The 55,440-nt window shown below is 65.2% G+C and carries 55 protein-coding genes (2 of these 55 cut by a window edge); 40 read left to right on the top strand and 15 right to left on the bottom strand.

The window, feature by feature from the left end:
• Nucleotides 1-730 carry the 3' end of a porin gene (locus tag IVB46_RS21685; protein WP_166097085.1) on the top strand. Its footprint begins 842 nt before the window's first position, so 730 of the gene's 1,572 nt are visible here — the last part of the coding sequence; its start codon lies beyond the left edge, outside the window; the stop codon is at nt 728-730.
• 476 nt (nt 731-1,206) lie between these two features.
• Here IVB46_RS21685 and IVB46_RS21680 read toward each other — a convergent pair whose 3' ends face one another.
• Nucleotides 1,207-3,603: a lytic transglycosylase domain-containing protein gene (locus IVB46_RS21680; RefSeq protein ID WP_247343425.1), complete on the bottom strand. Its 2,397-nt coding sequence runs from the start codon at nt 3,601-3,603 to the stop codon at nt 1,207-1,209.
• Between the two features lie 278 nt (nt 3,604-3,881).
• On the opposite strand from IVB46_RS21680, the gene dapA reads away from it, so the two are divergent.
• Genes dapA through IVB46_RS21660 form a run of 4 tightly spaced genes read left to right on the top strand, consistent with a single transcriptional unit; the run spans nt 3,882 to nt 6,359 of the window.
• Nucleotides 3,882-4,772, top strand: coding sequence for a 4-hydroxy-tetrahydrodipicolinate synthase (dapA, locus tag IVB46_RS21675; RefSeq protein WP_038975901.1), 891 nt, complete (start codon nt 3,882-3,884; stop codon nt 4,770-4,772).
• Between the two features lie 23 nt (nt 4,773-4,795).
• Nucleotides 4,796-5,227 carry a large conductance mechanosensitive channel protein MscL gene (gene mscL / locus IVB46_RS21670; protein WP_276010496.1) on the top strand — a complete coding sequence of 144 codons (432 nt, stop codon included), beginning with the start codon at nt 4,796-4,798 and terminating at the stop codon, nt 5,225-5,227.
• Nucleotides 5,228-5,286: 59 nt separating this feature from the next.
• The gene (gene smpB / locus IVB46_RS21665) at nt 5,287-5,760 is read left to right on the top strand and encodes an SsrA-binding protein SmpB (protein ID WP_008133025.1); all 474 of its coding nucleotides are present in this window, start codon (nt 5,287-5,289) and stop codon (nt 5,758-5,760) included.
• 17 nt (nt 5,761-5,777) lie between these two features.
• The gene (locus tag IVB46_RS21660; protein ID WP_247310020.1) at nt 5,778-6,359 is read left to right on the top strand and encodes a peroxiredoxin; all 582 of its coding nucleotides are present in this window, start codon (nt 5,778-5,780) and stop codon (nt 6,357-6,359) included.
• Here IVB46_RS21660 and IVB46_RS21655 read toward each other — a convergent pair.
• Nucleotides 6,356-7,030, bottom strand: coding sequence for a uracil-DNA glycosylase (locus tag IVB46_RS21655; protein ID WP_063982832.1), 675 nt, complete (start codon nt 7,028-7,030; stop codon nt 6,356-6,358). The two genes, IVB46_RS21660 and IVB46_RS21655, sit on opposite strands and share 4 nt — an antisense overlap.
• Nucleotides 7,011-7,658 carry an NYN domain-containing protein gene (locus tag IVB46_RS21650; RefSeq protein ID WP_014494741.1) on the bottom strand — a complete coding sequence of 216 codons (648 nt, stop codon included), beginning with the start codon at nt 7,656-7,658 and terminating at the stop codon, nt 7,011-7,013. The genes IVB46_RS21655 and IVB46_RS21650 overlap by 20 nt, the downstream gene beginning before the upstream one ends.
• 329 nt (nt 7,659-7,987) lie before the next feature.
• Between IVB46_RS21650 and rpoZ the strand changes: the two genes are divergently transcribed.
• From rpoZ to IVB46_RS21585, 13 genes are all read left to right on the top strand, one after another.
• Complete coding sequence (gene rpoZ, locus IVB46_RS21645; RefSeq protein WP_014494742.1) at nt 7,988-8,380, top strand: DNA-directed RNA polymerase subunit omega; 393 nt, start codon at nt 7,988-7,990, stop codon at nt 8,378-8,380.
• 207 nt (nt 8,381-8,587) lie between these two features.
• Nucleotides 8,588-10,873 carry a bifunctional (p)ppGpp synthetase/guanosine-3',5'-bis(diphosphate) 3'-pyrophosphohydrolase gene (locus IVB46_RS21640; protein ID WP_071913178.1) on the top strand — a complete coding sequence of 762 codons (2,286 nt, stop codon included), beginning with the start codon at nt 8,588-8,590 and terminating at the stop codon, nt 10,871-10,873.
• A 45-nt stretch (nt 10,874-10,918) separates the two neighbouring features.
• On the top strand, nt 10,919-11,671 hold the full coding sequence (locus IVB46_RS21635) for a pyridoxine 5'-phosphate synthase (RefSeq protein ID WP_247302103.1): 753 nt from the start codon (nt 10,919-10,921) through the stop codon (nt 11,669-11,671).
• Nucleotides 11,668-12,087, top strand: a complete 420-nt coding sequence (acpS, locus tag IVB46_RS21630) for a holo-ACP synthase (protein ID WP_014494745.1) — start codon at nt 11,668-11,670, stop codon at nt 12,085-12,087. Before IVB46_RS21635 ends, acpS begins: the two co-directional genes overlap by 4 nt.
• Nucleotides 12,088-12,336: 249 nt before the next feature.
• A complete protein-coding gene (lepB, locus tag IVB46_RS21625; protein WP_014494746.1) occupies nt 12,337-13,101 on the top strand; it encodes a signal peptidase I in 765 nt (254 codons plus the stop codon).
• A complete protein-coding gene (rnc, locus tag IVB46_RS21620) occupies nt 13,098-13,964 on the top strand; it encodes a ribonuclease III (RefSeq protein WP_247343422.1) in 867 nt (288 codons plus the stop codon). The genes lepB and rnc overlap by 4 nt, the downstream gene beginning before the upstream one ends.
• A complete protein-coding gene (gene era, locus IVB46_RS21615; protein ID WP_085399877.1) occupies nt 13,954-14,880 on the top strand; it encodes a GTPase Era in 927 nt (308 codons plus the stop codon). The genes rnc and era overlap by 11 nt, the downstream gene beginning before the upstream one ends.
• Before the next feature lie 21 nt (nt 14,881-14,901).
• On the top strand, nt 14,902-15,282 hold the full coding sequence (locus IVB46_RS21610; RefSeq protein WP_028150631.1) for a hypothetical protein: 381 nt from the start codon (nt 14,902-14,904) through the stop codon (nt 15,280-15,282).
• Nucleotides 15,283-15,422: 140 nt separating this feature from the next.
• A complete protein-coding gene (recO, locus tag IVB46_RS21605) occupies nt 15,423-16,175 on the top strand; it encodes a DNA repair protein RecO (protein ID WP_247343418.1) in 753 nt (250 codons plus the stop codon).
• A gap of 105 nt (nt 16,176-16,280) precedes the next feature.
• On the top strand, nt 16,281-16,559 hold the full coding sequence (locus tag IVB46_RS21600) for a hypothetical protein (RefSeq protein WP_247302095.1): 279 nt from the start codon (nt 16,281-16,283) through the stop codon (nt 16,557-16,559).
• A gap of 60 nt (nt 16,560-16,619) precedes the next feature.
• Complete coding sequence (parC, locus tag IVB46_RS21595; protein ID WP_247302091.1) at nt 16,620-18,878, top strand: DNA topoisomerase IV subunit A; 2,259 nt, start codon at nt 16,620-16,622, stop codon at nt 18,876-18,878.
• Nucleotides 18,879-19,192: 314 nt separating this feature from the next.
• On the top strand, nt 19,193-20,743 hold the full coding sequence (locus IVB46_RS21590; RefSeq protein WP_247302088.1) for an ABC transporter substrate-binding protein: 1,551 nt from the start codon (nt 19,193-19,195) through the stop codon (nt 20,741-20,743).
• A 4-nt stretch (nt 20,744-20,747) separates the two neighbouring features.
• The gene (locus IVB46_RS21585) at nt 20,748-22,292 is read left to right on the top strand and encodes a GMC family oxidoreductase N-terminal domain-containing protein (protein ID WP_247302085.1); all 1,545 of its coding nucleotides are present in this window, start codon (nt 20,748-20,750) and stop codon (nt 22,290-22,292) included.
• Nucleotides 22,293-22,294: 2 nt separating this feature from the next.
• Here the strand turns inward: IVB46_RS21585 and IVB46_RS21580 are convergent, their stop codons facing one another.
• A complete protein-coding gene (locus tag IVB46_RS21580; RefSeq protein ID WP_247302082.1) occupies nt 22,295-23,026 on the bottom strand; it encodes an outer membrane beta-barrel protein in 732 nt (243 codons plus the stop codon).
• Nucleotides 23,027-23,382: 356 nt separating this feature from the next.
• Between IVB46_RS21580 and IVB46_RS21575 the strand changes: the two genes are divergently transcribed.
• The gene (locus IVB46_RS21575; RefSeq protein ID WP_144030670.1) at nt 23,383-25,008 is read left to right on the top strand and encodes a hypothetical protein; all 1,626 of its coding nucleotides are present in this window, start codon (nt 23,383-23,385) and stop codon (nt 25,006-25,008) included.
• Here the strand turns inward: IVB46_RS21575 and chrA are convergent.
• On the bottom strand, nt 25,005-26,390 hold the full coding sequence (chrA, locus tag IVB46_RS21570; RefSeq protein WP_247302111.1) for a chromate efflux transporter: 1,386 nt from the start codon (nt 26,388-26,390) through the stop codon (nt 25,005-25,007). The two genes, IVB46_RS21575 and chrA, sit on opposite strands and share 4 nt — an antisense overlap.
• The gene (locus IVB46_RS21565; RefSeq protein ID WP_247302079.1) at nt 26,390-27,208 is read right to left on the bottom strand and encodes a chromate resistance protein ChrB domain-containing protein; all 819 of its coding nucleotides are present in this window, start codon (nt 27,206-27,208) and stop codon (nt 26,390-26,392) included. The genes chrA and IVB46_RS21565 overlap by 1 nt, the downstream gene beginning before the upstream one ends.
• A gap of 194 nt (nt 27,209-27,402) precedes the next feature.
• Here IVB46_RS21565 and dmeF point away from each other — a divergent pair, with 194 nt between their 5' ends.
• From dmeF to IVB46_RS21550, 3 genes are all read left to right on the top strand, one after another.
• Nucleotides 27,403-28,365, top strand: coding sequence for a CDF family Co(II)/Ni(II) efflux transporter DmeF (gene dmeF, locus IVB46_RS21560; RefSeq protein WP_247302076.1), 963 nt, complete (start codon nt 27,403-27,405; stop codon nt 28,363-28,365).
• Nucleotides 28,366-28,451: 86 nt separating this feature from the next.
• Nucleotides 28,452-29,285 carry an N-acyl homoserine lactonase family protein gene (locus IVB46_RS21555; protein WP_247302073.1) on the top strand — a complete coding sequence of 278 codons (834 nt, stop codon included), beginning with the start codon at nt 28,452-28,454 and terminating at the stop codon, nt 29,283-29,285.
• A gap of 81 nt (nt 29,286-29,366) precedes the next feature.
• Nucleotides 29,367-30,245, top strand: a complete 879-nt coding sequence (locus tag IVB46_RS21550; RefSeq protein WP_247302070.1) for a DMT family transporter — start codon at nt 29,367-29,369, stop codon at nt 30,243-30,245.
• Here the strand turns inward: IVB46_RS21550 and IVB46_RS21545 are convergent.
• Nucleotides 30,242-30,433, bottom strand: a complete 192-nt coding sequence (locus tag IVB46_RS21545) for a hypothetical protein (RefSeq protein ID WP_071913207.1) — start codon at nt 30,431-30,433, stop codon at nt 30,242-30,244. The two genes, IVB46_RS21550 and IVB46_RS21545, sit on opposite strands and share 4 nt — an antisense overlap.
• 31 nt (nt 30,434-30,464) lie before the next feature.
• Nucleotides 30,465-31,622, bottom strand: a complete 1,158-nt coding sequence (locus IVB46_RS21540; protein ID WP_247302068.1) for an MFS transporter — start codon at nt 31,620-31,622, stop codon at nt 30,465-30,467.
• Nucleotides 31,623-31,797: 175 nt separating this feature from the next.
• Here IVB46_RS21540 and IVB46_RS21535 point away from each other — a divergent pair, with 175 nt between their 5' ends.
• Complete coding sequence (locus tag IVB46_RS21535) at nt 31,798-33,057, top strand: adenylate/guanylate cyclase domain-containing protein (protein ID WP_247302065.1); 1,260 nt, start codon at nt 31,798-31,800, stop codon at nt 33,055-33,057.
• On the opposite strand, the gene IVB46_RS21530 is transcribed toward IVB46_RS21535, so the two are convergent.
• Nucleotides 33,054-33,617 (bottom strand): pyridoxamine 5'-phosphate oxidase family protein, encoded by a 564-nt coding sequence (locus tag IVB46_RS21530; RefSeq protein ID WP_247302062.1) that lies wholly within the window; start codon nt 33,615-33,617, stop codon nt 33,054-33,056. The genes IVB46_RS21535 and IVB46_RS21530 overlap by 4 nt on opposite strands.
• Nucleotides 33,618-33,779: 162 nt before the next feature.
• On the opposite strand from IVB46_RS21530, the gene IVB46_RS21525 reads away from it, so the two are divergent.
• Nucleotides 33,780-35,264, top strand: a complete 1,485-nt coding sequence (locus tag IVB46_RS21525) for a PLP-dependent aminotransferase family protein (protein ID WP_247302060.1) — start codon at nt 33,780-33,782, stop codon at nt 35,262-35,264.
• Here IVB46_RS21525 and IVB46_RS21520 read toward each other — a convergent pair.
• Complete coding sequence (locus IVB46_RS21520; RefSeq protein WP_135215699.1) at nt 35,261-36,505, bottom strand: MFS transporter; 1,245 nt, start codon at nt 36,503-36,505, stop codon at nt 35,261-35,263. The genes IVB46_RS21525 and IVB46_RS21520 overlap by 4 nt on opposite strands.
• A gap of 166 nt (nt 36,506-36,671) precedes the next feature.
• On the opposite strand from IVB46_RS21520, the gene IVB46_RS21515 reads away from it, so the two are divergent.
• Complete coding sequence (locus IVB46_RS21515; protein WP_063982850.1) at nt 36,672-38,024, top strand: Nramp family divalent metal transporter; 1,353 nt, start codon at nt 36,672-36,674, stop codon at nt 38,022-38,024.
• Between the two features lie 130 nt (nt 38,025-38,154).
• On the opposite strand, the gene IVB46_RS21510 is transcribed toward IVB46_RS21515, so the two are convergent.
• From IVB46_RS21510 to hemB, 3 genes are all read right to left on the bottom strand, one after another.
• Nucleotides 38,155-38,931 (bottom strand): arginyltransferase, encoded by a 777-nt coding sequence (locus IVB46_RS21510; protein ID WP_014494765.1) that lies wholly within the window; start codon nt 38,929-38,931, stop codon nt 38,155-38,157.
• A 130-nt stretch (nt 38,932-39,061) separates the two neighbouring features.
• Nucleotides 39,062-39,601, bottom strand: a complete 540-nt coding sequence (locus tag IVB46_RS21505) for an RDD family protein (RefSeq protein ID WP_071913216.1) — start codon at nt 39,599-39,601, stop codon at nt 39,062-39,064.
• A gap of 275 nt (nt 39,602-39,876) precedes the next feature.
• Complete coding sequence (gene hemB, locus IVB46_RS21500) at nt 39,877-40,938, bottom strand: porphobilinogen synthase (protein ID WP_247302108.1); 1,062 nt, start codon at nt 40,936-40,938, stop codon at nt 39,877-39,879.
• Between the two features lie 138 nt (nt 40,939-41,076).
• Between hemB and IVB46_RS21495 the strand changes: the two genes are divergently transcribed.
• The 13 genes from IVB46_RS21495 (at nt 41,077) to IVB46_RS21435 (ending at nt 52,615) form a co-directional block, all read left to right on the top strand.
• A complete protein-coding gene (locus IVB46_RS21495; RefSeq protein WP_028155097.1) occupies nt 41,077-41,580 on the top strand; it encodes a DUF6163 family protein in 504 nt (167 codons plus the stop codon).
• A 527-nt stretch (nt 41,581-42,107) separates the two neighbouring features.
• Nucleotides 42,108-42,626, top strand: coding sequence for a MarR family winged helix-turn-helix transcriptional regulator (locus IVB46_RS21490; RefSeq protein ID WP_011087797.1), 519 nt, complete (start codon nt 42,108-42,110; stop codon nt 42,624-42,626).
• Between the two features lie 199 nt (nt 42,627-42,825).
• The gene (locus IVB46_RS21485; protein WP_247302058.1) at nt 42,826-43,050 is read left to right on the top strand and encodes a hypothetical protein; all 225 of its coding nucleotides are present in this window, start codon (nt 42,826-42,828) and stop codon (nt 43,048-43,050) included.
• 37 nt (nt 43,051-43,087) lie between these two features.
• On the top strand, nt 43,088-43,309 hold the full coding sequence (locus tag IVB46_RS21480) for a hypothetical protein (RefSeq protein WP_008131709.1): 222 nt from the start codon (nt 43,088-43,090) through the stop codon (nt 43,307-43,309).
• A 285-nt stretch (nt 43,310-43,594) separates the two neighbouring features.
• Entirely contained in the window at nt 43,595-44,893 is a 1,299-nt protein-coding gene (gene glyA, locus IVB46_RS21475) for a serine hydroxymethyltransferase (RefSeq protein WP_247302057.1), read from the top strand.
• Between the two features lie 15 nt (nt 44,894-44,908).
• Nucleotides 44,909-45,391: a transcriptional regulator NrdR gene (nrdR, locus tag IVB46_RS21470; RefSeq protein ID WP_007603426.1), complete on the top strand. Its 483-nt coding sequence runs from the start codon at nt 44,909-44,911 to the stop codon at nt 45,389-45,391.
• Nucleotides 45,388-46,536 (top strand): bifunctional diaminohydroxyphosphoribosylaminopyrimidine deaminase/5-amino-6-(5-phosphoribosylamino)uracil reductase RibD, encoded by a 1,149-nt coding sequence (gene ribD, locus IVB46_RS21465; RefSeq protein WP_247302055.1) that lies wholly within the window; start codon nt 45,388-45,390, stop codon nt 46,534-46,536. Before nrdR ends, ribD begins: the two co-directional genes overlap by 4 nt.
• The gene (locus IVB46_RS21460) at nt 46,536-47,144 is read left to right on the top strand and encodes a riboflavin synthase (protein ID WP_247302053.1); all 609 of its coding nucleotides are present in this window, start codon (nt 46,536-46,538) and stop codon (nt 47,142-47,144) included. The genes ribD and IVB46_RS21460 overlap by 1 nt, the downstream gene beginning before the upstream one ends.
• A gap of 186 nt (nt 47,145-47,330) precedes the next feature.
• A complete protein-coding gene (gene ribH / locus IVB46_RS21455) occupies nt 47,331-47,822 on the top strand; it encodes a 6,7-dimethyl-8-ribityllumazine synthase (protein ID WP_166342075.1) in 492 nt (163 codons plus the stop codon).
• A gap of 2 nt (nt 47,823-47,824) precedes the next feature.
• Nucleotides 47,825-48,322, top strand: coding sequence for a transcription antitermination factor NusB (gene nusB, locus IVB46_RS21450; protein ID WP_063982855.1), 498 nt, complete (start codon nt 47,825-47,827; stop codon nt 48,320-48,322).
• Between the two features lie 157 nt (nt 48,323-48,479).
• Nucleotides 48,480-49,478 carry a thiamine-phosphate kinase gene (gene thiL / locus IVB46_RS21445; RefSeq protein WP_247302052.1) on the top strand — a complete coding sequence of 333 codons (999 nt, stop codon included), beginning with the start codon at nt 48,480-48,482 and terminating at the stop codon, nt 49,476-49,478.
• A 125-nt stretch (nt 49,479-49,603) separates the two neighbouring features.
• Nucleotides 49,604-50,212 carry a hypothetical protein gene (locus IVB46_RS21440; RefSeq protein ID WP_166097064.1) on the top strand — a complete coding sequence of 203 codons (609 nt, stop codon included), beginning with the start codon at nt 49,604-49,606 and terminating at the stop codon, nt 50,210-50,212.
• A gap of 282 nt (nt 50,213-50,494) precedes the next feature.
• Complete coding sequence (locus tag IVB46_RS21435) at nt 50,495-52,615, top strand: sodium-translocating pyrophosphatase (RefSeq protein WP_071913231.1); 2,121 nt, start codon at nt 50,495-50,497, stop codon at nt 52,613-52,615.
• Nucleotides 52,616-52,872: 257 nt separating this feature from the next.
• On the opposite strand, the gene IVB46_RS21430 is transcribed toward IVB46_RS21435, so the two are convergent.
• Both IVB46_RS21430 and bamE read right to left on the bottom strand, forming a co-directional pair.
• On the bottom strand, nt 52,873-53,874 hold the full coding sequence (locus IVB46_RS21430) for a tripartite tricarboxylate transporter substrate binding protein (RefSeq protein ID WP_039147814.1): 1,002 nt from the start codon (nt 53,872-53,874) through the stop codon (nt 52,873-52,875).
• A 117-nt stretch (nt 53,875-53,991) separates the two neighbouring features.
• Complete coding sequence (gene bamE, locus IVB46_RS21425) at nt 53,992-54,477, bottom strand: outer membrane protein assembly factor BamE (RefSeq protein WP_028152489.1); 486 nt, start codon at nt 54,475-54,477, stop codon at nt 53,992-53,994.
• Nucleotides 54,478-54,575: 98 nt separating this feature from the next.
• On the opposite strand from bamE, the gene IVB46_RS21420 reads away from it, so the two are divergent.
• Together IVB46_RS21420 and IVB46_RS21415 are read left to right on the top strand one after the other, a co-directional pair.
• Nucleotides 54,576-55,157: a ubiquinol-cytochrome C chaperone family protein gene (locus IVB46_RS21420; protein WP_247302051.1), complete on the top strand. Its 582-nt coding sequence runs from the start codon at nt 54,576-54,578 to the stop codon at nt 55,155-55,157.
• On the top strand, nt 55,154-55,440 hold the 5' portion of the coding sequence (locus IVB46_RS21415; protein ID WP_247302048.1) for a DUF177 domain-containing protein. Its footprint extends 283 nt past the window's final position; only the first 287 of its 570 coding nucleotides appear in the window; the start codon lies at nt 55,154-55,156; its stop codon lies off the right edge, out of view. Before IVB46_RS21420 ends, IVB46_RS21415 begins: the two co-directional genes overlap by 4 nt.

Raw genomic sequence — 55,440 nt, 5'->3', positions numbered from 1 at the left:
GTTCCAGTTGTCTGCCGCGGCGCATAACAACCACGTAGCGTACTACGCGACTCCGGGGCTTGTCGGAACCGAAGCGGCCGGTCATCCGGGCGACAAGTGGGGCTGGGCTGTCCAGGCGGCGTTGTCCATCAAGAACATTCCGACTGGTGCGGGCGACGTGATCAACGTCCAGGCGGTCTACACCGATGGTGCGACCCGCTACAACTTCCAGAGCTTGGCTTCGCAGAACTATGCAATGTTCGGCGGTACCAACCTGGCTGGTGCCTATCAGAGCATTGGCCTTGCCGGTGCGGCTGACGGTGTGTTCGCCAACGGAACCGGTATCAACACGGTTACGAGCTGGGGTATGCGCGGCGCCTACACCCACAACTGGGATCCGTACTGGAACACCGCGATCTACGGTTCGTACGCTCAGCTGACGTACAGCAACGGTGGTGCGACTCTCATTTGCAACCAACTCGCTACGTTGGGTGCCGCCACTGCGGGTATCACCTCTTGCAACCCGAACTTCAACCTCGGCACGATCGGTCTGATCACCCGCTGGACGCCGGTGAAGAACCTGACCTTCTCGGCGGACGTGGCTTACACCATGCTCGACCAGAAGTTCGCGGGCACGATCAGCACGCTCGCTGCTGGCCCTGCGGCAGTTGTCGCAAAGCCGGGTGCAGTGTACGAGCTGAAGGATCAGAACACGGTCAGCTTGCTGCTCCGCGCTCAGCGCAACTGGTAAGTTCGGTCTAACGACCTGACAGAGAGCCCCGGCGGGAAACCGCCGGGGCTTTTCTTTTGGCGGCATGGCTGTTCTAAAGCCGCGGAGGGCTGGCGGAGGGCGACGTTGCTCCCGTGCTCCATCGTCCGTGACGATCTCGACGAGGCTGTTACGGAGGAGGGGCCTCTGCGCTGCGGGCATCTCCGCGCAATGTATGCAACGGGCCGCCTGCCGTTGACCGGCATGGCCTTGCAAGCGCCCCACCGTCCTGACGCTGCAGCAGGCGGCGATCGACGCCTTCATGTTTGAGGACGTGGAACGGCGAGCTTGCCGATCGGACTACGACCAGGGAGCGCTCAGGGCTCAGCGTCGAGCAAGGCTCGCCTGAAGATCACGCGCGAGCTTCAGCTCTTCTTCAGCAGCTCACGTCCGGACGCGCTGCGGCGCTCGCCGCCGACGCTCTCGGCGGTCAATCGGGAGCGCACAGGAGGATGGCTCTATTCCACGCTGCCGGTGCCGCGGCGCAGGTCAGCTTCGATCTGCAACCGTGTGCCGCCGCCGAAGCGGGCGCGGTAGACCTGAAGATTCTCCATGATCCGCTGCACGTAGTTGCGCGTCTCGGAGAACGGAATCAGCTCGACCCAGTCGACCGCGTCGACCTTGGGATCGCGCGGGTCGCCGTAGCGGTCGACCCATTTCTTCACGCTGCCGCGGCCGGCATTGTAGGCGGCAAAGGTCATGATGTAGGAGCCGCGGTAGTCCTCGAGCAGTCCGCCGAGCTCGGCCGAGCCGAGCGTGGCGTTGTAGACCGAATCGTTTTTCAGCCGCCCCAGATCGTAGGTCGCGCCGTGCCGCTTGCAGACGTAACGCGCTGCGTCCGGCGTCACCTGCATCAGGCCGTAAGCCTGCGCCGGCGAGACCACGGAGGGGTTGAACGCGCTTTCCTGCCGCGCGATCGCATAGACGATACTGCGCTCGACCTCGGGGCCGATCGGCGTGAACTGCGGAATGCCGTTGACGGGATAGGCGTAGAAGTCGAAGGGGAGGCCGCGGTTGAGCGCAGCCTTGCCGAGCAGCAGCATGCCGCGCGCGTCGCTGTAGCGCTGGGTGAGCTCGCCAAGGCCGGCAAGCGCCTCGGGATCGCCGTTCTCGCCCATGTCGGCGAGAACAGGTATCGCCATCTCGCGTTCGTCGAGCTCGTAGAGCAGGTGCGCGGCGCGCACGATCTCCAGCCGTTCGGCGCCGCGGCCGCGCGGCTGGCTGTTGAGCTCGATCTGCGGCAGGCCGAGTTTTGCGCGCGCGAGCTGGCCGTAATAGCTGGTGGATTGCTCGGCCGCCCGCGCGTAGGCGTTGCGCGCCTCCTGCTGGCGGCCCGCCGCTTCCGCCGCGCGGCCCTGCCAATAGCCGGCGCGCGCCAGCGTGGTCGGATTGACGCTGCCGACGCCGATGCGGGCGAAATGCTGGGTGGCGGCGGCGGGGTCGTTGAGGAACCGCAGCGCGATCCAGCCGGCGGTGAACTCCTGCTCGGTCTTGTAGATGTCGCGCGAGGGCAGGGCCGCATCGCGCGCGATCAGATAGGCGCTGCGGAATTCCTCGGTGTCGATCATCTTGCGCGCCAGCAGGCGCCGCTCGATCCACCATTCGTCGAGATTGTAGAGACGGTTCGGATCCTTCGGCGCCGACAGCATCAGCTGGGCGGCTTCGGCGAACTTCTCCTCGCGGCGCAGGAGCTGGATCTTGCTGAAGATGAAGCCGGGATCGTTGTGCAGCTCGCGCGGCACGGCGTCGAGCAGCGCGCGCGCATTCGGCGCCTTCTTGACGGAGGCGATGCGGGCCTTGGCCAGCGCGACATAGCCGGCGCCGAGGCGTTTTGCGGCGCGGAGCGCGGCTTCGTTCTCGCTGCCGTAGAGCAAGGTGTCCATCCGCGCCTTCTGGTCGCCCGGCGTCAGCAGGGCGCCGAACTGGTCGAGCGCGTTGTTCTCGGTCTCCTCCGACATCGGATCACTGCGCCAGGCCTCGCGCACCAGCCGCTCGGCGTTGGCGCGGTCGCCGCGCGCCAGCATCGCCTTGGCGAGCGTGAAGCGGCCCTTGGCGGACACAGGCGATTCATTCTCGAACCACGACCACGCGACCGAATCGTCGCGCCTGTCGTCCCACATCGCGGCCTCGAGGCGCCGGCGCAGGAAGGTCTGCGACGGCCAGCTCGGATTGGCGGAGAGGAAGGCGCGATAGCGTTCCACGGTCGCGCCATTGTCCTCGCTGCGCAGGATGATCCATTCGGCGAGCTTTCGTGCGACGGGATCCGAGATCGAGGCGGCGTAATTGGTAGCGTCGGCCGCCTTGCGCTTGCGCACGAGCTCGATGACGTTCTCGAGCGTGTCCTTGTCGGCCTGCGACGTCGAGGAGGTCGCAGCGACCGCGGCCGGCGTGACCGGCTTGCGCGGCGTGGCGTGCTGGCGGGTCGCCGGCGCAAGCAGAGGAGCCGCGACGGGTTTGGCGACGGGCGCCGGGGCGGCAGGCCTGACGGTGGCCGTCACGGCGGGCGCGGGTGCGGTCTTGGGGGGCGAGCCATTGGCGGCCGGCTGTGATTTTGGCGCGGCGGCTGCGGGCTTGGGCTTGTCCTTGGCGGGTTCCTTGCCGGCGCTCTTGCCTGCATCCTTGGCGGCGTCCTTGCCAGCATCCTTGCCAGGTTTCTTCGCGGCATCCTTGGCCGGGGCGGCAGTTGCTCCCTTGCTCGCGCCCTTCGGTGTTTCCTTGCCGGTTCCCTTCGTAGTTTCTTTGGCTGATCCCTTCGCGGCGTCCTTGGCCGCCGGCTTAGCGGTGTCCTTGGCCCCGTCCGCGGTCGTCTCATTGGACTTGGCCAGGGCGGCGCAGCCGACCGACAGCCCGGCCATGAGGCACACGGCCAGACCGGTGGATCGCCATGCGGAACGAGGAAAGGAGGTCACGGCGTTTGGTCGCCCCGAATCAGTCAGTTGGCTCAAGACCTAGCTGTATTCGCTTGAATATGCGGACAAAATACCAACAGCTGCTTACCTTTGCCCGGTTTGCACCACCACCGCGGCAAAATCGCGGCCTAAACGGTGCGTCACACGGAAGCGGGTCTTTTACCGGCGGGATAGACCCGATATGAATGCAGCTTGCTCAAGAGATAGCCGTACGGAGGAAGTCCATGGCAGCCAAGACGAAATTCCGGGGATCGTTCACCGCCTTGGTTACGCCGTTCAAGAACGGCTCGCTGGACGAGGCGGCGTTCCGCTCGCTGGTCAACTGGCAGATCTCGGAAGGCACCAACGGCCTGGTCCCGGTCGGCACCACCGGCGAGAGCCCGACGCTCAGCCATGACGAGCACAAGAAGGTCGTCGAATGGTGCATCGCTGAAGCCAAGGGGCGCGTACCCGTGGTCGCGGGTGCCGGCTCCAATTCGACGAAAGAGGCGATCGAGCTCGCGCAGCACGCCGAGAAGGCCGGCGCGGACGCCGTGCTGGTCGTGACGCCCTATTACAACAAGCCGACCCAGGAAGGGATGTACCAGCACTTCAAGGCGATCAACGATGCGATCGGCATCCCGATCATCATCTACAACATTCCGCCGCGCTCGGTGATCGACATGTCGGTCGACACCATGAAGCGGCTGTGGGAGCTGAAGAACATCGCTGGCGTCAAGGACGCCACCGCCAGCATGGTCCGCGTCTCGCAGCAGCGCGCGGCGATGGGCGAGGATTTCAACCAGCTCTCCGGCGAGGACGCGACCATCCTCGGCTACATGGCGCATGGCGGCCATGGCTGCATCTCGGTGACCTCGAACGTCGCGCCGCGCCTGTGCTCGGAATTCCAGGCCGCCTGGGCGAAGGGCGACACCAAGGCGGCGCTCGCAATCCACGACAAGCTGATGCCGCTGCACAACAACCTGTTCATCGAGAGCAATCCGGCGCCGATCAAGTACGCGATGTCGCTGCTCGGCAAGCTGGACGAGACGCTGCGCCTGCCTATGGTTCCGGTCACCGAGCCGACGCGCGTTGCCGTGCGCAGCGCGATGGTTCATGCTGGGCTGATCAACTGATTTAGCCAACCGGGGAGCCGTTCATGAGCGTCGACGAGAAGGGCAGGAAGATGCTCACGGAGTTCCGCGAGTTCGCCATGAAAGGCAACGTCGTCGACCTCGCCGTCGGCGTCATCATCGGTGCGGCCTTCGGCGCCATCGTCACGTCGCTGGTCGGTGACGTCATCATGCCGATCATCGGCGCCGCGACCGGCGGCCTCGACTTCTCGAACTACTTCGCCCCCTTGTCGAAGGCGGTGACCGCCACCAACTTAGCGGATGCGAAAAAGCAAGGTGCAGTACTTGCTTACGGCAGCTTCCTGACGCTGACGATCAACTTCATCATCGTTGCCTTCGTGTTGTTCCTGGTGATCCGCGCCATGAACACGCTGAAGCGCAAGGAAGAGGCTGCTCCAGCGAAGCCGTCGGCCGAGGTCGAACTGCTGACCGAGATCCGCGATCTCCTCAAGAAGTGACGCGCGCGCTTCATCCAAACTGTTAGCTTACGCGCGCATCTCGACCGGATTTGTCTGTTATGGCCGATAAGAACGAACGTCCTATCAAGGTCATGGCGGAAAATCGCAAGGCCCGCTTCAACTATGCGATCGAAGACACGATCGAGGCGGGCATTGCGCTCACCGGCACCGAGGTCAAATCGATCCGCAACGGCAAGAGCACGATCGCGGAGTCCTACGCCGATTCCAAGGACGGCGAGATCTGGCTGATCAACGCCACCATTCCCGAATATCTCCAGGGCAACCGCTTCAATCACGAACCCAAGCGGCCGCGAAAGCTGCTTCTGCATCGCAAGCAGATCAACAAGCTGATGGGCGCGGTCGACCGCGAAGGCATGACGCTGATCCCGCTCAAGCTCTATTTCAACGAGCGCGGGCGGGCCAAGCTGCAGCTGGCAGTTGCAAAGGGCAAGAAGCTGCACGACAAACGCGAGTCCGAGAAGAAGCGCGATTGGAGCCGGGAGAAGGGCCGGCTGTTGCGGGCGAGGGGATAGCGGCAAGAGGTTGGCGGATGACTCAGAAGAACCTGCTCGAGGTCGATTGGAGCCAGATTCCCGCACCCGCCGACGACGGCGGCACCGCGCATCTCAAGGGCATGACCTTGCCTCCGGTCAGCCTGCTCGCGACCGACGATACGTCGGTGAATCTGTCAGCACTCTCCGGCCGGACCGTGGTGTTCGCCTATCCGCGCACCGGCGAGCCCGGCAAGATCGGACTGGTCGACGATTGGGACATGATCCCGGGCGCGCGCGGTTGCACGCCGCAGACTTGCGCGTTTCGTGATCTGTTTGCCGAGCTGAAAGCCGCCGGCGCCGCCCAGGTGTACGGCCTCTCGACCCAGAGCAACGCGTACCAGACCGAGATGGCATCGCGGCTGCACCTGCCGTTCCCCGTGCTGTCGGACGAGAAGCTGGCGCTGACGCGCGCCCTCAATCTGCCGACCATGGAGGTCGCTGCCCTGACCTTGATCAAGCGGCTTGCGCTGATCATCGACGACGCCAAGGTCACGCATGTGTTCTATCCGGTGTTTCCGCCCGACCGGAACGCTGGCGATGTCCTGGACTGGCTGAAGGCCAATCCAGCCGAGCCCTAGTCCAGGTCGGCCTTCACCTTCGCGAACACGCTGCGGAACATGTCCGTCGTCAGCACGCCGGTGTTCGTGTTGTAGCGCGAGCAATGATAGCTGTCGTAGAGCCTGAATGCGCCGGCCTGATGCACGGCGCCGTGGCCGAAGGGAGCTTGCGATGCCTTCAGGTTCAGCGGTTTGAGCACCGTGTCGTGCGCAATGCGTCCGAGCGCTACGATGGCGCGCAGCTTCGGCATCGACGCGAGGGTAGCCCCGAGGAACTGGCGGCAGGTGTTGATCTCGACCGGCAGCGGCTTGTTCTGCGGCGGAACGCAATGCACGGCATTGGCGATCCGGCAGTCGACCAGCTTCAGGCCGTCGTCGGGCCGCGCCTGATAGGTGCCCTTGGCGAAGCCGTATTCGAGCAGCGTGGCGTAGAGCAGGTCGCCGGCATAGTCGCCGGTGAAGGGGCGGCCGGTGCGGTTGGCGCCCTGCATGCCCGGCGCCAGGCCAACGATCAGGAGGCGCGCCTTGATGTCGCCGAAGGGGGGTACCGGGGCGTTGTGCCACAATGGCTCGCGCGCGCGGTTCGCCTCGCGAAAGGCGACCAGGCGCGGACAAAGCGGACAGTCACGGTCGGGGACGAGGGTGAGAGGCTGGCGGCTTGACCGGGCCGCCTCACTCCTCGAAGTCGTCATCGCCCCTCGGCGCCATCGTGGTCGCGCGCTGGAGGAACTGGGGGGCGTGATGGCGTCCCTCGCCACGCTCGCCGCGGTCACGCGGGGCGGGGCGTTCGGACGGGTCGCGGCCGAGCTTGGATTGCAGCTCGACGAGGTCGGTGAAGACGTCGGCCTGGCGGCGCAGCTCGTCGGCGATCATCGGCGGCTGGCTCGCGATGGTGGAGATCACGGTGACCCGGACGCCGCGGCGCTGGACGGCTTCGACCAGGGAGCGGAAGTCGCCGTCACCCGAGAACAGCACCATCTGGTCGATGTGCTCGGCGAGCTCCATGGCGTCCACGGCGAGCTCGATGTCCATGTTGCCCTTGACCTTGCGGCGGCCGGAGGCGTCGATGAACTCCTTGGTCGCCTTGGTGACGACCGTGTAGCCGTTGTAGTCGAGCCAGTCGATCAGCGGGCGGATCGAGGAGTACTCCTGATCCTCGATGATCGCGGTGTAGTAGAACGCCCGCAACAGCGTCCCGCGGCTCTGAAACTCCTTCAGCAGGCGCTTGTAGTCGATGTCGAAGCCGAGAGTTTTCGCCGTCGCGTAGAGATTGGCCCCATCGATGAAGAGCGCGATCTTGTTAGTGGCAGAAGGTGACATTCAGTTTGCTCGCGTAGCGTTCGTGATTGATCGTTTATTGTTGGCGCGGCGACAGCAAGCCGCGCAGGTCTATGGTGCCGCCGAAGCCCGTCGAAACCGCAAATCCGGAGAAGTCGTGGCAATCAAGGTATAGTTATGGCGGACCTGCATACGCCCGGTGCCACCCTCAATAGCAGCCCGGCAAACCACCCATCCCAGCCCCAATGTGGGGGTAGCAGAGCCGTTTGGCGAGGCCAAATCACAAATTGGCCTTGCGAAATCGCCCTGTCCCCTATAACTAGCCCCAATCATCCACATATTTCGTCCCACCCACAACGGAGCGACAGTCCATGGCTCGCGTCACCGTAGAAGATTGTATCGACAAGGTCGACAACCGGTTTGACCTGGTCCTGCTGGCCGCCCACCGGGCCCGCATGATTTCGTCCGGTTCACAACTAACGGTTGACCGCGATAACGACAAGAACCCCGTTGTGTCTTTGCGCGAAATTGCGGACGAAACCATCTCGCCGGAGGACCTCCGCGAGGAGCTGGTCCACTCGCTCCAGAAATTCGTCGAGGTCGACGAGCCCGAGCCCGATACGGTCCCGCTGATCGGTTCCGCCGGCGCCAGCGTCGATGCGGACGATACCGAAGTTGCCGTTGAGCGCATGACCGAAGAGGAGCTCCTGAAGGGCCTCGAGGGCCTCGCGCCGCCGGAAGAACAGCCCGAGGAGGACGAGTAATCGTCCCGTCGCAGTCGTCGATTTCTTGTGATCTTATCAGAGGCCCGAACCCGTGTTCGGGCCTTTGCTTTTGTTGGCGTTTTCGTGGTTACCATAGCGTTGCCGCATCGCGTTGCTTGCCTGTCACCGAATTGATCGGACGCACGCGCGATCGGGGCTAAGATGTATGCAACGGGCGGCTTATGGTCCGTTTGAAGGCAGGATGGCATGGTGTATCGGCGCCGGAGACAAACGCAGATGCTGGCCGCAACCGAATCGGTTGCCGTGGCCCCGACTGCGCCGGTGGGGCGCCCGGCCAAGCCTCGCGCGCGCATGATGCGTCAATACGACCTCGTCGAGCGCGTCAGGTCCTACAATCCCAATACCAACGAAGACCTGCTGAACCGCGCCTATGTCTACGCCATGAAGGCGCACGGCTCGCAGACCCGTGCCTCGGGCGATCCGTATTTCTCGCACCCGCTCGAAGTGGCGGCGATTCTCACCGATCTGAAGCTCGACGACGCCACCATCGTGGCTGCCCTGCTGCACGACACGATCGAGGACACCGAGGCGACGCGTGCCGAGATCGACCAGATCTTCGGGCCCGAGATCGGCGCGCTGGTCGAGGGCCTGACCAAGCTGAAGCGGCTGGAGCTGGTGTCGCGCGAGGCCAAGCAGGCCGAGAACCTGCGCAAATTGTTGCTGGCCATTGCCGACGATGTCCGCGTTCTGCTGGTCAAGCTCGCCGACCGCCTGCACAACATGCGTACGCTGGACTTCGTGCCGCCGGAGTCGCGACGGCGCATTGCCGAGGAGACGCTCGACATCTATGCGCCGCTGGCCGGCCGCATGGGCATGCAGGAAATGCGCGAGGAGCTGGAGGATTTGTCCTTCCGCACCCTCGATCCGGAAGCCTATTCGGTGGTGATGCAGCGGCTCGACGCGCTCGCCGAGCGCAACCGCAACCTGATCGGCGAAATCGAGGACCAGCTCTCCAACAATCTGCGCCACCGGGGCCTTGGCGCGCGGGTCTATGGCCGCCGCAAGAAGCCGTTCTCGATCTGGACCAAGATGGAACGCAAGTCGGTCGGCTTCGAGCAATTGTCCGACATCTTCGGCTTCCGCCTCGTCGTCAACGACATCGAGGCCTGCTATCGCGCGCTCGGCATCGTCCACACCAACTGGCCGGTCGTGCCCGGGCGTTTCAAGGACTACATCTCGACGCCGAAGCAGAACGACTACCGCTCGATCCACACCACGGTGATCGGCCCCGGCAACCAGCGCGTCGAGCTGCAGATCCGTACCGAGGCGATGGACCAGATCGCCGAGCGCGGCATCGCCGCACACGTGTTCTACAAGGAAGACGTGGGCTCGCCGACCGAGTTTCTCAAGCGCGAGTCCAATGCGTTCGCCTGGTTGCGCCACACCATCGGCATCCTCTCGGAGAGCGCCAACCCCGAGGAATTCCTCGAGCACACCAAGCTCGAGCTGTTCCACGACCAGGTGTTCTGCTTCACCCCGAAGGGCAAGCTGATCGCGCTGCCGCGCCATGCCAATGTGATCGACTTCGCCTATGCCGTGCATACCGACGTCGGCAACAGCGCCGTCGGCTGCAAGATCAACGGCCAGTTCGCGCCGCTGTCCTCGGAGCTCCAGAACGGCGACGAGGTCGAGGTGCTGACCTCGGAGGCGCAGGCGGCGCCGCCCTCGGCCTGGGAAACGCTCGCGGTCACCGGCAAGGCGCGCGCCGCGATCCGCCGCGCCACCAGGACCGCGGTGCGCGACCAATATGTCGGTCTCGGCCGGCGCATCGTCGAGCGCCTGTTCGAGCGCGCCAAGATCGAATACGCCGACGACAAGCTCAAGGGCGCGCTGCCGCGGCTGGCGCGCACCTCGATCGAGGACGTCATGGCGGCGGTCGGCCGCGGCGAGATCAAGGCCTCCCACGTCGCGCGTGCGATGTATCCCGACTACAAGGAGGAGCGCATCGCGCGCTACGGCGTCAAGAAGGGGCTCGCCGCCAAGCTCAGGGAGAAGTCGTCGGAGCCGCCGCGCAGCCCGGTCGCGATCCCGATCCGCGGCATCAATTCCGACCTGCCGGTGAAGTTCGCGCCGAACGGCGGCGCCGTGCCCGGGGACCGCATCGTCGGCATCGTCACGCCGGGCGAGGGGATCACGATCTACCCGATCCAGGCGCCGGCCCTGAAGGATTTCGAGGAGGAGCCGGAGCGCTGGCTCGACGTGCGCTGGGACATCGAGGATTCCGCCCCGCAGCGCTTCCCGGCCCGCATCAAGGTCGAGAACGTCAACGAGCCCGGCGCGCTGGCACAGATCGCGACCGTGATCGCCGAGCACGACGGCAACATCGACAACATCAGCATGCAGCGCCGCTCGCCCGATTTCACGGAGACGACGATCGACCTCGAGGTCTACGATCTCAAGCATCTGAGCGCGATCCTCGCCCAGTTGCGCGCCAAGGCGGTCGTGGCCCGTGTCGAACGTGTTAATGGATAGACGCCTTTCGTAGGCGTCCGTCCCCCCGATTTCGTGAGTCCTGAAATGCCCGCTTCTCCGCTCCGCCTCGGCGTCAATATCGACCACGTCGCAACCGTGCGTAATGCGCGCGGCGGCCGCCATCCCGATCCGGTGCGCGCCGCGCTGCTGGCGATCGAGGCCGGCGCCGACGGCATCACCGCGCATCTGCGCGAGGATCGCCGCCACATCCGCGACGAGGACATGGCGCGGCTGAAGGCCGAGATCTCCAAGCCGCTCAATTTCGAGATGGCGGCGACCGACGACATGATGCGGATCTCGCTTGCGACCAAGCCGCACGCGGTGTGTCTCGTGCCGGAGCGCCGCCAGGAGGTGACGACCGAAGGCGGCCTCGACGTGGTCGGCCAGCACAATGCGCTCGCGCCCTACATCGCACGGCTGAACGATGCGGGCATCCGGGTCTCGCTGTTCATCGCCGCGGACCCTGCGCAGATCGAGATGGCGGCGCGGCTGAAGGCGCCCGTGATCGAGATCCACACCGGCGCCTGGTGCGACGCCGTCGTCGACGGTCATACCGACAAGGCCGAGGCGGAGTGGAAGCGGATCGTGGCGGGGGTGAAGCTGGCGAAGCAAGCCGGGCTCGAAATCCATGCCGGCCACGGGCTCGACTACGCGACGGCGGAGACGATTGCGGCCCTGCCGGAGATCATGGAGCTCAACATCGGTTACTACATGATCGGCGAGGCGCTGTTCGTCGGGCTTGCCGAGACGGTGCGCAGCATGCGCGCGGCGATGGACCGCGGCCGGAGCCGGGCATGATCATCGGCATCGGCTCCGACCTGATCGACATCACCCGCGTCGGCAAGGTGATCGAGCGCCATGGCGAGCGGTTCCTCGACCGCATCTTCACCGCGGCCGAGCGGGCCAAGGCGGAGCGGCGCGCCAAGAGCGAGAAGATGGTGGTCGCGACCTACGCCAAGCGCTTCGCGGCCAAGGAGGCCTGCTCGAAGGCGCTAGGTACCGGCATCCGGAACGGTGTCTGGTGGCGCGACATGGGGGTGGTCAACCTGCCGGGAGGGCGGCCGACCATGCAGTTGACGGGCGGGGCGCTGGCCCGGCTCCAGGCCCTGACGCCCGAGGGGTTCGAGGCGAAAATCGACCTGTCGATCACCGACGACTGGCCGCTGGCGCAGGCCTTCGTCATCATTTCCGCGGTGCCGCTGGCCAAGCCCTGACCGTCGGCGGGCTGTTTTTATAATTCACATTAAAAATCAATGTCTTATGCAGTTTTGATGCGATCCTTGATTGCGTGGCCCCCGACAACCGTCTAAAAGTCCGCGAACGCAAATCAGGCTGGGCGAATTCGGCTTTACGCCGGAATTGGCCCTCATTATCAGAATCAGGACAATCTCCTTGGGCCGCGAAGCGATGGGCTGTTCGCGGAGGAGGGCGCTCTGTGACCGCCGGCCGGAATTGAGAGAGCAATGAGCGTGACCTCGGGAACGAAAACTGAAAGCGGCGTCGGCGAAACGATCCGCGTCGTGATCCATGCTCTCCTGATCGCGCTCGTGATCCGCACGTTCCTGTTCCAGCCGTTCAACATCCCGTCCGGTTCGATGAAGGCGACGCTGCTGGTCGGCGACTATCTGTTCGTCTCGAAATATTCCTACGGCTATAGCCACTACTCGATCCCGTTCTCGCCGCCGCTGTTCTCGGGGCGGATCTGGGGCTCGGACCCGAACCGCGGCGACATCGTGGTGTTCCGCCTGCCGAAGGACGACTCCACCGACTACATCAAGCGCGTCATCGGCCTTCCCGGCGACCGCATCCAGATGAAGGATGGGCTGCTCTACATCAACGACACTCCGGTCGAGCGGCAGCGCATGAGCGAATTTGTCGGCGAGGATCCCTGCGGCTCCGAAGGCGGGGGCATCTCGCGGGTGAAGCGCTGGAAGGAAACGCTGCCGAACGGCGTGTCCTATGAGACGCTGGACTGCGCCGACAACGGCTACATGGACAACACCAACGTCTACAACGTGCCGCCGGGCCATTTCTTCATGATGGGCGACAACCGTGACAACTCCACCGACAGCCGTTTCCTCGGCCAGGTCGGCTACGTGCCGCAGGAGAATTTGATCGGCCGCGCCCAGATGATCTTCTTCTCCATCGCCGAAGGCGAACATGCCTGGATGTTCTGGCGCTGGCCTTGGGCGGTGCGCTGGAACCGTTTCTTCAAAATCGTCCGATGAAAGACGAAGCCAAGGACATCCCGATCCAATCGACCGAGCCCGCGGCGGGCGCCGACGGCGAAGCTGCGACCAAGACGCTTGCGACCAAGACGCCTGAAGCCAAGAGACCTGAAACCAAGACGCCTGCAAAGAAGAAGCGGGTGCGCAGCAGCAAGGCCAAGGGCTCGGATGCGAACGCGGCGCTCGAGGCGCGCATCGGCCACAGCTTTGCCGATCCGAATCTGCTGATGCAGGCGATCACGCATGTCTCGGCGCTGAAGTCCGGGCGCAAGCGCGGCGACAGCTATCAGCGGCTGGAATTCCTGGGTGACCATGTGCTGGGGCTCGTCGTCTCCGACATGCTCTATCACGCCTTCCCGAATGCTGATGAGGGCGAGCTGTCCAAGCGACTTGCCGAACTGGTGCGCAAGGAGAGCTGCGCCGACGTTGCCAAGTCGCTCGGTCTGCTCGACGACGTCAAGCTCGGTTCGGTCGGGCCGAGCGCCGATGCCCGCCTGCGCAAGAGCGTGCTCGGCGACATCTGCGAGGCCGTGATCGGCGCCGTCTTCCTCGACGGTGGCTACGCGGCGGCGGCGGAATTCGTCAGGCGCAACTGGACCGAACGCATGCACAAGCCGCGGCGTCCCTTGCGCGATCCCAAGACCGTGCTGCAGGAATGGGCGCAGGGGAAGGGGCTGCCGACGCCTGTCTACCGCGAGGTCGAGCGCACCGGCCCGCATCACGATCCGCAGTTCCGCGTCGCGGTGGATCTGCCGGGATTGGCGTCGGCCGAAGGCATCGGTGGCAGCAAGCGTGCAGCGGAGAAGGTGGCGGCCTCAGTGATGATCGAACGTGAAGGTGTTGGCGGCGGCAATGACGGCTGAAGCAAGCGGCGAAGCGCCCTCCGCAACGCGCTGCGGCTTCGTTGCGCTGATCGGCGCGCCGAATGTCGGAAAATCCACACTGGTCAATGCGCTGGTCGGGGCCAAGGTCACGATCGTCTCGCGCAAGGTGCAGACCACGCGCGCGCTGATCCGCGGCATCGTCATCGAGGACAACGCGCAGATCATCCTGGTCGACACGCCCGGCATCTTCCTGCCCAAGCGCAGGCTCGACCGCGCCATGGTCTCGACGGCCTGGAGCGGGGCGCACGACGCCGACCTCGTCTGTGTGCTGCTCGACGCCAAGGCCGGGATTGATGAAGAGGCCGAGGCGATCCTCACCAAGGTCGCCAGCGTCAAGCACGAGAAGATCTTGGTCATCAACAAGGTCGATCTGGTCCAGCGCGAGAAGCTGCTGGCGCTGGCGCAGGCCGCCAACGAGCGCATGGCCTTTGCAAAGACCTTCATGATCGCGGCGATCTCGGGCGACGGCGTCGACGACCTCAGGCATACGCTGGCCGAAATCGTGCCGCCGGGCCCGTTCCTCTACCCCGAAGACCAGATGTCGGACGCGCCGATGCGGCAGCTTGCGGCCGAGATCACGCGCGAGAAGATCTATCGCAAGCTGCACCAGGAATTGCCCTACCAATCCACGGTCGAGACCGACAAGTGGGAGGAGCGCAAGGACAAGTCGGTGCGCATCGAGCAGACGATCTTCGTCGAGCGCGAGAGCCAGCGCAAGATCGTGCTGGGCGCAGGCGGCGCCACCATCAAGTCGATCGGCGCGGACTCGCGCAAGGAGATCGGCGAGATCCTGGGCGTGCCGGTGCACCTGTTCCTGTTCGTCAAGGTGCGCGAAAACTGGGGCGACGATCCCGATCGCTATCGCGAGATGGGCCTGGAATTTCCCAAAGAATAACCAAGAAAAGATCGGTCACCGATGAGCGTACCCAGCAACGTCCGGCGCTTCGAAGCGCTGCTCTATGCGTCATTGATGCTGGATGCCCTGTCGGTCGCGGTGCAGGACCGCACGCCCAATGCCGAGATGACCGAGCAGATGATCATGATGGCGACCATGCTCGCCGGCGGCATGATCCTGCTGCTGGTCTATTTCGTCTGGTTGGCTGCGCGTTGGCGCAAGAACTGGCCGCGCTGGGTGCTGGCGGCGGCCCTCGTGCTGTCCGTGATCTCGCTCGGCCAGATCATCGGCGAGAAGGGCCTGGAGCTCGACAGCGTCATCGAGATCGTCTCCTGCGTGTTGACGGCGATGGGGCTGTATTTCTCGTTCAGCGGCGACGCCCAGGGCTGGTTCAACGCCTAACGTCTTGCGCGATGCCGTAGGGTGGGCAAAGGCGCGCCTTTGCGCGCCGTGCCCACCATAATCGCGCTGCGGATCAAATTGGTGGGCACGCTTCGCTTTGCCCGTCCTACGATCACCTGAAATGCGATAAGCTCCGTTCCATGGAATGGACCGACGAAGGCATCGTGCTGGGCGTGCGGCGGCATGGCGAGAGCAGCGCCATCGTCGAGCTGCTGACGCGTGCGCACGGCCGGCATCTCGGCCTCGTGCGCGGTGGCGCCGGTTCGCGGATGCGGCCGCTCTTGCAGCCCGGCAACAGCGTCAGCGTCGTGTGGCGGGCGCGGCTCGACGAGCATCTCGGCACCTATGCGGTTGAGGGCCTCAAGCTACGCGCGGCGACGCTGCTGGGATCCGCCCACGGGGTCTATGGCGTCACCCATCTCGCCTCGATTGCGCGGCTGCTGCCGGAGCGCGATCCGCACGAAGACATCTTTGCGATGCTCGAACATTCGCTCGATGATTTCGACGATATCGGCAGTGCCGCCGTGCACCTCATCCATTTCGAGCTGGCGATGCTCGCCGAGCTCGGCTTCGGGCTCGCGCTGGAAAATTGCGCGGTGACCGGCGAGACCACGGACCTGATCTATGTCTCGCCGAAATCCGGCGGCGCGGTGTCGCGCGGGGCCGGCGAACCGTGGCGCGACCGGCTGTTGCGCCTGCCGCCGTTCCTGCGTCGTGGCGAGGCCGCGAGCGACCTCACCGACCAGGATCTCCAGGACGGCTTCCGGCTCACCGGCCTGTTCCTGCTGCGCCATGTGCTGGAGCCGCGCGGCCAGGGCCATTCCGACGCGCGCGCCGGCTTCATCAATGCGCTGACGCGGCAGCAGGCGAATGTGGCCATTCCGGCGCCATGACCTGAGAGCGCTTCTGCCCTGTCGCCAGACATGGAAGTTCCCCGGGAACGAAATCCGCCTGGTCGAATTGGCCCTCGCAGGGTTCCACAACGGGGACAGCCAAAAATGTTGATCAAGGGATTCGCCGTGTCGGCGGCGTTGCTTGCGTTCGCGCCTGACGCCGTGGCTGGCGAGCCGCAACCGGGTGTCTTTCGCCGGGCATCCTGCACCGTGATCCGGTATTACGTGGCGAAATATTCCGCTGCGGCCGCAGAGAGTTGGGCGCGGTCCAAGGGGGCAACGGAGGCCGAAATCGAGGTCGCCCGGCGTTGCCTGACGAATGCGCCGGTCACCGCGCAAGCCAAGACCCAGCTGCCAGTGACCGCCGGCTGGGCAGGGCAATAGCCGCCCACAGGGAACCAATCGATCCTTGCCCGATTCGCTTCCACGGTTTAACCGGGCGGCATGGGAAAACGATTGATTCCGCCGGAGGAACCGGCCGAAATTCACGAGGTGCCGCTGCGTGAGGCGCTGGAAGAGCGCTATCTCGCCTATGCGCTCTCCACCATCATGCACCGCGCGCTGCCGGATGCGCGCGACGGTCTGAAGCCGGTGCACCGGCGCATCCTCTACGGCATGCGCCTGCTCCGGCTCGACCCCGGCACGGCGTTCAAGAAATCCGCCAAGATCGTCGGCGACGTGATGGGCTCGTTCCATCCGCATGGCGACCAGGCGATCTACGACGCCATGGTACGCCTCGCGCAGGATTTCTCCTCGCGCTACCCGCTGGTCGACGGCCAAGGCAATTTTGGCAATATCGACGGCGATAACCCGGCTGCCTACCGCTACACCGAAGCGCGCATGACCGACGTCGCGCGGCTTCTGCTCGACGGCATCGACGAGGACGGCGTCGAGTTCCGGCCCAACTACGACGGCCAGTCGAAAGAGCCGGTCGTGCTGCCCGGCGGCTTCCCGAACCTGCTCGCCAACGGCGCACAGGGCATCGCGGTCGGCATGGCGACCTCGATCCCGCCGCACAACGCCGCCGAGCTCTGCGACGCCGCGCTGCATCTGATCGAGAAGCCCGACGCGAAATCCAGGGCGCTGCTGAAGTGGGTGAAGGGCCCGGATTTCCCGACCGGCGGCATCTGCGTCGATTCCAAGCAGGCGATCGCTGAAGCCTACACGACCGGTCGCGGCTCGTTCCGTGTTCGCGCTCGATGGGAGCAGGAAGAGGGTACGCGCGGTACCTGGGTCGTCGTCGTCACCGAGATTCCCTTCCTGGTGCAGAAGTCGCGCCTGATCGAGAAGGTCGCCGAGCTGCTGGACCAGAAGAAGCTGCCGCTGGTCGGCGACATCAGGGACGAGTCGGCCGAAGACGTCCGCATCGTGATCGAGCCGAAGTCGAAGAACGTCGATCCCGCCCTGATGATGGAATCGTTGTTCCGGCTGACCGAGCTCGAAAACAAGATTCCGCTGAACCTCAACGTGCTGATCAAGGGCCGCATCCCCAAGGTCGTGGGGCTCGCGGAGTGCCTGCGCGAATGGCTCGACCATCTGCGCGACGTCCTGATCCGCCGGACCAACTTCCGCAAGACGCAGATCGAGCACCGGCTCGAAGTTCTGGGCGGTTTGTTGATCGCGTACTTGAACCTCGATGAGGTGATCAGGATCATCCGCACCGTGGACGAGCCGAAGCCGGCGCTGATCAAGGCGTTCAAGCTTACCGAGGTGCAGGCCGAAGCCATCCTGAACATGCGCCTGCGCTCCTTGCGCAAGCTCGAGGAAATGGAGATCCGCACCGAGGACAAGAACCTCCGCGCCGAGCTCAAGGGCATCAACGCGGTGCTCGCCTCGGAGCCGGAGCAGTGGAAGAAGGTCGGCGAGCAGGTCGGCAAGGTCCGCGACATGTTCGGACCGAAGACGCCGCTCGGCAAGCGCCGCACCACCTTTGCGGACGCGCCCGAGCACGACCTCGCCGCGATGGAGGAAGCCCTCGTCGAGCGCGAGCCGGTGACGGTCGTGGTCTCCGACAAGGGCTGGATCCGTACCATGAAGGGCCATGTCGAGGATCTCTCGGGGCTGGCCTTCAAGCAGGACGACAAGCTCGGTTTTGCCTTCTTCGCGGAGACGACCTCGAAGCTGCTGCTGTTCGCCACCAACGGCAAATTCTACTCGCTCGATGTCGCAAAGCTTCCGGGCGGTCGCGGCCATGGCGAGCCGATCCGTCTGTTCATCGACCTCGAGCAGGAGGCCGCCCCCGTTGCGCTGTTCGTCAACAAGGGCGGGCGCAAATTTCTGGTCGCGAGCCACGAGGGCCAGGGCTTCGTCGTCAACGAGGACGATTGCGTCGGCACGACCAAGAAAGGCAAGCAGGTCCTCAACGTCGACATGCCGAACGAGGCGCGCACGGTCACCGAGGTGATCGGCGACACCGTCGCGGTCATCGGCGAGAACCGCAAGATGCTGATCTTCCCGCTCGACCAAGTGCCGGAGATGGCCCGCGGTCGCGGCGTGCGCCTGCAGAAGTACAAGGACGGTGGCCTCTCGGACATCGCCGTGTTCGAGGCCAAGGCGGGCCTGACCTGGAAGGACTCCGCTGGCCGCGAATTCTCCGCGACCATGAAGGAGCTCGCGGAGTGGCAAGGCACCCGCGCGGATGCCGGCCGCCTGCCGCCGAAGGGTTTCCCGAAGTCGAACAAGTTCGGCAACGTGATCGGGTAAGCAGGCTCGTGTCCCGGACGCGCTGCAGCGTGAAACGCTGCTGCGCAGAGCCGGGACGCCACAACACAGGTGTCATGCCCCGGCTTGACCGGGGCATGAAGTACGCCACGGCTTCTCGGTTTCATCACGCCCCTCTCTGGAATACTGGATCGCCCGCCTCTGTGCGCAAGTGCGCACTAGGCGGGCGATGACAGCGAGTGTGGCGCAAACGCTTGGCAGATAGGCGTGAGCGCATAAGTGCCTGCGTCGATCGGGCACGAACATTGCTTTTTCTTTGCCTGCAAATGAACTCTCAAGAAGAAGCAAAAGACACAATGTTCAAACTGAAGGCTTTCATCCCCGCGCTGTTCGGCCTCGCGCTGGTCGCGGCGCCCGCGCATGCGGCGGGCAATCTCGTTGCGGTGCTCGAGGCGGAGATCGTCACGCTCGATCCGCATTTTTCCACGGCCTACATTTCGCGGACGTTTGGCTACATGGTGTTCGACACGCTCTTTGCGAAAGACTCCAAGGGCGACATCAAGCCGCAGATGGTGCAGGACTGGAAAGTCTCATCCGACGGATTGACCTATACGTTCACGCTGCGCGATGGCCTGAAATGGCATGACGGCCAGCCGGTCACGGCGGCCGATTGCGTGGCGTCGCTGCGCCGCTGGGGCACCCGCAGCGCGCTCGGCCGTCGGATCTTCGCGATCACGGCCTCGCTCGAGCCGACGGACGCGAAAACCTTCGTGCTGACGCTGAAGGAGCCGTCCGGCCTCGTGATCGATGCGCTCGGCAATCCCGTCAGCCCGGTCGCCTTCATGATGCCCGAGCGCATCGCGAAAACACCCGGCGACCAGCGCATCACGGAGATCATCGGCTCCGGCCCGTTCGTCTACAGCAAGGCCGATCACCGCACCGGCGATCGCATGATCCTGAAGAAATTCGCCGACTATGTGCCGCGCCCCGAGCCCGCCGATTTTCTCGCCGGCGGCAAGCGCGTCGGCATCGACACGCTCGAGATCCGCGTCATCCCTGATGGTGCGACCGCCGCGTCCGCGCTGCAGGCCGGCGAGGTCGACTTCATGCAATATGCGCCGTTCGATCTGTTGCCGCAGCTGGAAAAGAATTCCCGCGTCAAGCTGGTCAATTTCACCGGTGGCAACATGTTCGCCGGCGCCTATCGTCTCAACGCCGCATCGAAGCCGTTTGATGATCCGGAAATTCGTCGCGTGCTGTGGAAGCTGGTCGACCAGCGCGAGGTGCTGGATGCGCTCGGGCTCGATGCCAAATACGCCGCTCCCTGTGCGACGTTCTTCACCTGCGGCACCACCTATGAGAGCAAGGCGGGCACGGAAGCGGCCGCGAAGACGTCGATTGAAGCCGCGAAAGCCGCGTTGAAGGCGACCAAATATGCCGGCGAGCCCGTGGTCGTCATGGAAGCCAACGACCTCGAGGCCCCGCGCGTCTCGGCGCAGGTGCTGGCTGAGCGGCTGAAGCAGGCCGGGTTCAACGTCGATCTCCAGGTGATGGACTGGGCGAGCGTGCTGGCGCGCCGCGCCAAGAAGGAGGGCTGGAGCGTCTATGGCGTCCACGCCGGCGGTTTTGACCTGGGCTCGCCGCTGACCAACGTCATGGTCGCCTTCAACTGCGCCGACTTCACCGGCTGGCAGTGCGATGCGCGCATCACGCCGCTGATGGAAGCCTTCGCCAAGGCGCCTGCCGAGGAGGATCGCAAGAAGATCGCCGGCGAGATTCAGAGCGTCATGTACGATCAGGCGCCCGCGATCCCGTGGGGCCAGTTTGCGCAGCCGGCGGCCTATCGCGCCACCCTGCGTGGTCTGATACCGTCCGCCATCCCGGTGTTCTGGAACGTTGAGAAGTAACGCGATGTACGATGTCATTGTTGTCGGCGGCGGCTCCGCCGGCGCCGCTGTTGCGGCGCGGCTTTCCGAGGATCCCGCACGGCGTGTCCTGCTGCTCGAGGCGGGGCTGGACTGGCGCGCCGACGAGGCGCCCTGGGAGGTGATGACGCCAAATCCGATCCCGATCATCCACAAGCGCGAGTACCAGGAGAAATGGCAATGGCCCGATCTTCTGACGCGCCGGGTGGCCGGGCAGGAGCCGCGCTTCTACTGGCGCGGCAAGGGGCTTGGCGGCTCGTCGATGATGAACGGCCAGATTGCCATCCGCGGCGTCGCCGACGCGTTCGACGAATGGGCGGCCAATGGCTCCACCGGCTGGTCGGCCAAGGACGTGATGCCGCTGTTCTCGGTGATCGAGGATGATTTGGAATTTGGTGACGCCCCGGGCCATGGAAGCGGCGGACCGCTGCCGGTCTATCGCGCTCCGCCCGAGAAGTGGGGCCCGATCGATCGTGGCCTGCGCGATGCGGCGCTGGCGAGCGGCTATCCCTGGTGCGCCGACCTCAACGGTCCTGACGGTGAGGGCGTCGCCTGTTATCCCATCAACAGCCGCGACAGCCGCCGCATCACGACCAACGAGGGCTATCTCGAGCCGGCGCGCGGCCGGGCCAATCTCGAGATTCGCGGGCACGCGCTGGTCGATCGCGTGCTGATCAGCGACGGCCGGGCGACCGGCCTTCGTGTTCACATCGAAGGGCAGGGCACCCACGAGATCAGCGCGCGCCAGATCGTGCTCTGCGCCGGCGCCATCCACAGTCCGGCGATCCTGCTGCGTTCGGGCATCGGACCGGCGGATGAGCTGAAGGCGATGGGGATCGCGGTCGAGCGCGATCTGCCGGTCGGCCGCCACTTCTTCGACCACCCGCTGTTTCGCGCCACGATCCAGCTCCACGAAAACCTGCGGCCGACCGATCCGGACACCCGCCACACCAATTGCTGCGTGACCTATTCCTCCGGCCTCGCCGATGGCGGCAAGCGCGACATGATCCTGATCGCGTTCAACCACCGCGGCATCGGCGTGCCCGGAGCGATCGGCGCCGGTCTGTTCAACGCCTATTCGCGCGGCACGCTCAAGCTGGCCTCGACCGATCCATCCGTCGATCCCATCGTCGAGGAGAACATGCTCGCCGATCCCCGCGACATGCTGCGGATGAAGGATGCGGTGAAACGGCTGGCCGTGATCACCTCGCAGCCGGCGCTTTCAGGCATTGCCGACTGGATCAGGCTGACCGACACCGATCTGACGCTGCCGCAAGCTGCGGCCTTGCCGGATCACGAGCTCGATGCGCTGCTGCGGCGAGAGACCGGAGACATCCAGCATGCCGCCGGCAGCTGCCGCATGAGCGGCGTTAACGACGCTGACGGCGTGGTCAACCCTGATGGCACGGTGAAAGGCATAAGCGGCCTGCGCGTCGCAGACGCATCGATCATGCCGTCCGATTGCCGCGCCAACACCCACTTCACGACGGTGGTGATCGGCGAGGCGATTGCGCGGATGATGATGCGTTAGCGCTAGAAGTGATAGTTCACGCCTGCCGTCACGGCGTGAATGCGATCCTTCAGGCTGAAGATGTTGACGGTCGTGCCGGCCCCATTGCTCAACAGCGCGCTGTGGTCGCCGAAGTCGTAATAGTCGTACTCGAAAACCGCGGACCAATGCGGCGCGAACGCCCAGTCGACGCCGGTGCCGGCGGTCCAGCCGGTTCGGGTGCTGGCTCCGCTGGGATTGACGGGGACGCCACCAGCGGGCGTGAAGGCATCGTCAAGCTTTTCACGCGTCCAGGCGCCGCCGCCCCGGACGAACACCAGCCAGCGATCAGCGAACGCGTAGCCGAGCCGCGCGGTGGCCGAGGCCAGGAAGTCGTTGCTCATCGTGAACTGGCTGGGGACGACGACGCCGGTCACGAGGTTTCTGACGGTGCCGGCGTGCGAGTTGCGGAGGCTGCTCCAGGCCGCACGGCCTTCGGCACCCACGACCCATCTGGTCGCAAATTGATAGTCGCAGCCGACCTGTCCGCCCCCAACGAAGCCTGTTGAACTGAAGGAGACAGAGTTTCCAAGCGAGTTGGTGGTCCGGTCGTCGCTGACGACACCGCCGACGTGTGCGCCGACATAGCAACCGGTCCAGGTGAAGGGGATAGGCGCGAGGGGAGGTGCCTTCACCGCCAGATCAGCCGCCAGGGCCGCGCTGGAAAATCCCACTGCCAAAAGCCCGCCCACCCAAGCGACCGCGAAACGCCCCATGTCAGTCCCCATTCCCGCCTGCGACAACTTGGCACATGTCTGCCAGAAATGCCGCTGCTCGGGAAAGTGCAATTCGCATGATGTGCACAATTTGGGGTAGAGCCGTGGCGCAAATGTCACGCTCGGATCCGATGCACGCGGCGAGCATGACGGCTCGTTGACGTCGATGCTGATTTTACCTGGTGCCATCGAAGGTGAACCACTTCACAGCGGTCACAGCGGGGTCGTGCTAGCATTCGACAGTGCTGGCTGACCCAGCACCATGGCCGGAGTTCGGCTCAAATTACGCCATGCCCGATAAGCGCTGGCGGTTCGCATTTTCAGACGCTGTTCCCGCAATGAAGGGAGGTCTGGCAATGAGCGACACTCCAAAACCCGTGCCCGCCGACGAGTCGGCTCAGGCGGACCTTGCAGATTCTGAAGCTCCGGCGCCCGCATCCGGATTCGCCAAACGGCTGGAATCGTTCTTCGAGGTGATTCCATTTCTTGGCGGCGTTTTCATCGTGGTCCTCAGCGTGGAGCCGCTCCGCAATTTCATCTGGGACTCACGCCAGGTGATCATCCCGATCGTGGTGTTCGCCGCTGTCGTCATCCCGACGATCTTGCTGATGCCGATCGGGCAGCGATGGCTGAGAGAGAGCAAGGCGTCCACACGTGCGGGGCTCTTCATATTCTTCATGCTGGTGCTGGTGTCGATCGTGGCCATTGTTGCCTCGCTCGGCAAATTCTACCAGTACACGGTGCTGCGCGGCGTGTTCCTGGCCGTGGTGTGCCTGCTGCCCGGCGCAATGTGGTATCTCTTCGTCGGAACGCGCAAGGCGAGCCTGCTGAACGAATACCTGGTCAATCTCGATCGTCTGGGGCTGTTGCGCCAGGTGCGGAACGAGGATGCGGCGATCCGGGGACGTCGCGTTCAGGGGTATCTTCAGAAGTTCGAAGCCATCTATGGCGAGCTTGCGCCGAACGTCTATGCGGATGTGCTGAGCGGCCGTCTCGGCAAATATTCAAGGGCGGATACCGGCGGCGTGACGACACTCTCGACTGCGACGGTCCCGGTCTTGCTCGCCACGGTGCTGATTTCGCTCGGCTGGTTTGTCACGCTGCCGCCGTATCAGGCCGACGTTGTCTTCACCGTGAGTCCGGGCGTGCAGGCGCTGACGCCGTCGGGCACGCCGGTCCAGCTCGCGTTCCTCGGCGCCTATTTCTTCTCGCTCCAGATGCTGTTTCGCCGCTACGTCCTGGAGGATCTCGGTGGCAGCGCCTATGTCGCGGTGTCGCTGCGCATCATTCTGGCCGTCATCGGGATCTGGACCTTCACGGCTGTGTCTAGCGCGAACGACCATCTGCTTCTGCTCGCCGGCTTCGTCTTCGGCGTATTCCCGCGCGTGCTCTGGCAGGTCGTGGAGCAGATGTTCAAGAAGGCGGCGGGCCTCATCTTGCCGAGCATGGTCTCGCAATTGCCGATCAGCGATCTCGATGGTCTCACCGTCTGGCACGAGGTCAGGCTCGAGGAGGAGGACATCGAGAACGTCCCGAATATGGCGACTGCCGACATCGTCGAGCTCCTGCTCAACACGCGCCTTCCGCCGGAGCGGATCATCGACTGGACCGACCAGGCCATCCTCTACACGCAGCTTGGGCCGCAGCCCAAGCCGAAGGAAGGAGGCAGCGCACGCGAAAAGCTACGCACGCACGGTATCCGCACGGCGAGCTCGCTGCTGTGGGCTTCGTGGCAGGCGCGACTCCAGGGAAGGTCCGAGGAGTTCGATCGGATTTTGCAGGGGGCCGATGGCGCCAGCGCGATGCCGGCGCTGGAGGACTCGCTCCGCACCAATTCGAATCTCGATCTGATCGAGCAGTGGCGCGGCACCTGCGATGCCGCGCAGCGTCCCTCGGCGCAGCCGGGCGCGGAGCAACCGTCGCGCCTGCTCGAGCCGCGCGACGGAGAGTTCGACCCCGGTCGCGCGGCTGCCGCGGCCTAGATCAGGCCCACCAGCCTTAGCACCACGCCCGCGGCGCAGCTGCCGGCGAGCACGGTGAGCATGCCGAGCTTGAAGCGGAAGATCGCGGTCGCGGCCGCGATCGACAGCAGCAGCGCCGGGACGTCAACGCTCGTCAGCACCGGCCGGTCGAAGGACAGCGGGAAGGCGTGCACCGGCACGGTCTCGCGGAACAGCGTGTGCAGCGCGAACCAGATCGAGAGGTTAAGGATCACGCCGACGACGGCGGCGGTGATCGCGCTGAGTGCACCGGCGAGGCCCGTGTTGCCGCGCAGGCGCTCGATATAGGGGGCGCCGACGAAGATCCAGAGGAAGCAGGGCGTGAACGTGACCCAGGTCGCAAGCAATCCGCCAAGCGTCGCTGCAAGCATCGGCGACAGGCCGCTTGGATCGCGATAGGCGGCCATGAAGCCAACGAACTGAAGCACCATGATCAACGGGCCGGGCGTGGTCTCGGCCATGCCGAGACCGTCGAGCATCTCGTGCGGCTTCAGCCAGTGATAATGCTCGACTGCCTGTTGCGCAACATACGCCAGCACCGCATAAGCGCCGCCGAACGTGACCAGCGCCATCTTCGAGAAGAACAGCGCGATCTGGCTGAACACGCTGGCTTGACCAAGAATCAAAAGCAGCGCGATCACCGGCACCAGCCAGAGCGCGAGCCAGAGCGCACCGACGCGGATCGCGCGCGCGGTGTCGGGGCGCACATGCTCGGGAACGGCTTCGCCGAGCATGCTGTCGATCACGGCGGTGCTGCCGCCGGGACCGTGAGCCGCCGGGGCAAACTCCGGACGGCCGGCCCGCGCGCCGACATATCCGATCACGCCGGCGGCGATGATGATGATCGGGAAGGGGACCGCGAAGAAGAAGATCGCGACGAAGGCGATTGCGGCGAGCGCAATCATGATGCGGTTCTTCAGCGCGCGCTTGCCGACGCGCACCACAGCCTCGAGGACGATGGTGAGCACGGCGGCCTTGAGCCCAAAGAACAGCGCCTCGACGAAGCTGACATTGCCGAAAGCCGCGTAGATGTAGCTGAGGCCCATGATCGCGATGATGCCGGGCAGGATGAACAGCCCGCCCGCCATCAGCCCGCCGGCGGTGCGATGCATCAGCCAGCCGACATAGGTTGCAAGCTGCTGCGCCTCCGGTCCGGGCAGGAGCATGCAGTAGTTCAGCGCATGCAGGAATCGGCCTTCGGAGATCCAGTTCTTCTCCTCGACCAGGATGCGATGCATGACCGCGATCTGGCCCGCGGGGCCGCCAAAGCTCAGGCAGGCGACGCGGAGCCAGACGCGGAAGGCTTCGCCGAAGCTGATGCCGTGACCGGCATCAGCTCCCGTTTGATTGGCGCGGGTGTCCATCACGCCTTCACCTTGTTGGTCGGCCAGTTGTGGGTCTCGGCCGTCGCGTCGCGGCACCAGCGGTAGAAGGCATCGTAGAGCGTCATGCCGGCTTCGACCTGTTCAAGATCGTCGTCGTACATCCGCGACAGCCCGAGCGAGGCCGCGAGCAGGCCGGGCGCTTCCGGCGCGAGGTCGGGCCGCGCGGTGTCGGCGCCACGGACCAGCGTGGCGAGCCGCAGCAGGGGCGGCGTTGCAATCCCGAACTCCTCGATCATCACGTCGAAGGTGCAGAGCTCGCCGCGGTGGCTCCAGAACACGTTCTCGATGTCGAAGGGCGCCGCGTTGAAACGCTCGCCCACGGCGACGACCTCGGACGGCGCGACATACAGGAACACCGCGTTGGGATCGACGAAGCGGCGGATCAGCCAGGGGCAGGCGATGCGATCGACCTTCGGTCGCGCCCGCGTCACCCAGACGGTGCGGCCCTTGGCGTCGCGCGGCGGCAGCTTGCGGGTGTCGAGCAGCGGCAGCTTTGCCGCCTTCCAGCCCTCGAACCCCCCCTCCAGCGTCTCGGCCGCCACGCCGAGCTGGCGAAGCCAGGCCGCCGTGCCCTGCGCGAGCTTTTCGCCCCGGAAGCACGAGACGATCGCGGAACGGCCCGCGAAGTCGCCGCCCCAGTCCGGAACATTCTCGTGGCTGAACTTGATCGAGCCGGGGATCAGTCGCGGGTCTGCGGCAAAATCCTCGTCCGTGCGCACGTCAATCAGGGCAGGGGCGTTCGCCGTGCCGATCAGCCGTGCCAATTTGTCAGATGATATCGTTGTGTAGGAAGACATGATGCGCCCTCGTAGAAACAAACGGGACGCGATACTTGGGCTTGTCGCCTCGTGGGGAGATCGCTCAGTCCCCATGAGCGTCATTACAACGAAACCGCCCCGGGCTGTCAATCGGCTCGTTGACTTGATTTTGCCCGGACATTCCGCAGGTCTATATTGCGGGTCAACGGACCGGACCTTTCGGAGACTTTTCGATGCATTCCCATTCGACCGAGCAATGGACCCATGACCACGCCTTCCTCGGCGAGAAGCACGACGAGAACGAGCGGCGCACCTGGCTCGTGGTCGTCCTGACCCTGGTCATGATGGTCGGCGAGATCGTTGCCGGCTCGCTGTTCGGCTCGATGGCGCTTTTGGCCGACGGCTGGCACATGGGCACGCATGCGGCCGCGCTCGGCATTGCCGCTTTCGCCTACCGTTTCGCGCGCCGGCACCTGGGGAATGCGCATTTCACCTTCGGCACGGGCAAGTTCGGCGATCTCGCCGCCTTCTCCAGCGCGATCATCCTGGGCCTGATCGCGGTCGAGATCGCCTATGAGAGCGTGCTGCGGCTGTTCACGCCGGTGCCGATCGTCTATGGCGAGGCCATCGCGGTCGCCGCCCTCGGCCTCTGCGTCAACCTCGTTAGCGCGTGGCTGCTGCGCGACAGCCATGATCACCACAATCACGGCCATGACCACGGCCATGGGCATGCGCATGATGATCACGACGATCACGGTCATCACCACCATCATCACGACAACAATCTTCGTGCGGCCTATGTCCACGTCATGGCCGATGCGGCGACCTCGGTGCTGGCGATCGCAGCGCTGGTGGTCGCGATGTATTCGGGATGGGTCTGGGCCGATCCGGCCGTCGGCCTGATCGGCAGCGCCGTGATCGCGAGCTGGGCGTTCGGCCTGGTCAAGTCATCAGGCGCGGTGCTGCTCGACGTGCGTGCCGACGAGAAGCTCGAACGCACCATCCGCGCCCGTATGGAGGTCGGAGAGGACCGCGTCACCGACCTGCATCTCTGGCAGGTCGGGCCCGGCCATTGCGCCGTGCTGGTCTCCGTGGTGTCGGACAAGCCGAAGCAGCCGGCCGTCTACAAGAAGCGGCTCGCTGGGCTGAAGGGCCTGAGCCACGTCACGGTCGAGGTCGAGACCTGCCCGCATTGATGTGATCTGCCGAAACGGAATTCGGCGGCACGGCCGGGGTTGGTCCTCGGTCGCAGCCATACACGGCTCTGCAAGAGGGACCAAGGATGATGCCCAGGATCAAGTTTGCTCTCGCCGTTGCCGCGCTGGCTCTGTCCGGCCACGCGGCCGTTGCGCAGTCCGAGAAATCGGGCGTCGAAAAGCTCTACGTCCTCAATTGCGGGGAGGGCACCGCCGGCGATATCTCGCGCTGGACGCCCGGCCTGAACGAAGGCAAGACGATGGACTTCGTCGACAGCTGCTATCTCATCAAGCACAGCAGCAAGGGCTGGTTCCTGTGGGACACCGGCATCGCCGATGCCGTCGCCGCCATGCCGAATGGCCTTGTCCCCGCCGATCCCAAGGCCGTCACCTGGCGGCGGCCGAAGACGTTGGCCGCCCAGCTCGAACAGCTCGGCCTCAAGCCGGATGACGTCAAGGCGATGGCGGTGTCGCATACGCATCCGGACCACACCGGCAATGTCGAGCTGTTCCCGCAGGCCACGCTCTACGTGCAGAAGACCGAATATGACTGGCCCGGCGCCAACAACGAACCGCGCTTCAAGCCCTCGCATCCGGTCGAGTTGCTCGCGGGTGACAAGGACGTATTCGGCGACGGCAGCGTGACCATCCTGTCGACGCCCGGCCACACGCCGGGACATCAGTCGCTGCTGGTGAAACTGCCGAAAACCGGCGCGGTGGTGCTGTCGGGCGACGCCGTCCACTTCAAGGACAATTGGGACAACCGCCGCGTCCCCAGCATGAACGCCAACAAGGACCAGAGCGCGGCGTCGATGCAGAAGATCGCGGACACGCTGACCAAGGAGAAGGCACAGCTCTGGATCAACCACGACAAGGCCCAGCGCGACAGCCAGAAGATGGCGCCTGAGTTTTACGACTAGCGTTTGCGCCGAGGCTGCTGCCACGACGCTGGCAGCAGCAGCGTGCTACGGCCCGGGAAAGCTCCGCGACAGGAGATGATCGTGGGAGAGTGGGCCGGGGTTGCGATCGCGCTGGCGTCGAGCAGCCTCGGTGGCACCGCCGCGGCGATCACCCGCTATCTCGTCGGCGGCGCCGATCCGGTTCTGCTGGCGATCCTGCGCTGGGGGATCGGCTTTCTCTGCCTGTTGCCTTGCGCGCTGCTGCTTGGCGTGCGCTGGCCGCAGCGGCCCGACTGGCCGGCCGTGGCCCTTCTCGGCATCTGCTTCTTCGGCCTGTTCTTCATCCTCTACAATATCGCGGTGTCCTACACGACCGCCGCGCGCGCCAGTCTCGCGCTGGCGACGCTGCCGCTCCACACCATGGTGGTCGGTGCGATCCTCGGCGTCGAGCGTCTGACGGCGCGCAAGATCATTGGCGTTGGCATCGCCGTGCTCGGTGTGACAGCCGCGCTGGCAGCGGGGCTCGCCCAGAGCCCGCCGGGCGCCTGGCGCGGCGAGTTGATCATGACCGGTGCCGTGTTCTGCATGGCGTTCTACAACGTGCTGTCGCGCCCGCTGATGCAGCGCTCCAGCGCATTGGGTTTTCTCACCGTCGGCATGGGCGCGGGTGCTGCTGTGCTGGTGCTGGCGGGGTTCGTGAAGGGCAGCTTTGCGGCGCTCGATCACTTCACGACGGCGCAGTGGATCGCCGGCATCTATCTCGGCATCGGCGGCGGCGCGCTCGCCTTCATCCTCTGGGTGATGGCGCTGGCGCGGGCGACGCCGACCCGCGTTGCCAATACCATGACGGTCAATCCGATTGCCGCGACCTTGCTTGCGGCGCTGCTCATCGGCGAGCCGATCACCGCAAACCTTCTGATCGGGCTGGTTGCTGTGTTCGCCGGCATCTGGATCGCGACCAGCCAGGCGAAGCCGGCCTAGTTGCGCGGTGCCGTGACCGGGGGCGGGCTGGCGTCCGGTGTCTTCTTCGGCTTGAGCGTGCCGGCGTAGAACGAGAGCAGCCAGACCAGGATGATGGCGAGGAGATAGACGCCCCAGGCCTGTGGCGGCGTGGTTGCCCAGCGCAGCAGGCCTTTGAAAGTGCGGGGCGGGCTGTTGTCTTCGCTCATGGCCCGCTTGTGCGCGAAAGCGGCTGCGCGGTCAATCCGGGCGCCGTTCGGCGCGGATCATGAACAGCGCGGCCAGCGCCGAGAGGCTGAGCGCGGACGAGACCATCAACACCTTGGCGCCCATGACGTCGATGAGCAGGCCGAAGGCCAGCGGCGCCACCGCCTGCGCCATCCGTGCCGGCGCGCCGATGATGCCGAGGCGGTAGCCGAAATCTTTCGGCCCGAAGATCGACAGCGGCAGCGTGCCGCGCGCGATCGTGAGAATGCCGTTGCCCGAGCCGTGGAGCAGCGCAAACGCGCTTGCGGCGGGCGCGCCGAAGATGGCGACGACGGCGGCACCGAGCGGGTGGGTGACGCAGGCAAGGCGCGTCGACCACAGCGGATGGAAGCGGCTCAGAAAGCCCGCTTCGAGAATGCGTGCGGCCACCTGTGCCGGGCCGATCAGCGCGCCGGCGGCGATAGCCTCGACATGCGTTGCGCCCGTGGCCTCCAGCAGGCGCGGGAAATGGACGGCCATTGCGCCGGTGACGGTCCAGACCGCCGCGAAGACGAAGGCGAGCAGCACCATGGTTCGGTCGAGCGGCAAATGCGGCTTCTCGGCCGTCGCCGCGGCCTGCCTGGCGCCCTTGATCGCCGGCAGCATGAAGAAGTTCAGGGGCAGGCCGATCAGGAGATTGGCGGCCGCCCAGGCGAAACAGGTCTCGCGCCATCCGATATGGGACAGGCCCCAGGCGGTGAGGGGCCAGCCGACGGTGGAGGCGAAGCCTGCCATCAGCGTGATGCCGGTGATAGGCCTGCGCGCCTCGGTGCCGTAGATGCGGCTGAGCGCGGCGAAGGCGGCATCGTACAGCCCCATCGCCATGCCGATGCCGAGCACGAGCCAGGCGAACGCCATCACCGCCAATGATTGCGAGAGGCCGAGCAGGACGAGACCGGCGGCCATCGTCAGGTTCGAGACCGACAGCACCTGCCGGCCCCCGAACAGATCGATCTGCCGCCCGATGCGCGGGCCGAGCATCGCCGAGATCACGAGCGAGGCCGAGAACGCGCCAAAGATCCAGTTGGAGGAGACGCCGAGGTCGCGCGCCATGGGATCGGCGAGCAGCGCCGGCAGGTAGTAGCTGGAAGCCCAGGCCAGGGTCTGCGTGGTGCCGAGCGCCAGGATGATCGGAAGCTGGCGCTGGCTCATCTTGGTGCGATTCTGGTCTCGGTGTGCGGCGGTGTCATCGGTTGCATTTGCGGCCCGCGGCGAGAGTGCGTCAACAGCGTCCGCGACATATTCGATCTGCTGCGGACGGGAGCCTTGGTTGCGCACGGTTCGCGCGTGGCCTTTCGCTCGTCACGAATGCACGCCATAATGGCGCATGCAATTGACCTCGCGCCTCGCGCTGATGAACTGGCTGACCGGCCAAGGGCTGACGGGCTTGCCCGAAAACGAGCTGCTCCGCGGCTTCTGCGAGCGCTGCCGCGCCGAAGGGCTGGAACTCTCGCGCGGGCTCGTCGTGATCGACACGCTGCATCCGATCTATGAGGGCCGCGGCTTCCGCTGGAGCGACCGTCCCAGCAACGAGAGCGACGCATTCGAATACGGCTCGACTGCCGAGGGCGACGCGGCCAAGAGCTGGCGCCGCTCGGTGTTCTTCCACATGCTCGAGCACGGCAACGACGAGATGGTGATTGATCTCGCCGATGCGCCCTCAATGGATTTCTCGCAGATCGGCGAGCTCGCGGAAAAAGGCCACAAGCACTATCTCGCCTTCGTGCATCGCTTCGGCGAGAACGGCGCGCTCGGCCTGATGGATTGCCTCTATTCCTGCTGGACCACGCGCCGCGATAGCGGCTTCTCCGAACCCGAGCTCGAAGCTCTGCGCGATCTCGTGCCGGTGCTGGGGCTCGCGATCAAGTCGGCGCAGCAGGTCGACATCGCGCGAACGCTCGGCCGCGTCTATCTCGGCCGCGATGCCTCCGCGCAGGTGCTGGGCGGGCGCATCACGCGCGGCGTCACCGAGCGCATCAACGCCGTGCTGTGGTATTCGGATTTGCGCGGCTCGACCGGGATCAGCGAGAGCATCGGCCCCGACGAGATCATCCCGTTCCTCAACGACTATGCGCAGGCCGTGATCGACGCGATCCACGATGCCGGCGGCGACGTCCTGAAGCTGATCGGCGATGGCGTGCTCGCGATGTTCTGGGGGGAGGACATGTCGGACGCGCGGCGCGCTGCGCTACGCGCCGAGCATCTGTTCCGCAAGAACGTCGCTGCGCTGAATAAGCGGCGGGAGGCCGATGGCCGTCCCACGACGTCGGCCTATATCGGCCTGCATGTCGGCGAGGTCTTTTACGGCAATATCGGCAGCGCGGACCGACTCGACTTCACCGTCGTCGGCCCCACCGTCAACGAGGTCAGTCGCATCGCCTCGATGAGCCGTTCGGTCGACCGCGAGCTGCTGGCCTCGGCCGAGTTCTACAAGGGCCTGGACGCCACCGGCCGCCGCTACCTCGTCTCCACCGGACGCTACGCGCTGCGCGGCATCGGCCGTGCGCAGGACCTCTACACGCTCGATCCCGAGGTCGATACGAGCGAGCCGGTGACCGGGAGCTACGAGCGGTATCTGGCGAACTAGCGGCGGATCGTAGGGGCCGAGGCATTGGGCGTTTTCGTTCGATCCTTGGCGGGCCATTGTTCGGAAAACGGCGGCATCGAAGTCTCCTTGCCGGTCATGCGCTCAATGGCGACGGCGTAGACGGTGATGATGTCGAGCCGCGGGAAGAACCCCTTCGGTCGCGTCGTATCCGGCTTGCCGTATTTGGCCATCAACGTTTCGCAGAACCGCTGCTTGATGCCCGTGTCGCCCACGACCCTGATGCGGCCGAACAGGCATATGCTTCGATAGGCGAGGCCGGAATCGCATTCGAACCGACCATAGTCGAAGACACCTTCGTGCTCATCGATCTCGATGCAGACGCGGGGATCTCGCTCGATGTTTGCGCGCAGATGTCCCCGGGCGGCCGTCGTGTGCAGATACACCTCACCATCGAGCCAGAGATAGAGGAGCGGGATACAGTAGGGAAAGCCGTCCTCGCTGACTGTCGCAAGATGGCCAGCATATCCGCGTGGCAGCATCTCCAGGATCCGCTCCTGCGACATCGCGCGGTCCTCGCGACGGATTTGCGGTGAACTCATGGTGCAAGGCGCTCCGCGCCGTAATCCGAATGAGTGGACATTTCAGGTTTCCTTGTTATCCGAAACAGGATAGAAAAATAGTGGTCTTGAGCAAAGGTCCACTTGGTCCTATTGCGGCATACCACTTCTCGACGTGCGGCTCACCCTGTCGGACGAGGACCCGTGAAGAGCAGGCAGAGCTGGGCAGAACTCTATTCCTTCAGCGTCGACCGCACGGCGGAGGCGCCGGTATTCCGCCAAATCTACCTCGAGCTACGATCGGCAATTCTGTCCGGAGCGCTTCGTCCGGCGGCCAAGTTGCCCTCGACGCGCGACCTTGCGGCGCAGCTCGGCGTCTCGCGTACCGCAGTTGTTTCGGCTTTCGAGCAGCTGCTAGCCGAAGGTTATGCCTTCGGCAGGAAGGGGGCGGGGACTTACGTTGCGTCCGATCTGCCTGAACCGTTTGCAGCGCCTCATGGCCGCAAGACGCGGGCGGTACCGGCCGCGGCAGGCGCGGCCTCCTTTCACGGCCTCGGCGATTTCGTCGATGTGACGACGCAAAATGACGAGCGTCCCTTCAACCTGGGTCGCACGCTGTTGGATGCACGTAGCGCCGAATTGTGGCGCAAACTCACGGCGCGCACGCTGCGATCGTTTGAGCGACATCATCTCGGCTATGGCGATCCGCGTGGCTTGCTGGAGCTGCGCAAGTCGGTTTGCGACTATCTTCGGGCCGCACGCGGCGTGCGCTGCGAGGTCGACCAGATCGTGATCACCGCCGGTACGCAGCAAGCCGTGGACATCGTCGCACGTGTCATGCCCGGGCCGGACAAGGAGGTCTGGATCGAAGACCCCGGCTATACCCTGACCCGTCTTACGCTCGCTGCGTCAGGCGCGAAGGTTTGCGCCATCCCGGTTGACCAGCACGGCGTCAACGTCACGGAAGGGATCCGCCGCGCCCCGAAGGCGCGCGCAGTTTTCATAACGGCCTCGCACCAGTTTCCGACAGGCGTTCCCCTGTCGATGGCGCGCCGCCTCGAACTTCTCGCCTGGGCCCGCGAGTCCGGCGCCTGGATCATCGAGGACGATTACGCCAGCGAATTCCGCTACGGCGGCCGTCCCCTCGCTTCGCTCCAGGGCCTGGATGAGGCCGGCCGTGTCATTTACGTCGGAACTCTCAACAAGGCGCTCTTCCCCGGATTGCGGCTTGGCTACGCCGTGCTACCACACCCGCTGGTGCGGAATTTCGTTGCCGCGCGCTATCTGATCGACCGTCAACCGTCGAGCCTCTGCCAGTCCGTTGCTGCGGCCTTCATGGAAGAGGGGCATTTCGCAGCCCACATCCGCAGAATGCGGGAAGTGTACCGCCGCCAGCGCGATACCCTCGTTGCGGCACTGAGGCGGCGCCTGGGCGACCATTTGTCGGTCGAGCCGCCGGATCAGGGCATGCACCTGGTTGCCTACACGCGACGGGGACTTTCCGACGTGAAGATCGAACGGGCCGCTCGCGACCACGGCGTCACCGTTCGCGCGATGAGCCGCCACTATATCGAGGCGCCGGCGCAGTCGGCGCTGATGCTGGGCTTTAGCGGCTACCCGCAGCAGACCATTGCGCCGGCGGTTGCCCGATTGGCGCGGGCCATCGCCGCTGATTGCGTACCGGACTAGCACCGCGCCGGCACCTCGTCCCCCACCATGGCCGGCTGCCGATCCAGCGCCACGGCGGGAGAGAGCCAGATCACCAGCGCCTGCACGCCGAACACGGCGGCTGCGAGATACAGGCAGGCCTCCGCGCTCCAGAGGCCGCCGACGATCGCGCCCAGCGCCGAGCCGAGCGGGCGGGCGCCGTAGCTCATGATGTTGATGGCGGAGACGCGTCCGAGCAGGCGCGGCGGCGTCACGGACTGGCGCAGGGTCGTGGTCGAAATCACCCACAGGATCGGCCCGACGCCAAGCAGGAAGAAGCTCAAGGCGGCGAGCCAGGGCGAGGGGACCAGCACCGTCAGCGCCATCACCACCGCAGCGACGAAACCCGTGACCGGGCCAAGGCCGACCACCGTCCCGAAAGCGATGCGCTTCATCACGCGCGTGGCGAACAGCGCGCCGATCACCATGCCGACGCCGTACATCGTCAGCACGGTGCCGACGCCTGCGGCCGTCAGGCCGAGATGGCGTACCGCGTAGGGCACGAACACGGCGATCTGGAGGAACCAGCCGGTGTTGAAGATGAATTGGGTGATGAACACCGGCCGCAGCAGCGGATGGTGGAACACGAAGGCCGCGCCCTCGCGGATGTCCTGGAACGGATGGCGCCGCGGCGAGGGCGTCCGGGTGGGCTCGTAGATGCCGGAGAGCAGCACGACGGCGATGGCCGAGAGCGCTGCGGCAAAGCCGAAGGCCGGGCTCGCACCCCACCAGCCGACCAGCGCGCCGCCGAGCGCAGGCCCGCTTGCAAAGGCGATGGTGCGGGCGAGCTCGATGCGGGCATTTGCCGACGGCAACAGCTCCGCGCTCACCAGCGAGGGCACCAGGGCCGGCGCCGCCACGCTGTAGACGACCGTGCCGCATACGGCGGCAAAGCCGAGCAGAGCGAGAAGCGGCAAATTGAGCGCGCCAAGTGTGAGCAGCAGCACGATGGCCGCGAGCGCGACCGCACGCAGCGCTTCGGCACCCGCCATCAGCGAGCGGCGGGAGATGCGGTCGGCGAGCAGGCCGGCCGGAATGGCGAACAGGACGAAGGGCAGGGTGAGGGCGGTCTGGAGCAGGCCGGTCTGGCCTTCCGCAACACCCAGCGTGAGCACGGCGACGATGGGGGCCGCGGCCAGCGCGATCTGCTCGGCCGATTGCGCCGCCAGGTTGGACCAGGCGAGGCGGTTGAAGGTGTCGGGGAGGCGAAGCGGGTTTGACATGGCGCATTTCCTGCAAAGTCGTGCTGGCGCCAGTATCCGCCCCCGAGGACGGCCAAACCCACCCGCTTCCCGACAGGGCGGCGGATAACCGCCGCGTCGGGACCTCATCGGCTAGATGCAGTTGCAAATGAGTTGCAATAAGCTTCGACTTCGGTATTCTGCTGATATGGATGCCCGCTCCCCCGATTTGACCCAAGATGCCGCCGGCTGGCGCACTGATGCGCCTGCTACCAAGAGCCTCGCCGAGGTGAACGCCACGATTGCCATCCCCACGGCGGGGGTGTGGTGGCGGCGATTCCTCGCCTTTGTCGGCCCCGGCTATCTGGTCTCGGTCGGCTACATGGACCCCGGCAACTGGGCGACCGACCTCGCCGGAGGGTCGAAGTTCGGCTACACGCTGCTTTCGGTCATCCTGCTCTCGAATTTGATGGCGATCCTGCTCCAGTCGCTGGCGGCGCGGCTCGGCATCGTCACCGACCGCGACCTCGCGCAGGCCTGCCGCGCGACCTATTCGCCGGCGGTGAACTTCCTGCTCTGGCTCGCCTGCGAGGCGGCGATCATCGCCTGCGATCTCGCCGAGGTCATCGGCACAGCGATCGCGCTCAAACTGCTGTTCGGCATTCCCCTGATCGGCGGTGCGCTGCTTGCCGCGCTCGATGCGTTCCTGCTGCTGCTCCTGATGAACCGCGGCTTTCGCTTTCTCGAAGCGTTCGTCATCGCGATGCTTGTCGTGATCGCGGTCTGCTTCGTGGTCCAGATCGTGGCCGCGGCGCCGCCGATGGCGGAAGTCCTGCACGGCTTCATGCCGAAGACCGAGATCTTCACCAATCCGGAAATGCTCTACATCGCGATCGGCATCATCGGCGCGACCGTGATGCCGCATAATCTCTATCTGCACTCCTCGATCGTGCAGACGCGCGCCTATGAGCGCAACGACACCGGCCGGCGCGAAGCGATCAAATGGGCGACGACGGACTCGACCATCGCCCTGATGCTGGCACTGTTCATCAATGCCGCGATCCTCGTCGTGGCAGCCGCGACCTTCCACAAGAGCGGCCATTCCGACGTCGCCGAGATCGGCCAGGCTTTCGAGCTGTTGTCGCCGCTGCTCGGCCTCGGTATCGCCTCGACGCTGTTTGCGATTGCGCTGCTCGCCTCGGGCCTGAACTCGACGGTGACAGCGACGCTCGCCGGCCAGATCGTGATGGAAGGGTTTCTCGACCTGCGCCTGCCGAGCTGGGCGCGCCGCCTCTTGACGCGCGGCATCGCGATCGTTCCGGTGATCGTCGTCACCGCGATCTATGGCGAACGCGGCACGGCCGATCTGCTGGTGTTCAGCCAGGTCGTGCTGTCGATGCAGCTGCCCTTCGCCGTCATCCCGCTGGTGCGCTTCGTCTCGGATCGGCGCAAGATGGGGAAGTTCGCGATACCGCCATACGTCGCCGCGATCGCGTGGATCGTCGCGGGCATCATCGTGATTTTGAACGTGAAGTTGCTGGTGGATACGCTGTTCGGGTGAGTGTTCGCCCAACACACCGCCGTCGTCGCCCGGCTTGACCGGGCGACCCAGTATTCCAGAGACGGTTGTGATTGAGCCGAGAAGCCGCGGCGTACTGGATGCCCCGGTCAAGCCGGGGCATGACAGCGAGCTAATCCTGCGGCTCTGACGTCGCGTCACCTTGCGCATCGATGCGCAGCCAGCCTGACGGCGCAAGGCGCTGCTGCGGCAGGAAGCGGGCCTTGTAGTCCATCTTCTTCGAGCCCTCGATCCAGTATCCGAGATAGACGTAAGGCAGCCCCTGGCGGCGGGCGCGGGCGATGTGGTCGAGGATCATGAAGGTGCCCATCGACCGACTGACCTGGCTCGGCTCGAAGAACGAATAGACCATCGACAGGCCGTCGCTGAGCACGTCGGTCAGCGCCACCGCGATCAGCTCCTCACCGCGGCCGGTGATGCCGCTGTCGGGGCCGCGCTTGCGGTACTCGATGATGCGGGTCTCGACATGGCTGTCCTCGACCATCATGGCGTAGTCGAGCACGGTCATGTCGGCCATGCCGCCATGGCGGTGGCGGGAGTCGAGATAGGCGCGGAACACCGAATATTGCTCGGAGGTCGGCACCGCACTGCGCTGCTCGCCGATGATGTCGGCGTTGCGCGCGATGACTTTCCGGAAGTTGCGGGAGGGGCGGAACTCGTTGGCGACCACCCGGACGGAAACGCAGGCGCGGCACTGGTCGCAGGCCGGCCGGTAGGCGATCGACTGGCTGCGGCGGAACCCGCCATGGGTCAGGAGGTCGTTGAGGTCGCCCGCGCGCTCCCCCACGAGGTGCGTAAACACCTTGCGCTCATGCCGGCCCGGCAGATACGGGCAGGGAGAGGGCGCCGTGAGGTAAAATTGGGGGGTGTCGCGCGAGTGCTGGGTCAAGGGACGTCGTGGGCCTCCAAAGTGGGCATCAGCATCGCGCTACGAAGGCCCCTGGTCAATCGGTCTACTCGGCAGGTCAGATCACTCAGTTTAGTCGGTCCTGGTTGATAGGTTCTTGATCATCAGGCTCTCAGTAGGTCCTTGCCGCCTGCGGCACGGGCGCGCGGACGGAATTGTTGATCACGACCGTTCCCAGCACGACATCATGCAGCAGGCGCCGGCGGCCGTTGAACAGCCCAACCAGCACCACGAAAGGTGTCAGGAACGAGACCGTCACCCAGAACAGCACGGCATGGGTGGCGCCGAGCACGAAATATCCGGGCGCGCCGTACCAGGTGCGCAACTCCAGATCCATCAGGCGCATGCCGATCGTCGCGGACGACGGACCGCCGATGCAGGCACCGTAATAGACGATCGCCCAAACAACGGAGGCCGGCCAGGCCAGCCAGAACAGCGCCCAGCCGATGCCGAGCGTGACGATGCCGAACAGCGCGATGAAGATGTAGCCGAGGATCACGGGAACGGAGATCACGACCATGTCGATCAGGAACGCGAACGCCCGCCGCGTTGCCACGCCACGGAACAATTCCGGGTGCAGATAGGGATCGTAGGCGTGCGGTTGCATGGCGCCGTCATTGCGCCAGGCATTGCCCGAGTCCGAATACGACATAGTCCGTTCTCCCAAGGGAAACTCCCGTGGCAGGACATGGGAGCAAGTCATCCCCGTGCCAAGGGCGTGCGGGCGTCAACAAGCCGAAATATTCCGGCAATTCGGGGGCGGGGCTGTTACCGCTGTCGTTCAGGGAGGGCGTCGTAGGGTAGGCAAAGGCGCGTTAGCGCCGTGCCCACCATCGTTCCGCGATCGCTAGCTGGCATGGTGGGCACGCTTCCGCCTTCGCTCTTCGAGCTACGGCGGACAAGCCGCTTGGCCCACCCTGCGATGCCTTACGTTTGGCTCCGCAGCTTCTCCGCCACCTTCGGCGCAAAATAGCTGAGCACGCCGTCGGCGCCGGCGCGCTTGAACGCCAACAGGCTCTCCATCATCGCGCGCTCGCCGTCGAGCCAGCCATTGTTGGCGGCCGCTGCGATCATCGCGTATTCGCCGGAGACCTGGTAGGCGAAGGTCGGCATCGCAAACGTGTCCTTCACGCGCCGGACCACGTCGAGATAGGGCATGCCGGGCTTCACCATCACCATGTCGGCACCCTCGGAGATGTCGAGGTCGACCTCGCGCAGCGCCTCGTCGGTGTTGGCGCTGTCCATCTGGTAGGTGCGCTTGTCGCCGGTGAGCGTCTTGGCCGAACCGATGGCGTCGCGGAACGGGCCGTAGAAGGCGGAGGCGTACTTTGCCGCATAGGCCATGATCTGCACGTCGAGCAGACCTGAGCGGTCCAGCCCCTCGCGGATCGCGGCGACGCGGCCGTCCATCATGTCGGAGGGCGCGATGATGTCGCAGCCGGCTTCGGCCTGGACCAGCGCCTGGCGCACCAGCACCGCGACCGTCTCGTCGTTCAAAATCTTGCCGTCGGAGATCAGGCCGTCATGGCCGTGGCTGGTGAAGGGATCGAGCGCGACGTCGCAGAGGATGCCGATGTCAGGAAACTCCTTCTTGATCGCGCGCACCGCCTGGCAGACCAGGTTGTTCGGATTGGTCGCCTCGGAGCCTTCCTCGTCGCGCAGGGACGGGTCGGTGTAGGGAAACAGCGCGAGGCAGGGGATGGTGAGCTTCATGGCGCGCTCGGCCTCGCGCACGGCCTGGTCGACGCTGAGGCGGTCGACGCCCGGCATCGAGGCGATCTGCTCGCGCTTGTTGTCGCCGTCGATCAGGAACAGCGGCCAGATCAAATCGTCGGTGGTGAGCACGTTCTCGCGCACCATGCGCCGGGCCCATTCGGCCTTGCGGTTGCGGCGCGGGCGGACGGTCAGATCGAGGGCAGGGGAGGCACTGGCGCCATCCCGGCGCGAAACCTCGCGCAATTCGATCGGACGTCCGTATTTGATCGCCATCATTCTTCCTCCGGCTGGAATTATTCTTATACCAGCTCGCATGGTTCCCGCCACCGCGGCTTGACCTGCCGCAAGGCAAAATTGAAGTCACTCGGGCAGCCGATTGATTTTGCGGGGCGAAGCAGCCAGAAGGGGACCATGTCCGAGATCTCCACCCGCGATGCGGCCCGCGACGGCGCCAGTGCCAGGGACGCCGCCAGAGACAACGCCAGAGACAACGCGATGTCGGTGGCGGCGATCTCGTCGGAGCGCCCCGAGTCCGACGACAATGTCTGGACGCGCCGGCTCGTGCTGTTCCTGCGCGTGATGGCGCTGCTGTCGATTCTGAAGGGCCTCTATCACTGGGCCCAGGTCACCGGCTTCGTCGGCGGTGAGGACGAGGCGTTCGAGAACCAGTCGATGGCCTGGCAGGCCGCCACCGTCTATTTCGCCGTGATCGAGCTCGTTGCCGCGGTCGGCCTCTGGCTTGCGACGCCCTGGGGCGCGGTGGTCTGGCTGACGACCGTGGTGTCGATGGCGGTGATCGAACTGATGTTCCCGGGCATCTACGGCGGCAGCCTGATCGTCGTCGGTGTCGAAGCCTTCATGCTCGCCGCCTATCTCGCGCTCGCCTGGATGGCCGCGCGCGAGCGGCCGCCGTAGCGCGCTTGCGATTTCAACGCACACTCACACTCTCTCGTGCCCCGGACGCAGCGCAGCACGCAGTGATGCGCTGCTGAGCCGGGGCCCAGCTCTCCACGATCTCGTTTGCGGCTTCTGGGTCCCGGCTCTGCGCTCCGCTTCGCTGCGCTTGTCCGGGACACGAGAGCGGCATTTCCGAAGTCGTGGCTTGGTTGACCGTTCGTTGCCTAAAATTCGAGGTAACTTTTCATTGACTCCGTGCGTTCCGCCACAGCTCTTACGCGCCCGTTTCGAAACGGGGCGGCCCTGTACTGGAATGCGACAGAGGTGGCGGACGGAGGGTGAACAGGACCTTGCGAGGGTCAACAGACGGTTGCGAAAAGCCCTTGTGACACAGGCTTAATCCGCAATTCACTGTCTTAAATTCATGATCTCTTTATTCTCTTATTTAAGCCGATCTTCAAACGCCCCCCTTAAGTTGCACCTATCAGACGGAGCACAAGTTTCGTCGAATGAGTGTCGATAAAAACGACAACAGGGGAAGTGTCATGATGAAAGCCGTCGCAACTGCGGCAGATACCGCAGAGCGCGTCTCCGGCCAGCAGGGTTCGGTGCAGTCGCTCTATCTGGAAGCTTTGACTCTGGTGGAGCGGCTGCATCGCCGGCTCCTCGACGTCATCAAGGATGAATTCGATCGCCGCGGCCGTGCGGACATCAACTCGGTCCAGGCGCTCCTGCTCTACAACATCGGCGACAAGGAGCTGACCGCGGGCGAGCTGCGCACGCGCGGTTACTATCTTGGCTCCAACGTCTCCTACAATCTGAAGAAGCTCGTCGAGCTCGGCTTCCTCGATCATCAGCGCTCGCGCGTTGATCGCCGCTCGGTGCGCATCCGCCTGACCCCGCAGGGCCAGGAAGTCCGCCGCATCGTCGACTCCCTCTACCAGAAGCACGTCAAGACGGTGGAGCAGGTCGGCGGCATCTCGGGCGAGGAGTTCTCGACCCTCAACAAGTCGCTGCACCGCCTCGAGCGGTTCTGGACCGACCAGATCCTGTATCGTCTCTGAGTTCTTTGCGACGGGACTTGGCCAAGCCGGCCCGCAACAAGACCGGCAAGCCTCCCGAACGTGCCTGACCTCCCCAAGCGCGCCGGCCCGGCTCTGCCCCGGACCGGTGCGTTTTGTCGTTTCGCGACTGCGAAATAATTGCCGGCCAGGGGGAACCAGTTCCCCGCACCGCAGTTGTTACTGCGGATCGGAGGATGCGATGCTGGTCGAGCGCGGGCTTCAGGCAATGAACGTCGAACTCGTGAGCGACGCCTATGCCATCGCAGCGAATTACCTCCGCCGCTCCGGCGCGATTCCCGACACGCTGGTCACCAACGAAAGCCTGCTCGAGATCATCATCAAGCTGCTCCAGCACGGCGAATTGAACAAGATCAGGCTCGCCAACAAGGCCATTGGCCGGTTCGAGGCCCGCGCGGTTGCCTGATCAAAACTCCCAAAATTCGACAGAACCAGAGGATGCCATGGAAGCTGCCATCGACCGCATCATGCAGACCTATGACCTGCTCGCGAACCGCACGTCCGCGGCGAGCGCGGAGGCGCGGGCCAAGGTCACGAACTATCTCAATACGTTGATGGAAGCCGGCGAGAAGGACACCCACAGGTTGACGGTGTGCGGACTGACCTATCTGCGCCAGCTCGACGGCAGCGTCGACCCGGTGAAGGCGGGGTATACCGGGCTGTAGGGGGGCAGGTTCGGCCCGCATCGGCCGGCGCCGGCACGGATTTCAAGGTCCAGATTTTAAGGTCCAAATCGGACCCTTCAAGACTGATCGGGGCGGACTGTTCAAGGAGCCGTCCTCTCGCCCGGATCCTTCAATCCCCACCATATCTTGCATAAATATCAGGCCCGACCCGCAAATACTTGGCCGGGGGCGGGTGATGTGGTAGATCGCGCTCGCCGCTTCCGATCGCCACACCAGACCGCCCGTAGCCCGCCAAAAGGCTGCGGCGGTGGAGATATTCGCAAGATGACCTCAGCCAGAACCGCCTCCGCGCCCGACTCGTTTTTCACCGCCTCGCTCGACCAGGCCGACCCGGAAATCGCCGCCGCCATCAAGGGCGAGCTCGGCCGGCAGCGCCATGAGGTCGAGCTGATCGCCTCCGAGAACATCGTCAGCCGTGCCGTGCTGGAAGCGCAGGGTTCGGTGATGACCAACAAGTACGCAGAGGGTTATCCGGGCGCGCGCTACTATGGCGGTTGTGAGTGGGTCGACGTCGCCGAGAACCTCGCGATCGATCGCGCCAAGAAGCTGTTCGGCGCCAACTTCGCCAACGTGCAGCCGAACTCCGGCAGCCAGATGAACCAGGCGGTGTTCCTGGCGCTGCTGCAGCCCGGCGACACCTTCATGGGCCTCGACCTCGCGGCCGGCGGCCATCTCACCCACGGCTCGCCCGTCAACATGAGCGGCAAGTGGTTCAAGGCCGCGCACTACACCGTGCGCCGCGAGGACCAGATTATCGACATGGACGCGGTCGCCGAGCAGGCCGAAGAGGTCAAGCCCAAGCTGATCGTCGCCGGCGGCTCGGCCTATTCGCGCGCCTGGGACTTCAAGCGTTTTCGCGAGATCGCGGACAGCGTCGGCGCGTACCTCCTGGTCGACATGGCGCACTTCGCCGGTCTCGTCGCCGGCGGCGTCCATGCCTCGCCCGTGCCGTATGCCCACGTCACCACCACCACCACGCACAAGTCGCTGCGCGGTCCGCGCGGTGGCCTGATCCTCTCGAACGACGAGGCGCTCGCCAAGAAGCTCAACTCGGCGATCTTCCCGGGCCTGCAGGGTGGGCCCCTGATGCATGTGATCGCGGCGAAGGCGGTCGCCTTCGGCGAGGCGCTGCGTCCGGACTTCAAGATCTATGCGAAGAACGTCGTCGAGAACGCCAAGGCGCTGGCCGAGGCGATGAAGAGCCACGGGTTCGATATTGTCTCCGGCGGCACCGATAACCATCTGATGCTGGTCGACCTCAGGCCGAAGGGCCTGAAGGGCAACGTCTCGGAGAAGGCGCTGGTCCGCGCCGCCATCACCTGCAACAAGAACGGCATTCCGTTCGACCCCGAAAAGCCCTTCGTCACCTCGGGTCTGCGTCTCGGCACCCCGGCGGCGACGACCCGCGGTTTCGGCGTCGCCGAATTCCAGCAGGTCGGCGGCATGATCGCCGAGGTCCTCAACGCGATCGCGCAGTCCGACGACGGCAAGGCGCCGCTGGTCGAAGCCGCGATCAAGGAGCGGGTCAAGGCGCTCACCGATCGGTTCCCGATCTATCAGTAAGGTCAAGGTACACGGATGCGCTGCCCGAACTGCAACAGTCTCGATACGCAGGTAAAGGACTCGCGTCCGACCGAGGATTCTTCCGTGATCCGCAGGCGTCGCGTGTGCGTCGCCTGCAATTTCCGCTTCACCACCTTCGAGCGCGTGCAGTTGCGCGAGCTCACGGTGATCAAGCGCAACGGCCGCCGCGTGCCGTTCGACCGCGACAAGCTGATGCGCTCGGTGTCGATCTCCTTGCGCAAGCGGCAGGTCGAGCCGGAGCGGGTCGAGAAGATGGTCTCCACCATCGTCCGCGAGCTCGAGACCGGCGGCGAGGCCGAGATCTCCTCCGAGGTGATTGGCGAGACCGTGATGGAGCATCTGCGCACGCTCGACGACGTCGCCTATGTGCGCTTTGCCTCGGTCTATCGCAATTTCCGCGAGGCCAAGGATTTCGCCGACGTGCTCGGCGAGCTCTCCGGTGAGGAGGAAGCGCGGCTCGCCGCGATCCGCAAATGATCTTCCGGATCCTGGAGGATCAGTTCGCGCAGAAGGCCCGCGAGTCCAAGGACGCCGATCGCCGCTTCATGCAGCTGGCGCTGGCGCTGGGCAAGCGCGGGCAGGGGCGCACCTGGCCCAATCCTGCCGTGGGCGCTGTCATCGTCAAAGACGGGGTCATCATCGGCCGCGGCTGGACGCAGCCAGGCGGGCGACCGCATGGCGAGCCCGAAGCGCTGCGCCGGGCCGGCGAGGCCGCGCGAGGCGCCACGCTCTATGTCACGCTGGAGCCATGCTCGCATTTCGGCAAGTCGCCGCCTTGCGCAGACGCGGTGATCGCCGCCGGCATCACGCGGGTGGTTGCGGCGATCGAGGATCCCAATCCGGAAGTCGCGGGCCAGGGTCATGCGCGCTTGCGCGCCGCCGGCATCACGGTGGATGTGGGTCTGTGCGCGGCGGAGGCCGCGTTCGACCATGCCGGGCATTTTCGCCGCATCCGTGACAAGCGCCCGCATGTGATCCTGAAGCTCGCGGTCTCGCCTGACGGCAAGATCGGTGCGGCTGGCGGCAAGCCCCTTGCGATCACGGGCGAGGCCGTGCGCAATCGCGTGCATCTGCTCCGCGCCCAGAGCGACGCCATCCTGGTCGGCATCGGCACGGTGCTGGCGGATGATCCGCAGCTCAACTGTCGCCTGCCGGGCATGGAAGCGCGTTCTCCCATACGCGTCGTGCTCGACCAGAATCTGCGCATTTCGGCCGCGAGCCAGCTTGGTCGTTCCGCGCGGGAGACGCCGCTCTGGGTGATCGGCTCGGAGCTTGCGGAAGCCGCCGCCGCCACGCGGCTTGGAGCGGCCGGCGCTCAGATCATCCGCGTACCGCCAGGAAACGCTTCCGGGCTTGATCTTTCGGCCGTGCTGCATGTGCTGGCGGAGAAAGGCATCACGCGGCTGATGGTCGAGGGCGGCAGCCGCGTCGCGGCGTCCTTCGTCGCGGCCGACCTCGCCGACGAGATCTGGCTGTTCCGCGGAGCGGAAGAGGTCGGCTCGGGCGGCGTCGATGCGCTCGATGCATTGCCCCTGTCGAAAATCACGCAGTCGCAGGCCTATAAGGTTCATGCTAGCGAGACATTCGGCAAGGATACTCTCACCATCTACGAGCGCTCGTAATGTTCACTGGCATTGTCACCGATATCGGCGAGATCGTCGGCTTCACGCCAACAGCGCAGGGCCAGTTGCACAGGCTGCGCATCGCTTGCCGCTACGATCAGACCACCATCGCCGACGGCGCCTCGATCGCCTGCAACGGCGTCTGCCTGACGGTGGTTGCTTCCGGCGTCGAAGGCGGCCGAACCTGGTTCGACGTCGATTCCGCCGCCGAGACGCTGGCGCTGACGACTGCAAAGCACTGGAAGGTCGGCACGAGGCTCAATCTCGAGCGCGCGCTCAAGATTAGCGACGAGCTCGGCGGCCATATCGTCGCCGGCCATGCTGACGGTGTCGCCACCCTCGTCAGTGGCGAGGACCTGCCTGATATGGCGCGGTTCGAGCTCTCGACCACGCGGGAGCTCGCGCGCTTCATCGCCACCAAGGGCTCGATCACGCTCGACGGCGTCTCGCTGACGGTCAATACGGTGAGAGACGTGACCTTTTCGGTGCTGATCATCCCGCATACTCTGACGGTCACGACGATCGGCGGCTGGAAAGCGGGCGCCGAGGTCAATATCGAGGTCGACCTGATGGCCCGCTATGCCGCGCGGCTGACGGAAATGAAGTGACGGCGGAGCCGTTATTCCGGGATGGTCCGAAGGACCAGACCACAGGTGCGCAATTGCGCACCGGGGAATCTCGAGATTCCGGGCTCGATGCTTCGCATCGCCCCCGGAATGACAGTGTCTTTTGAACTTGGCTTACATGCGTCCGGCGACTACATAGCGCCGACCTCTGTAGAACGGATTGAGACGATGGCAGACGCGCGACGCGCACCCCTGAAGGACCAGACCGACATTTCCGGCGCACGCGCGCTGATTGTCGAGGCGCGGTTCTATGACGATCTCCAGGATGCGCTTCTGGACGGCGCGGTGACCGAGCTGAAGGCGGCCGGTCTGACGCATGACGTCATCACGGTTCCCGGCGCGCTCGAAATCCCGGCGGCGGTCGCCATCGCGATCGATGCCGCGGCGGCGAACGGCAAGCCCTATGACGCGGTGATCGCGCTCGGCTGCGTGATCCGTGGCGACACCATCCATTTCGAGATCGTCTCGCAGGAATCCTCGCGCGCGCTGATGGATCTTGCGGTTTCGCGAAAGCTGCCGCTGGGCAACGGCATCCTCACCGTCAACACCGAGGCGCAGGCCTGGGCGCGGGCGCGCGCCAGCGAGCTCAACAAGGGCGGCGATGCCGCGCGCGCCGCGCTTGCGATGCTGCGCATCAAGCGCCGGCTGGCGCGGGCTTGATCATGGCCGATCACAGCAAAAAGCCGCCGGCTGGCACCGAGAAGAAAGCGAACCGGCGCGGTGCGGCGCGGCTCGCGGCCGTGCAGGCGCTGTACCAGATGGACATCGCCGGCGCCGGCATCAACGACATCTTTGCCGAGTTCGAGAGCCACTGGCTCGGCAACGAGGTCGAGGGCGATACTTACCTGCCGGCGGAAGCGGCCTTCTTTCGCGACGTGGTCTCCGGCGTCGTGCGCGACCAGAAGATGCTCGATCCCCTGATCGACGAGGCGCTGTCGAAGGGCTGGCCGCTGAAGCGGATCGAGGCCATCCTGCGCGCGGTGCTGCGGGCAGGGGCCTATGAGCTCCAGCATCGCAAGGACGTGCCGGGCCGCGTCGTCGTGTCAGAATATGTCGACGTTGCGAATGCCTTCGTCGACCGCGAGGAGACCGGCATGGTCAACGCCGTGCTCGACCAGATCGGCCGCCAGTTCCGCGGCGACGAGTTCGGGCGGGGGTAGTTACACATTCCGCTGTCATCACCCGCCTTGTGCGCACTTGCGCACTGGAGCGGGTGATCCAGTACGCCGCGGCAGCGGTTATTGACATCGAGCGTCTCGGCGTACTGGATCGCCCGGTCAAGCCGGGCGATGACAGTGGAGTTTGGGGCTAGCGCCGATGACGAACGCACCGGAAACCTCCGCCGAAGACTCCCTCATCGCGCGCTATTTCAAGCCGCTGGCGACTGACCCCGGCGCGTTCGGGCTGGTCGATGATGCCGCGGTGCTGTCCTCGTCCGGCGACGACATCGTCGTCACCACCGACGCCGTCGTCGAAGGCGTGCATTATCTCGCCACCGATCCGCCCGACACCATCGCGCGCAAGGCGCTGCGGGTGAACCTGTCGGATCTCGTCGCCAAGGGCGCGGCGCCCGCCGGCTTCGTGCTGACGCTGGCGCTGCGCAGCAAGGAGGATGCCTGGCTCAGGCCGTTCGCCGATGCGCTCGGCGAGGACAGCAGGGCTTTCGCGTGCCCGCTGCTTGGCGGCGACACGGTGTCGACGCCGGGGCCGCAGATGATCTCGATCACCGCCTTCGGCCGCGTGCCGAAGGGACGGATGGTCGGCCGTACCGGCGCGCGGCCGGGCGACCGCATCCTGGTGACGGGAACGATCGGCGACGCCGCGCTCGGCCTCGATGTGCTCACAGGCGGCGCCGCGGCCGGGGCGCTCGCGTCCGAACCGCAAGCGAAGGAGATGCTGGTCTCACGCTATCGCGTGCCGCAGCCGCGCAATGTGCTGGCGCAGGCCGTGCGTGACCACGCGACGGCCGCGATGGATGTCTCCGACGGGCTCGCCGGCGATCTGACGAAACTCTGCGCGGCGTCCGGCGTCTCGGCCACGGTGAACGTCGCGAGCGTGCCGCTCTCGGCTGCTGCGGCCGGCCTGATCGCGGGCAACGTCGTTTGCGTTGAGACGCTGCTCGCCGGGGGCGACGATTACGAGGTGCTGTGTACGGTGCCGCCGGCGCAAAGTGAGGCGCTGATTGCCGCAGGGCAGGCGGCGGGCGTGGCCGTCACGGCGATCGGCACGATCGTCGCGGGCCATGAGCGGCCGCGCTTTTTGGACGGGCAAGGCCAGGAACTGACCTTGAGGCGCCTGTCTTACAGCCACTTCTGAATTCAAGTCCGCCCCGAACCCTGATCTGTCCTGGCTTTTCCCGGTCGCGGGTTGGCGCAACCCTGGCGACAGCAAGCGGCTGTATCAGCGCCATAGCTACCAAAGCAGCCAATGGACATGATTCGATGACGGCGGCCGTTTCGAGTTTGAGCGAGGCGCGGACTGTTTCCGGGAAGGAGTGCGGAAGCTGCACGCTCTGCTGCAAGGTTTACAACGTGGTCGAGCTCGGCAAGGCCGCCGGCAAGTGGTGCTCGCATTGCAAGCCCGGCCGAGGCTGCACGATCCACGACAAACTGCCGAGCGAGTGCGCGGCGTTCAATTGTCTCTGGAAAACCGAGCCGACGATGTCCATGCAATGGAAGCCCGATCAGTCGAAGATGGTGCTCACTTTGCACCCCGAGACCAACAACATCCAGGTCGTGGTCGATCCCGGCCTGCCATCGGCCTGGACGCGGCAGCCTTATCACGGCCAGTTGCGCTTGTTGTCGAAGAGCAACATGCCGAAAGGCCATCTCGTGGTGGTGTTCGTCAATGAGCTGGCGACGCTCATCCTGCCCGACCAGGATGTGCAGCTCGGCAGCCTCACACGCGAGCAGGTCGTTTCGGTGACGCATGAGGTCGGCCCGAATGGCGGCGTCTACGAGGTCAAGATCTTCAACCGGCGTACAACAGCCGACGGGCAGACCCTGGAAATGGCGTCAGCCTCTCGCCATCCCGTGAGGGCGATGGCCTAGGCGTGGCCCAGGCCAAGCCTCGCCCGGTTCTGAGGTCGCCTCCCGGTACTGCGCCAGGCCGGCGGCCAAGCGCTCGGGATTAGGTCTAAATACTTGCCGAGATCGGCTTTTTCGGCCTCATCCGGCGTTGCACCCTCAATTTGATTTTGGCAAGCTTGTGACCGACCAGGGCCACACCTTCGTGCAAGGGGCGGCCCTGTTCAACATAAGGGCGCCAACCGCATGACGGAAAAACAAAAGGCGCCGGGGGTACGTACATCAAGGATCTGAGGCAAAAATCACATGACAGCATTATGGTTGATAGTGCTCTGCGGAGTGCTTTCCATCGTCTACGCGATCTGGGCGACGTCTTCGGTGTTGAGTGCGGATGCGGGGTCACCGCGCATGCAGGAAATTGCAGGCGCAGTCGCTGAAGGCGCACAGGCGTATCTGCGGCGCCAGTATACGACGATCGGTATTGTCGGCGTCGTCATCTTCGTCCTGCTTGTCTATTTCCTTGGTCTCTACGTCGGCATCGGCTTCTTGATCGGCGCCGTCCTGTCGGGGGCGGCCGGCTTCATCGGCATGAACGTCTCGGTTCGCGCCAATGTGCGCACCGCCCAGGCAGCGACCACGTCGCTTGCCGGCGGCCTCGAGCTCGCCTTCAAGGCAGGCGCCATCACGGGCATGCTGGTGGCGGGTCTCGCGCTGCTCGGCGTGACCCTCTATTTCGGCTTCCTGGTGCACTCGCTGAAACTGGCGCCCGATAGCCGTCTCGTGGTCGACGCCCTGGTGGCGCTCGGCTTCGGTGCCTCGCTGATCTCGATCTTCGCCCGTCTCGGCGGCGGCATCTTCACCAAGGGTGCGGACGTCGGCGGCGACCTCGTCGGCAAGGTCGAGGCCGGCATCCCCGAGGACGATCCGCGCAACCCGGCCACCATCGCCGACAACGTTGGTGACAACGTCGGCGACTGCGCCGGCATGGCTGCCGACCTGTTCGAGACCTATGCGGTGACTGCGGTCGCCACCATGGTGCTCGCGGCGATCTTCTTCGCCAAGACGCCGATCCTCATGAACATGATGACGCTGCCGCTCGCCATCGGCGGCATCTGCATCATCACCTCGATCATCGGCACCTTCTTCGTGAAGCTCGGGCCGAGCCAGTCGATCATGGGCGCGCTCTACAAGGGCCTGATCGCAACCGGCATCCTGTCGCTGATCGGCATCGCCGGCGTGATCTACTATCTGATCGGCTTCGGCAAGCTCGACGGCGTCGACTACACCGGCATGTCGCTGTTCCAATGCGGCATCGTCGGCCTCGTCGTCACCGCGCTGATCATCTGGATCACCGAATACTACACCGGCACCGACTATCGGCCGGTGAAGTCGATCGCCCAGGCGTCGGTGACCGGTCACGGCACCAACGTGATCCAGGGGCTCGCCGTCTCGATGGAAGCGACCGCGCTGCCCGCGATCGTCATCATCGCCGGCATCCTGGTCACCTACAGCCTGGCGGGCCTGTTCGGCATCGCGATCGCGACGGCCACCATGCTGGCGCTGGCCGGCATGGTCGTCGCCCTCGACGCCTTCGGCCCGGTCACCGACAACGCCGGCGGCATCGCCGAGATGGCGGGCCTGCCGAAGGAGGTGCGCAAGTCGACCGACGCGCTCGATGCGGTCGGCAACACCACCAAGGCGGTGACGAAGGGCTACGCGATCGGTTCCGCCGGTCTCGGTGCCCTCGTGCTGTTCGCGGCCTACAACCAGGACCTCAAGTTCTTCGTTGCGGACTCCGCGCACCATCCGTACTTCGCCGGCGTCAATCCGGACTTCTCGCTCAACAACCCCTACGTGGTTGTCGGCCTGCTGTTCGGCGGCCTCTTGCCGTATCTGTTCGGCGCGATGGGCATGACTGCGGTCGGTCGCGCGGCAAGCGCGATCGTCGAGGAGGTGCGCCGGCAGTTCCGCGAAAAGCCGGGCATCATGCAGGGCACCGACAAGCCGGATTACGGCAAGGCGGTCGACCTGCTGACCAAGGCGGCGATCAAGGAGATGATCATCCCCTCGCTGCTGCCGGTGCTGTCGCCGATCTTCGTCTACTTCGTGATCTATGCGATCGCGGGTGGCGGCCCGGCCGGCAAGTCGGCTGCGTTCTCCGCGGTGGGCGCGATGTTGCTCGGCGTGATCGTGACGGGCCTGTTCGTCGCGATCTCCATGACCTCGGGCGGCGGCGCCTGGGACAACGCCAAGAAGTACATCGAGGACGGTCACTTCGGCGGCAAGGGCAGTGATGCCCACAAGTCGGCCGTCACCGGCGACACCGTCGGCGATCCCTACAAGGATACGGCGGGACCGGCGGTGAACCCGATGATCAAGATCACGAACATCGTGGCCTTGCTGCTGCTGGCGATCCTCGCGCACTGAACGGCGCAAGCGACACACGACAAACCCCGCGGCGCGAGCCGCGGGTTTTTTGTTTTGGTGGGCCGGAGCCTCTCAACGTGTCATTCCGATAGCGGCCTCACCCTCGCTGTCATCGCCCGCGAAGGCGGGCGATCCAGTATTCCAGAGACAGCGGCGTAATGCGGAGAAGCCGCGGCGTACTGGATTCCCCGCCTTCGCGGGGAATGACAGCAGTAGGTGCGGCCGTTATCCCCCGCGCCAACGGCTCGTGTGAACGCCTACTGCACGTCCATCTGCAGGCCTTCCTTCTGGATGATGCCGGCGAACTTCTTCGTCTCGGCGTCCACGAAGTCGGCGAACTGCTGCGGCGTGCCGTAGTCGGCGCGGGCGCCCATGGCGGCGATGTTCTTCTTGATGTCGTCGCGCTCCAGCATCGCCTTGACCTGAAGATTGAGCGCTTCCAGCACGGCGGGCTGCACACCCTTCGGCAGGAACACCGAGAACCACGACGAAACGTCGAAATTGGCCAGCTCCGGCGCGCTCTCGCGCATGGTCGGCAGGTTCGGCGCGAGGTCGCTGCGATCGGTCGTGGTGACGCAGAGGCCGGTGAGGGTGCCGTTCTGCACCTGCGGAAGGCTCGGATAGAGATTGTCGAACAGGATCTGGATGTCGCCGGCCAGCGCGGCCTGGAGCGCGGGGCCCGCGCCGCGGAACGGGATGTGCGTCATCTTCAGTCCGGTGAGCTGGAGGAACCAGGCGCCGGTGAGGTGAGGGCTCTGTCCGACGCCGGACGAGGCGTAGCTGAGCTTGTCCGGGTTGGTCTTCAGATATGCGATCAGCTCGGCGACCGACTTGATGCCGGTCTTCGGATGCGCCGAGACGATGTTCGGGATCCGGATCATGTTGGAGACCGGCTGGAGCTGGTCCGGCTTGTAGGTGAGGTTCTTGAAGATGCTGTAGGCGATCGCGTTCGGCCCGGGGTTGCCGATCAGGATGGTGTGGCCGTCAGGCTTGGCGCGGACGGCCTCGGCCGTGCCGATCGTACCGCCGCCGCCGGAGCGGTTCTCCACGACCGCCGACTGGCCCCAGGCGGTCTGCAGATGCGCGGCCAGCAGCCGGCCCATGACGTCGGTCGAGCCGCCGGCCGCAGCCGGCACGATGATGCGGACGTTTTCGGTGGGTTTCCAGTCCGCCAGGCTCGATCGCGGCAGGATCGCTGCAGCCGAGAGGCCGGCAGCACCGGCGAGCACGCGACGGCGGGACAACAAAGTCTTGGGCACGAATCCACTCCCTGCTTCTTGTTTTGCAGGGAGCGTATGGAACCGGGCGCGCAACGGCAAGCCGCACGCGACGGCAAGTGCCGCGCGGAGGGCGGCACGACGCCGCAGGCTGAAGACTCAGTTAAAGCTGAGCAGCTTGAACAGCGGCGTGAGGTAGTTCATCTCCTGACCCGACGTCGCCGTGGTCCGGCTGATGAAGTCGAAGATCTTGCCGTCCTGAAGGCCGTAATTCGCCAGCCGGCGCACGCGCCGATTCTTGTCGAAATAGACCGCGATGACGCGCTGGTCGACCACCTTCTGGTTCATGAAGGCGACCATCCGCTCCGAGCGCTGCGAGATGTAGTAAAACACCTCGCCGTCGAGGGTTGCGACCGTGGAGGGGGTGCCCATCACGATCAGCACCTGGTCCTGGCTCGCGCCGATCGGAATCTGCTCCAGCGCGCCGGGCGGCAGGATGTAACCCTTCTGGAACTGCTCGCCGGTGCAGCCGGCAAGGGCGGCGCCGACCAGAGCGACGGCCGCGAGCATGCGCAAACCGCGCCAGCGTGCATGAAGGCCGCGCGGCTTGTTGGCGCGCAGGCTGGTCTGGTTCGTTATCGTCATCGTGGAACTGATTCCGTCCCCTTGCGTCGCGCGAGGCGCTGAAGTACCGGGCGGAGACTGCAATTGCAACACGCGCACGCCCGCTTGCGGAACCCACAATGGTTTGGCCGTTCAATCACTTCAAGAAACCCCGGCAAGCCCCGCGCGGCACCATTGAAGCCATCTATGGCATGATCGTGACGCAGGCGCGAGAACCCATATTTTACCGCGACTTGGGCGTGCCCGATACGGTTAACGGGCGTTTCGACCTGTTGCTGCTGCATCTCTGGCTGCTGCTGCGACGCCTGCGCACGGCCCAGAGCGTCAACCAAGGCGCCAACCAGGGCCAGGGCGCCACGGAGCTGTCGCAGGCGCTGTTCGACCGCTTCTGCGAGGACATGGACGACAATCTGCGCGAGATGGGGATAGGCGACCAGACCGTGCCGAAGCGGATGCGGGCCTTCGGCGAGGCGTTTTACGGCCGCGTCCAGGCCTATGACCAGGCCATCGAAGGCGGCGGCGAGGCGCTGGCAGCCGCCGTCTGCAAGAATATCCTGAATGGGACCGGCATGGACCAAGCACGGCAGCTCGCGGCCTACGCCCGGGCCACCGAGGCCGACCTCGGCCGGACAGACGAGGCCACGCTGCTGTGCGCATCCTTCAAGTATCCCCCAGCGCTCACTGAGGACATCACGCGATGAGCCGACCGAACGCCGATTCCAGACCCGATCCCTGGCGGTCCCCCGTCATCGTCGCGCAGATCCCCGACACCGGCCTGCACCGCAAGCTCGAGGCTTCAGTCGCCGAGCTGCAGGCCATCGCCGAGGTCGGCGGCTTGCGGGAGGTGCTCTCCGCCCAGGCTGCTTTCGACGTTGTGCCCAAGAGCGGCGGCCGGATCCAGGTTACGGGGCACGTCCGCGCCCGGATCGGCCAGATCTGCGTCGTCACCCTCGATCCGATCGAGAGCGAGATCGAGGAGGACGT

The organism is Bradyrhizobium sp. 61, assembly GCF_023073075.1.
GTDB lineage: Bacteria > Pseudomonadota > Alphaproteobacteria > Rhizobiales > Xanthobacteraceae > Bradyrhizobium > Bradyrhizobium barranii.
Note: the sequence above shows the minus strand (reverse complement) of the source record. Positions and strands in the feature narration are given on the sequence as shown.

What these genes read in the sequence shown, in the direction of transcription:
- IVB46_RS21680 (WP_247343425.1), bottom strand. Translation starts at nt 3,603, where the DNA reads ATGGCCGGGCTGTCGGTCGGCTGCGCCGCCCTGGCCAAGTCCAATGAG.
- dapA (WP_038975901.1), top strand. Translation starts at nt 3,882, where the DNA reads ATGGCAGCCAAGACGAAATTCCGGGGATCGTTCACCGCCTTGGTTACG.
- mscL (WP_276010496.1), top strand. Translation starts at nt 4,796, where the DNA reads ATGAGCGTCGACGAGAAGGGCAGGAAGATGCTCACGGAGTTCCGCGAG.
- smpB (WP_008133025.1), top strand. Translation starts at nt 5,287, where the DNA reads ATGGCCGATAAGAACGAACGTCCTATCAAGGTCATGGCGGAAAATCGC.
- IVB46_RS21660 (WP_247310020.1), top strand. Translation starts at nt 5,778, where the DNA reads ATGACTCAGAAGAACCTGCTCGAGGTCGATTGGAGCCAGATTCCCGCA.
- IVB46_RS21655 (WP_063982832.1), bottom strand. Translation starts at nt 7,030, where the DNA reads ATGACGACTTCGAGGAGTGAGGCGGCCCGGTCAAGCCGCCAGCCTCTC.
- IVB46_RS21650 (WP_014494741.1), bottom strand. Translation starts at nt 7,658, where the DNA reads ATGTCACCTTCTGCCACTAACAAGATCGCGCTCTTCATCGATGGGGCC.
- rpoZ (WP_014494742.1), top strand. Translation starts at nt 7,988, where the DNA reads ATGGCTCGCGTCACCGTAGAAGATTGTATCGACAAGGTCGACAACCGG.
- IVB46_RS21640 (WP_071913178.1), top strand. Translation starts at nt 8,588, where the DNA reads ATGGTGTATCGGCGCCGGAGACAAACGCAGATGCTGGCCGCAACCGAA.
- IVB46_RS21635 (WP_247302103.1), top strand. Translation starts at nt 10,919, where the DNA reads ATGCCCGCTTCTCCGCTCCGCCTCGGCGTCAATATCGACCACGTCGCA.
- acpS (WP_014494745.1), top strand. Translation starts at nt 11,668, where the DNA reads ATGATCATCGGCATCGGCTCCGACCTGATCGACATCACCCGCGTCGGC.
- lepB (WP_014494746.1), top strand. Translation starts at nt 12,337, where the DNA reads ATGAGCGTGACCTCGGGAACGAAAACTGAAAGCGGCGTCGGCGAAACG.
- rnc (WP_247343422.1), top strand. Translation starts at nt 13,098, where the DNA reads ATGAAAGACGAAGCCAAGGACATCCCGATCCAATCGACCGAGCCCGCG.
- era (WP_085399877.1), top strand. Translation starts at nt 13,954, where the DNA reads ATGACGGCTGAAGCAAGCGGCGAAGCGCCCTCCGCAACGCGCTGCGGC.
- IVB46_RS21610 (WP_028150631.1), top strand. Translation starts at nt 14,902, where the DNA reads ATGAGCGTACCCAGCAACGTCCGGCGCTTCGAAGCGCTGCTCTATGCG.
- recO (WP_247343418.1), top strand. Translation starts at nt 15,423, where the DNA reads ATGGAATGGACCGACGAAGGCATCGTGCTGGGCGTGCGGCGGCATGGC.
- IVB46_RS21600 (WP_247302095.1), top strand. Translation starts at nt 16,281, where the DNA reads ATGTTGATCAAGGGATTCGCCGTGTCGGCGGCGTTGCTTGCGTTCGCG.
- parC (WP_247302091.1), top strand. Translation starts at nt 16,620, where the DNA reads ATGGGAAAACGATTGATTCCGCCGGAGGAACCGGCCGAAATTCACGAG.
- IVB46_RS21590 (WP_247302088.1), top strand. Translation starts at nt 19,193, where the DNA reads ATGTTCAAACTGAAGGCTTTCATCCCCGCGCTGTTCGGCCTCGCGCTG.
- IVB46_RS21585 (WP_247302085.1), top strand. Translation starts at nt 20,748, where the DNA reads ATGTACGATGTCATTGTTGTCGGCGGCGGCTCCGCCGGCGCCGCTGTT.
- IVB46_RS21580 (WP_247302082.1), bottom strand. Translation starts at nt 23,026, where the DNA reads ATGGGGCGTTTCGCGGTCGCTTGGGTGGGCGGGCTTTTGGCAGTGGGA.
- IVB46_RS21575 (WP_144030670.1), top strand. Translation starts at nt 23,383, where the DNA reads ATGAGCGACACTCCAAAACCCGTGCCCGCCGACGAGTCGGCTCAGGCG.
- chrA (WP_247302111.1), bottom strand. Translation starts at nt 26,390, where the DNA reads ATGGACACCCGCGCCAATCAAACGGGAGCTGATGCCGGTCACGGCATC.
- IVB46_RS21565 (WP_247302079.1), bottom strand. Translation starts at nt 27,208, where the DNA reads ATGTCTTCCTACACAACGATATCATCTGACAAATTGGCACGGCTGATC.
- dmeF (WP_247302076.1), top strand. Translation starts at nt 27,403, where the DNA reads ATGCATTCCCATTCGACCGAGCAATGGACCCATGACCACGCCTTCCTC.
- IVB46_RS21555 (WP_247302073.1), top strand. Translation starts at nt 28,452, where the DNA reads ATGATGCCCAGGATCAAGTTTGCTCTCGCCGTTGCCGCGCTGGCTCTG.
- IVB46_RS21545 (WP_071913207.1), bottom strand. Translation starts at nt 30,433, where the DNA reads ATGAGCGAAGACAACAGCCCGCCCCGCACTTTCAAAGGCCTGCTGCGC.
- IVB46_RS21540 (WP_247302068.1), bottom strand. Translation starts at nt 31,622, where the DNA reads ATGAGCCAGCGCCAGCTTCCGATCATCCTGGCGCTCGGCACCACGCAG.
- IVB46_RS21535 (WP_247302065.1), top strand. Translation starts at nt 31,798, where the DNA reads ATGCAATTGACCTCGCGCCTCGCGCTGATGAACTGGCTGACCGGCCAA.
- IVB46_RS21530 (WP_247302062.1), bottom strand. Translation starts at nt 33,617, where the DNA reads ATGAGTTCACCGCAAATCCGTCGCGAGGACCGCGCGATGTCGCAGGAG.
- IVB46_RS21520 (WP_135215699.1), bottom strand. Translation starts at nt 36,505, where the DNA reads ATGTCAAACCCGCTTCGCCTCCCCGACACCTTCAACCGCCTCGCCTGG.
- IVB46_RS21515 (WP_063982850.1), top strand. Translation starts at nt 36,672, where the DNA reads ATGGATGCCCGCTCCCCCGATTTGACCCAAGATGCCGCCGGCTGGCGC.
- IVB46_RS21505 (WP_071913216.1), bottom strand. Translation starts at nt 39,601, where the DNA reads ATGTCGTATTCGGACTCGGGCAATGCCTGGCGCAATGACGGCGCCATG.
- hemB (WP_247302108.1), bottom strand. Translation starts at nt 40,938, where the DNA reads ATGGCGATCAAATACGGACGTCCGATCGAATTGCGCGAGGTTTCGCGC.
- IVB46_RS21495 (WP_028155097.1), top strand. Translation starts at nt 41,077, where the DNA reads ATGTCCGAGATCTCCACCCGCGATGCGGCCCGCGACGGCGCCAGTGCC.
- IVB46_RS21490 (WP_011087797.1), top strand. Translation starts at nt 42,108, where the DNA reads ATGATGAAAGCCGTCGCAACTGCGGCAGATACCGCAGAGCGCGTCTCC.
- IVB46_RS21485 (WP_247302058.1), top strand. Translation starts at nt 42,826, where the DNA reads ATGCTGGTCGAGCGCGGGCTTCAGGCAATGAACGTCGAACTCGTGAGC.
- IVB46_RS21480 (WP_008131709.1), top strand. Translation starts at nt 43,088, where the DNA reads ATGGAAGCTGCCATCGACCGCATCATGCAGACCTATGACCTGCTCGCG.
- glyA (WP_247302057.1), top strand. Translation starts at nt 43,595, where the DNA reads ATGACCTCAGCCAGAACCGCCTCCGCGCCCGACTCGTTTTTCACCGCC.
- nrdR (WP_007603426.1), top strand. Translation starts at nt 44,909, where the DNA reads ATGCGCTGCCCGAACTGCAACAGTCTCGATACGCAGGTAAAGGACTCG.
- ribD (WP_247302055.1), top strand. Translation starts at nt 45,388, where the DNA reads ATGATCTTCCGGATCCTGGAGGATCAGTTCGCGCAGAAGGCCCGCGAG.
- IVB46_RS21460 (WP_247302053.1), top strand. Translation starts at nt 46,536, where the DNA reads ATGTTCACTGGCATTGTCACCGATATCGGCGAGATCGTCGGCTTCACG.
- ribH (WP_166342075.1), top strand. Translation starts at nt 47,331, where the DNA reads ATGGCAGACGCGCGACGCGCACCCCTGAAGGACCAGACCGACATTTCC.
- nusB (WP_063982855.1), top strand. Translation starts at nt 47,825, where the DNA reads ATGGCCGATCACAGCAAAAAGCCGCCGGCTGGCACCGAGAAGAAAGCG.
- thiL (WP_247302052.1), top strand. Translation starts at nt 48,480, where the DNA reads ATGACGAACGCACCGGAAACCTCCGCCGAAGACTCCCTCATCGCGCGC.
- IVB46_RS21440 (WP_166097064.1), top strand. Translation starts at nt 49,604, where the DNA reads ATGACGGCGGCCGTTTCGAGTTTGAGCGAGGCGCGGACTGTTTCCGGG.
- IVB46_RS21435 (WP_071913231.1), top strand. Translation starts at nt 50,495, where the DNA reads ATGACAGCATTATGGTTGATAGTGCTCTGCGGAGTGCTTTCCATCGTC.
- bamE (WP_028152489.1), bottom strand. Translation starts at nt 54,477, where the DNA reads ATGACGATAACGAACCAGACCAGCCTGCGCGCCAACAAGCCGCGCGGC.
- IVB46_RS21420 (WP_247302051.1), top strand. Translation starts at nt 54,576, where the DNA reads ATGGTTTGGCCGTTCAATCACTTCAAGAAACCCCGGCAAGCCCCGCGC.